The sequence below is a fragment of the Geodermatophilus sp. SYSU D00779 genome, from assembly GCF_054050595.1.
On sequence record NZ_JBJGZQ010000027.1, the window covers coordinates 1 to 54037 of the forward strand.

Below are 54037 nucleotides of genomic sequence, written 5' to 3' on the forward strand. Positions count from 1 at the left end.
GCCGTCCTGGCCCACGGTTGCGGCTCCTGGCTCACCGCTGCTCGTGAGCCAGGAGCCGCGGTGATCAGCTCAGCTGATCGCCGAGGGCGTCAGCTCAGTGGCTGTGCCCGTGGCCGTGCGAGTGGCCGTGGGTGTGGTGCCCGGCCCCAGCCGGCTCCTCCTCCTCCGGCGCCTCGACGACGGCGGAGTCGGTGGTCAGCACCATCGCCGCGATCGAGACGGCGTTGCTCAGCGCGGCCTTGGTGACCTTGACCGGGTCGATGACGCCCTGGGCGGCCAGGTCGCCGTACTCACCGGTCGCGGCGTTGAAGCCCTGACCGGCACCGGCCTCGCGGACCTTGGCCACCACGACCTGACCCTCGAACCCGGCGTTGCCGGCGATCCGGACCAGCGGGGCGTCCAGCGCCCGCCGGACCACGCGGGCACCGGTCAGCTCGTCACCGGAGAGGTCCAGGGAGTCGACCGCCGCGGCCGCGTGGACCAGCGCCGAACCACCACCGGGGACGACGCCCTCCTCCACCGCGGCGCGGGTGGCGGCGATGGCGTCCTCGATCCGGTGCTTCTTCTCCTTCATCTCGACCTCGGTGGCCGCGCCGACGCGGATGACGCCGATGCCGCCGGCGAGCTTGGCCAGCCGCTCCTGCAGCTTCTCGCGGTCCCAGTCGGAGTCGGTCGCCTCGATCTCGCGGCGGATCTGCGCGACCCGGTCGCCGATGGCCTCACCGGTGCCGCCGCCGTCGACGATCGTCGTCTCGTCCTTGGTGACGGTGACCCGGCGCGCGGTGCCGAGGACCTCGAGGCCGACCTGGTCGAGCTTGAGGCCGACGTCCTCGCTGACGACCTGGCCGCCGGTGACGACGGCGAGGTCGGTCATGAACGCCTTGCGGCGGTCGCCGAAGTACGGCGACTTCACCGCGACGACCTTGATGGTCTTGCGGATCGAGTTGACGACGAGGGTGGACAGCGCCTCGCCCTCGACGTCCTCGGCGACGATCAGCAGCGGCCGGCCGCCGGTGGAGAGGACCTTCTCCAGCAGCGGGAGCAGGTCGGCCAGCGCGCTGATCTTGCCGCTGACCAGCAGCACGAGGGCGTCCTCGAGAACGGCCTCCATCGCCTCCTGGTCGGTGACGAAGTAGGGCGAGAGGTAGCCCTTGTCGAACTGCACGCCCTCGGTGACGTCGAGCTCGGTGGAGAGGGTGGTGCTCTCCTCGACGGTGATGACGCCGTCCTTGCCGACCTTCTCCATGGCCTGGCCGATGAGCTCGCCGACCTCGGCGTCCTGCGCGGAGACGGTCGCGACGCCGGCGATGGCCTGCTGGTCGGAGACCGGGATGGCGACCTCGTCGAGGGCCTTGGAGACCGCGTCCGCGGCGGCGCGCATGCCGGCGCCGAGCGCCGTCGGGCTGGCGCCCGCGGCGACGTTGCGCATGCCCTCGTGCACCAGGGCCTGGGCCAGCACGGTGGCGGTGGTGGTGCCGTCGCCGGCGACGTCGTTGGTCTTGGTGGCGACGTTCTTGGCCAGCTGGGCGCCGAGGTTCTCGTACGGGTCCTCGAGCTCGACCTCACGGGCGATCGTCACGCCGTCGTTGGTGATGGTCGGGGCGCCGAACTTCTTGTCGAGGACGACGTTGCGCCCGCGCGGACCGAGGGTCACCTTGACCGCGTCGGCGAGCTTGTCCACCCCGCGCTCGAGCGCGCGGCGGGCGTCCTCGTTGAACTTGATGATCTTGGCCATGGGCCCTTCCGATCAGGGTGCGGGTGGAACGGGCGGGTGTGAGCCCGGACGACGACCGCCCCGGGACCCGGTCAGTTCGGGTCGCCGGGGCGGTCGGTGCAGAGGCGGGTCGTCCTCGGGACGGAACCAGACGCTGGCCCCGTCCCGAGGCTCGTCCCGAGCTCGCGAGGGATGAGGAGGACGGGGTCCTCCTACTTCTCCACGACGGCGAGCAGGTCGCGGGCGGAGAGCACCAGGTACTCCTCGCCGGCGTACTTCACCTCGGTGCCGCCGTACTTCGAGTAGATGACCACGTCGCCGACGTTGACGTCGAGCGGGACGCGGTTGCCGTTGTCGTCGACGCGACCGGGGCCCACGGCCACGACCGTGCCCTCCTGCGGCTTCTCCTTGGCGGTGTCCGGGATGACCAGACCGGAGGCGGTGGTGGTCTCGGCCTCGTTGGCCTGGACCACGACGCGGTCCTCCAGCGGCTTGATGTTGACCTTGGTAGCGGTCGTCACGTCAGCGACGCCCCCTTCGGGATCGGACGGCTGGTGGGTTGTGCACTGATGCTGTGGCACGGTGCCGGTGCCTGCCGTCGCGGGGGTCAGGCGCCCGTGCCCGTGTCGATTGGCACTCTACCCAGGAGAGTGCCAGCCTCTCAACCGGGCCCCCGAGGAGGGCGAGGCACCCGTGCGCCACGCTGTGCCGCGTGCCCGACGACGCGCTCGAGCAGCTCCGCTGGCTGCGCACGCCCGAGGGGGCGGCGGCCACCGCGCTCGCCGCCGAGCTGGTGGACCAGGGCCTCGACGTGCTGCCCGCCCTGGCCCGGCTGCGGGCTCAGGTCGGTGCGGGACACGCCGGCCCGGCCTGGGAGCTGGCGCGGCTGCGCGCGCGGGCGCGGCCGGTGTTCGGCGCCGACGCCGACGTCCTCTTCCTCACCGCCGACACCCTCGAGCAGGCCGGCCGGCCCGCGCTGGCCGCGCGGCGGGCGCGGCGCCTGCTCGCCGACGACGCCGACTCGGCCGCCGACCTCGGCTGCGCCTCCGGCACCGACACGGTGGCGCTCGCGCGGGCCGGGGCCAGCGTGCTCGCCGTCGACCTCGACCCGCTGGCCCGCGAGCTGACCGCCGCCAACGCCGAGGCCCTCGGGGTGGCCGACCGGGTGTGGGTGGTCGCCGGCGACGCCGTCGAGCTCGTCGACGCGGCCCGCGGCCGCGAGGTGGCCGGCTGCGGCACCGCCGTCCTGGACCCCGCGCGGCGGGCCGGCGGACGACGGCAGCTGGACCCGGACCGCTGGTCGCCGCCCTGGGCGACGGTGGCGGCGCTGCTGGACCGGGTGCCGCGCACGGTGGTCAAGGTGGCGCCGGGCCTGGACCACGAGCGGGTGCCGGACGGCGTCGAGGCGGAGTGGGTGTCGGCCGGCGGGTCGATCGTCGAGGCGCTGCTGTGGGGGCGCGCGGTGTCGACGGTCTGGCGGCGCGCGTCGCTGGTCCGCGGGGACGACGTCCTGGAGCTGGCCGCCGCCGCCGACCCCGGGCCCGCGCCGTCCGGACCGGTGCGGGGCTGGCTGCACGAGCCGGACCCGGCGGTGATCCGCTCGGGCCTGGTGTCGCTGGTCGCCACCGACCTCGGCGCGACGCTGGTCGACCCGACGATCGCCTACCTGACCTCCGACGGGCCGACCGGCTCCCCCTGGGTGTCCTCGTACCGGGTCGACGAGGTGCTGCCGTTCAACCTCAGGAGGCTCAAGGCCCTGCTGCGGACGCGCGGTGTCGGCCGGGTGGTGGTCAAGAAGCGCGGCTCGGCGATCGAGCCGGAGACCGTCGCCCGCCAGCTGCGCGGGGAGGGCGCGGGGACGGCGACCGTCGTCGTCACCCGGGTCGCCGGAGCCCCCACCGCCCTGGTGTGCGACCTCTCCGACCGATGAGTCCGCACGGCCGCCCGGGTCCACACCCCCGAGGACCCGGGATCCGAGGAGGACGCATGGACCGACCGGACACGCACGTCGACCTGCGGAGGGTCGGCCTCGCAGCCGGCGGATCCGTGCTGGCCAGCGTCGCCTGGTACACGGCCTGGGGCGACCGGCTCGCGGAGCTGGACGAGGCCTACGCCGACGGCGGAGCACCCGCGGCCTGGGTGCTGCCGGTGGAGCTCGCCCGCAGCGGGGCGGTGGCCACCGCCGTGGCCCTCCTCTCCGGGTCCACCGGAGCGCGGGACCGGGGCAGCGCGGCACGCCTGGGGCTGGGCCTGTGGGGAGCGTTCCCCGTCGTCCTGCTCACCGGCTCGGTGGTGCACGAGAAGGTGCCCTGGCAGCTGGCCGCCATCCACGCCGGCGACTGGTTGGTCAAGCTCCTGCTGATCTCCGTCACGGTCGGCCGCGGGCCGGGGCGGCGATGACCCACCACGCGCGGACCCACCACGCGCGGACCCACCACGCGCGCGGAGGCGCCGCTCAGCGGGTGACGACGTCGATCGGCAGCGAGCTGTCCGCGCCGACGTCCGGGGACGAGGGCGCGACCCCGGCCTCGACCAGCCGCGAGCCCAGGGCCGCGACCATCGCGCCGTTGTCGGTGCACAGCCGCGGGCTGGGCACCCGCAGCACGATGCCGGCCGCGGCGCACCGCTCCTCGGCCAGCGCGCGCAGCCGTGAGTTCGCCGCCACCCCGCCGCCGAGCACCAGGTGGTCGACGCCGTGGTCGCGGCACGCGCGCACCGCCTTGGCGGTCAGCACGTCGGCGACCGCCTCCTGGAACGACGCCGCGACGTCGGCCACCGGCACCGGCTCCCCCGCCCGCTGCCGGGCCTCGACCCACCGGGCGACGGCGGTCTTCAGGCCGGAGAACGAGAAGTCGTAGGGGGCGTCGCGGGGTCCGGTGAGCCCGCGCGGGAAGCCGATCGCCGCCGGGTCCCCCTCGCGCGCGGCCCTGTCGATCGGCGGGCCGCCGGGGAACGGCAGGCCGAGCACGCGGGCCACCTTGTCGAAGGCCTCCCCCGCCGCGTCGTCGATGGTGCGGCCCAGCGACTGCACCTCGCGGGCGAGATCGGGCACCAGCAGCAGCGAGCTGTGCCCGCCGGAGACCAGCAGCGCCAGGGACGGCTCGGCCAGCCTGCCGTGCTGCAGCTCGTCGACGGCGACGTGCGCGGCCAGGTGGTTGACGCCGTACAGCGGCTTGTCCAGCGCGAGCGCGTAGGCCTTGGCCGCGGCCAGCCCGACCAGCAGCGCGCCGGTCAGCCCGGGGCCGGCGGTCACCGCGACCGCGTCCACGTCGGAGGCGTTCACCCCGGCCTCGGCCAGCGCCCGGTGCACGGTCGGCACCATCGCCTCCAGGTGGGCCCGCGAGGCGATCTCCGGCACGACCCCGCCGAAGCGCTCGTGCTCGGCCACGGAGGTGGCCAGGGCGTCCGACAGCAGCGTCCGCCCGCGGACCAGGCCGACGCCGGTCTCGTCGCACGAGGTCTCGAACCCGAGTACCAGCGGCTCGTCAGCCACGCAGCACCTCCCGCTTCATCACGACGGCGTCCGTGCCGCTCGGCTGGTAGTAGCGCGGGCGCCGGCCGATCTCGGTGAACCCGCGCCGCCGGTACAGCCCCTGCGCCACCTCGTTGTCGGCCCGCACCTCCAGCAGCACCACGGGGCTGCGCCGGTCGGCCTCGGCCAGCAGCGCGTCCAGCAGCGCGGCGCCGATCCCCTCGCCCTGCCGGTCCGGGGCGACGCCGATGGTCGCCACGTGCGCCTCGTCGTCGTAGGCGATCAGCCCGGCGTAGCCGACGACCCGGTCGCCGTCCTCGGCCACCAGGTAGGAGCGGGTGTCGGTGCGGGAGAGCTCGTCGCAGTACATCGCCCGGGTCCAGGTGTCCGGGGCGAACAGCTGCTCCTCGAGCTCCAGGACGGCGTCCAGGTCGGCCAGCCGCATCGGGCGCAGCCGCGCGCTCATGCGGTGGTCACCGGCTTGAACGACGTCGGGGGGACGGCGTCCGGGCGGCGGAGGTACAGCGGGACGAGCGGGCCGGCGGACGACGGGTCGGCCAGCTGGGGCGCGGCCGCCCGGACCAGCCCCGCCGTCGTGACCTCGGCCGGGGTGACCTCGACGCCCAGCCGCTCGGCGAACCGGGCGTCGCCGACGACGGGGCCGGCGACCGTCAGCTCCTCCGGGCGCGACACACCCGGACCGCCGGTGCGTGAGCCGTCGGCTGCGTAGGCGGCCCAGTAGACCTCCTTGCGGCGGGCGTCGGTCACCACGGTGCGGGCGCCGGAGCCGACCGCGTCCAGCGAGCAGACCCCCACCACGGGCAGGCCGCGGGCGTCGCCGATCGCCGCGGCGGTGACCACCCCGACCCGCAGCCCGGTGAACGGTCCGGGACCCAGCCCGGTCACGACCGCCTCGACGCCGCCGAACGCGAGACCGACGTCGCGCAGCACCTCGGTGACCGCGACGGTGAGCAGCTCGGCGTGCCGGTTGCCCGAGGGGATCGCCCGTTCGGCGAGGACCTCGGCGGCGCCGTCCGGGGACCACCGGGCGAGGCCGGCGACCAGCGTCGGCGTGGCGGTGTCGAGGGCGAGGACGAGCACGACCGGTCAGGTTAGTCCCGCGGCCCGACGGGCTCCCGCGACCGCCCGCCGGACCACGTCGACGTAGGCCGGGTGCGCCAGGCGCAGCCCCCGCAGGTCCGCGGCCGTCACCCAGCGCAGCTCGTCGTGCTCGTGCGGCTGCAGGTTGCGCGGCTCGCCGTCCCACGCGCGGACCGCCCAGAGGGACAGGCGCAGCTCACCGTCCTCGAGCCGGGTCAGCGGCACCGGGTCCCGGGGGACGACGCCGACCTCCTCGCGCAGCTCCCGGGTCAGCGCGGCGGGCTCGTCCTCCCCCGGCTCGACGTGGCCGCCCGGGAGGTCCCACACGTCGGGGTACCAGCGCCGGTCCGGCGACCGGTGGCCCATCAGCACCGTGGTCCCGCGGACGAGGACCGCGGCGACGACGTGGTGCCGACCGCGCGTCACGCGGCGCCGTCGAGCCGCTGCGCCCAGTCGGGGCCGTGCGGCACGAGCAGCGCCGTCCGGACGTCGTCGTCGCGGCGGTCCAGCCGCACCTCCAGGTGCTCGTCGGCCAGCTGCTCGACCAGCCCCTGCCCCCACTCGACGACGGTCACCGACTCCTCGGTGGACGCGTCGAGGTCGAGGTCGTCGACGTCGGCGACCCCGCCGAGGCGGTAGGCGTCGACGTGCACCAGCGGCAGCCGGCCGCCGCGGTGCACGCGGGAGATGACGAACGTCGGGGAGGTGACCGGCTCGCGCACGCCGAGCGCCTCGCCCATGCCCTGGGTCAGCGCCGTCTTGCCCGCACCCAGCGGACCGACCAGCACCACCAGGTCGCCGGCGCGCACCAGCTCGGCCAGCGCAGCGCCGAGCGCGCGGGTGTCGTCCGGGGTCGGCAGCACGTGCTCGCGCCTCACGCCAGGCTCCCCGCGACCGCGGTGAGGTCGGCGAGCAGCCCGGCCCGCGGCGCCCCGTTCGGGCCGAACCGGATCGCCGCCGACGGGTGGTAGGTGGCCCAGACCGCCCGGCCGTCGACGTCGTGCGCCCGGCCGCGGGCCTGCGCCAGCACGGTGCGCGGACCGAGGAACCACTTGGCCGACGAGAGCCCCAGCGCGACGACGACCGGCGGGTCCAGCAGCTCCAGCTGGCGCCGCAGCCAGCCGCTGCAGCGGGCCACCTCCGGGGCCTTCGGCGTCCGGTTGCCCGGCGGGCGGCACTTCACGATGTTGAGCACGGCGGCCTCGGCGCGGTCCAGCCCGGCCTCGGCCAGCAGCTGGTCGAGCAGCTGACCGGACTTCCCCACGAACGGCCGACCGGTCTCGTCCTCGTTCGCCCCCGGTGCCTCGCCGACCAGCGCGAAGCGCGGGCGCCCGCCGGCCGGGGGGTCGCCCACGACCACGTGCTGCCGGGTGGCGGCCAGCTCGGGACAGGCCACGCACGGGCGGGCCGCGGCGGCCAGCGCCCCCCAGTCGGGAGCCGCGGCCGCGGTGCGGGCGACCTCCTCGGCGGCGGCGTCGAAGCGGGGCGGCCGGGTCACCGTCCCGCTCCCGTCGGGAGGTCGGCGGCCACCCGGCGCAGCAGCGCCGACAGCGCGGTGGTCACCTCGTCGGGCTTCTCCAGCGGCACCATGTGGCCCGCCTCGTGGACGACGACGTACTCGAGGTCCGGCGCACCGGGCCCGCCGAGCAGCTCCACGAGCGTGTCGCTGTGCTCCGGCGGGATCAGCGTGTCCCTGTCGCCGGTCAGCACCAGCACCGGGACGGCGCGCAGCGGCTCGAGGGCCGCCGTCTCGTCCAGGCCGGCCAGCGCCGGGTAGAACTCCGCGATCACCTCGACCGGGGTGCCCGCGATCATCGAGTCGACGTAGCGGCCGAGCGCCGGGTCGACGTCCTTGGACGCGAACGACAGCGACCAGGTGACGTGCGAGATGAGGTCGGCGGCCAGCCGGCGGGTGCGCTCGGCGAAGCCGGGACGGCGGCGCATGGTGAACGCCGCGATCGGCAGCACCGCCGCCCGCAGCCGGGTGAGCAGCTCCGGCATGCCGAAGTCGAGGTCGGCGAGGTTGCCGCTGGAGGTGCTCATCAGCGCCACCCCGACCACCCGCTCACCGAACAGCTCCGGGCGCACCTCGGCCAGCGCCATCACGGTCATCCCGCCCATGGAGTGCCCGACGAGCACCACCGGCCCGGAGGGCACCCGCGCGCGCAGCACCGCGTCCAGGTCGCGGCCCAGCTGCTCCATGGTCGAGTGCTCGGCCGGCCCGCGGCCGGAGGCGCCGTGCCCGCGCTGGTCGTAGAAGACCAGCCGCGCCGTCGGGCGCGAGCCGTTGGCGGTGGCCAGCGCCGCCCCCAGCGCCCGCCGCTGGAAGGTCCACGACGCCATCGACAGCGAGTAGCCGTGGCAGAAGACCACGGTCAGCGGGGCGTCGGTCGGACCGACCTCCTCCACCGCCAGCAGCACGCCGTCATCAGCGGCGACGAGCGCGGTGCGGTCGGCGCGCCGGGACGCCGGGCCGAGCGGGTCGTCCTCGCGCAGCTCGGCGTCCGTCGCCCCCGGCGGCAGGCCGGCCGCCGAGCCCAGCCGCTCGGCGCCCACCCGCCGGGCGGCGGCCCGGCTGACCGCGACGCCGACGGCGGTGCCGGCCGCGGCCAGGCCGAGGACGGCACCGAGCACCCCGGCGCGGGAGTGCGACCGCGGTGGAGCCTGCCGGCGCGGCCTCGGGTGCCGCTTCGCCGCCATCAGACCGCCCCCGCCGAGCCGACGTAGCGGCGGGTGAAGCGGCCGCCGATCCGGGTGACCAGCTCGTAGTGGATGGTGTCGACCGCGTCGGCCCAGTCCTGCGCCGTCGGCTCACCGCCGTCCCCCGGCCCCCACAGCACGACCTCGTCACCCGCGTGCACCTCGGCGTCGCCGACGTCGAGCACGAACTGGTCCATGCAGACGCGCCCGGCGATCGTCCGGTGCGCCCCGGCGGCCAGGACCGGTGCCCGGTTGCCCGCCGCGCGCGGCACGCCGTCGGCGTAGCCGACCGGAACCAGCAGCAGCGTCGTCTCGCTCTCGGGGAAGTAGGTGTGGCCGTAGGAGACGCCGACGCCGGCGGGCACCCGCTTGGTCAGCGCGGCGCGGGCCCGCACCGTCATCGCCGGCCGCAGCCCGTGCGCGGCCGGGTCCCCGCCGAGCGGGTCCAGCCCGTAGACGGCGATGCCGGGGCGGACCATGTCGTACCAGGTGTCGGGCAGCGCGACCGTCGCCGCGGAGTTGGCCAGGTGCAACCGGGCCTCCCTCAGCCCCGCAGCCCGGGCGAGCGCCACCGCCTCCTCGAACACCCGCACCTGCGCGCCGATCGTCGGGTGGGTCGGCGCGTCGGCGTAGGCCATGTGGCTCCACAGGCCCACCACGGCCACGTCGCCGTCGGCCTGCGCCCGCGCCGCGGCGGCGACCAGGCCGGGCCACTCGGCCTCGGTGGCGCCCTCGCGGGAGAGCCCGGTGTCGGCGAACAGGTGCACCGCGGCGGTGCGCCCCGTGGCGCGGGCGGCGGCGACCACCTCGGCCAGGGCCCACCCGGCGTTGACCGACACCTCGACGTCCGCGGTGAGCGCCGCGGCGTAGTCGGTGCCGGGGGTGTGCAACCAGGCCAGCAGCGGAGCGGCGACGCCGGCCGCGCGCAGCGCCAGCGCCTCCTCCAGCACCGCGACGCCCAGCGCGTCGGCGCCCCCGGCCAGCGCCGCGCGCGCGGCCGGGACCAGGCCGTGGCCGTAGCCGTCGGCCTTCACCACCGCCATCAACGGGCGGCCGACGCGCGCGCGCAGCGCCGCGGTGTTCGCGGCGATGGCGTCGAGGTCGACGACCACCTCGGCCCGGGCTCGATCGTTCACACGCCCGAGTCTCCCAGCCGGTCCGCGGGCGCCCGCCGCAGGCGGGCCAGCGTGGCCGGCAGGAAGCGGACCAGGTCGCTCGCGATCAGCGGCCCCTCCTCCGCCGCCAGCTGCCCGGCCCGCCCGTGCACGTGCGCGCCGACCGCCGCGGCCTCGACGGCCGGCAGGCCGGTGGCCAGCAGCGCGCCGGTGAGCCCGGAGAGGACGTCGCCGGTGCCGGCCGTGGCCAGCCACGGCGTGCCGGTGCCGTTGACGTAGGCGGCGCCGTCCGGCGCGGCCACGACGGTCGCGTCGCCCTTGAGCAGGACGACGGCGCCCAGGTCGGCGGCCAGCCGGCGGGCCGCGCCGACCCGGTCCTCGCCCACTGTGCCCCCACCCGCGCCGCCGCCCCGGGCCGATCCGAACCGCGCGTACTCGCGGTCGTGCGGGGTCAGCACGGTCGGCGCCGATCGCCGTCGCACCAGGTCCGGCTGCTGCGCGGCCATCGTCAGCGCGTCCGCGTCCACGAGCACCGGCAGGTCGGTGGCCAACACCTCGGCCAGCACGCTGCGCGCGTCGTCGTCGGTGCCCATCCCGGGGCCGACCACCCACGCCTGCACCCGTCCCGCATCGGCGGGCCGCCCCTCGGTGACGATCGTCTCCGGCCAGGCGGCCCGCACGCCGGCGGCCGCCGTCCCGGCGTAGCGGACCAGCCCCGGGCGGGCGCGCAGCGCCGCGCCCGTGCACAGCACGGCGGCACCCGGGTAGGTCGAGGAGCCGGCGACGATCCCGACCACGCCCTGCGTGTACTTGTCGTCGCCGGCGTGCGGCGGGCGGACGCGGGCCGCGACGTCGGCGTCGGTCAGCTGGTGCACCCCCGCCGGTGGCAGGTCCAGCCCGATGTCGACCAGGTGGACCCGGCCGGCGTACCCGCGGCCCTCCCCCACCACCAGCCCGGTCTTGAGCGCGCCGAAGGTGACCGTGTGCTGCGCCGGGAACGCCGCCCCGGGCACCGCGCCGGTGTCGGCGTCCACCCCGCTGGGGAGGTCGACGGCGACCATCAACCCCGGCCCCGTGGCAGCCCGCTCGACCAGCGCGGCAGCCGGCGGACGGAGGCCCCCGCGACCGCCGATGCCGACGATCCCGTCGAGGACGAGGTCGGCGCGCTCCAGCCCGGTGGGCCCGTCGGGGCCGGTGACCCACCCGCCCGCGGTGCGCAGTGCGACCAGGCCGGCGGCGTGCGCCCGCTCCGGGTCGAGCAGGACGGCGGTCACCCGGGCGCCGCGGCGGGCCAGGTGGGCGCCGGCGAAGAGGGCGTCCCCGCCGTTGTTGCCGGCGCCGGCGAGGACGGTGACGCGGGTGCCGTGCACGCGGCCGAGCAGCCCCAGGCAGACGGTGGCCAGGCCGGTCGCGGCCCGCTGCATCAGCGTGCCCTCCGGGGTGGCGGCCAGGAGGGGTTCCTCGGCCGCGCGCACCTCGGCGGCCGTGTACAGCCCGATCACGCCTCCTCCCCCCGCAGCACGCCCTCGGCGACCACCACCGCCGAGGCGATGCCGCCGTCGTGGCTGAGCGAGACGTGCCAGGAGGTGACGCCGAGCTGCGCCGCGCGGCCGGCCACCGTCCCGCGGACCGTCAGGTACGGCCGGCCGTGGTCGCCGACGGTGACCTCGGCGTCGTGCCAGTGCAGGTCGCCGGGCGCGCCGAGGGCCTTGGCGACGGCCTCCTTGGCGGCGAACCGGGCGGCCAGCGACTCACCGCTGCGCGGCGCGCCTCGCGGTGTCTGCTGCTCCGCGGCGGTGAACAGCCGGTCCCGCAGGCCCGGGGTGCGGGTCAGGGACTCGGCGAAGCGGTCGACCGGCACCACGTCGATCCCGACCCCGATGATCACCGGGTCAGTCTGCCGTGCCGCCGTCCGCCGCGCCGTCCGGCGGGAGGCCCTGGGCAGGCGGCCCGGGCGTGGTGACGTCCTGGGACGGCCCCGCGTCAGGGCCCCGCCCGAGCGTGCGAGGGATGGGGGGGACGCGGGGTCCTCCTACTCGACGGTGACGCTCTTGGCCAGGTTGCGCGGCTGGTCGACGTCGTAGCCGCGGCAGTCGGCGATCTCGCAGGCGAGCACCTGCAGCGGCACCGTCGTCACGATCGGTGCCAGCAGCGTCGGCGTGCGGGGCACCCGGATGACGTGGTCGGCGTAGGGCAGGACGTCGTCGTCCCCCTCCTCGGCGATCACGATGGTGCGTGCCCCACGGGCCCGCACCTCCTGGATGTTGGACACGACCTTGCCGTGCACCGACTCCCGCGAGCGCGGCGAGGGGACGACGACCACGACCGGCGTGCCCTGGTCGATCAGCGCGATCGGCCCGTGCTTGAGCTCACCGGCGGCGAAGCCCTCGGCGTGGATGTAGGCGAGCTCCTTGAGCTTGAGCGCGCCCTCCAGCGCCACGGGGAAGCCCACGTGCCGGCCGAGGAACAGGATCGTGTCGGCGTCGGCCAGCGTCCGGCCCAGCGCGCGCACCGGCTCCATCTGCGCGAGCACCTGCTCGACGGCCTGCGGCAGGCCGCGGATGTCCTCGACGATCGCGGCGACCTCGTCGGCGTACTTGATGCCGCGGATCTGGGCGAGGAAGAGGCCGACCAGGTAGCAGGCGACGATCTGCGCCAGGAAGCTCTTGGTCGACGCGACGGCGATCTCGGGGCCGGCGTGGGTGTAGAGGACGGCGTCGGACTCGCGCGGGATGGTCGAGCCGTTGACGTTGCAGATGGCCAGCGTGCGGGCCTTCTGGTCGCGGGCGTGGCGCAGGGCCATGAGGGTGTCCATCGTCTCGCCGGACTGGCTGATGACGACGACCAGCGTGGAGCGGTCGAGCACCGGGTCCCGGTAGCGGAACTCGCTGGCCACCTCGACCTCGACCGGGATGCGGGTCCAGTGCTCGATGGCGTACTTGGCGATCAGGCCGGCGTGGTACGAGGTCCCGCAGGAGACGACGAAGACCTTGTCGATGTCGCGCAGGTCCTGGTCGGGCAGGCGTACCTCGTCGAGCACCAGCCGCCCGTCCTCGCCGAGCCGGCCCAGCAGGGTGTCGGCGACCGCCTGCGGCTGCTCGGCGATCTCCTTGAGCATGAACCAGTCGTGACCGCCCTTCTCGGCGGCCGCGGCGTCCCAGTCGACGGTGTAGGCCGTGGGCTCGACGACCGTGCCGTCGAAGTCGGTGACGGTGACCCCGCGCTCCCGGTGGATCTCCACGACCTGGTCCTGGCCCAGCTCGCGGGCCTCGCGGGTGTGCGCGATGAAGGCGGCGACGTCGGAGCCGAGGAAGTACTCCCTGTCGCCGACGCCCACGACCAGCGGGCTGTTGCGACGGGAGGCGACCAGGGTGTCGGGCTCGTCGGCGTGCGAGGCGACCAGGGTGAAGGCGCCCTCGAGACGGCGGCTGACGGCGCGCATCGCCGCGGCCAGGCGGCCGGGGCCCTCCGGCGTCCCGGCGTAGGTCGTCGCCAGCAGGTGCGCGGCGACCTCGGTGTCGGTCTCGGAGGAGAACTCGACGCCGGCCGACTCGCACTCGGCGCGCAGCGCGGCGAAGTTCTCGATGATCCCGTTGTGGATGACCGCGACCCTGCCGTCCGCGGACAGGTGCGGGTGGGCGTTGCGGTCGGTCGGCCCACCGTGCGTCGCCCAGCGGGTGTGCCCGATGCCGATCGTCGACTCGGGCAGGGGCTGGTCCGCGAGGACCTTCTCCAGGTTGGCCAGCTTGCCGGCCTTCTTCGCCGTCGCCTGCCGACCGTCAGCGAGGACGGCGACGCCCGCCGAGTCGTACCCCCGGTACTCCAGCCGGCGCAGACCCTCCAGGACGACGTCCAGGGCGTTCTGCGGGCCGACGTATCCCACGATGCCGCACATTCCAAGGAGGTTACCGGCGGGACCGGACCCGTCCGTCCCTCACACGAGTGGGAACGACAGATGTGACAGGTGTGTCAGTCCACGGCGGCGACGATGTCGGCGAGGCGCCTCGCGATGGCGTCGGCGCGCTCCTGGGTGGGCGCCTCGACCATCACGCGCACGAGCTGCTCGGTGCCCGAGGGGCGCAGCAGCACCCGGCCGTCGTCCCCCAGCTCGGCCTCGCACAGGTTGACCGCGGCGGCCACCTCGTCGCTCTCCACGACCGCCAGCCGGTCGCGCACCGGCACGTTGACCAGGGTCTGCGGCAGCCGGTGGACCACCGAGGCCAGCTCGGCCAGCGACGAGCCGGTCTCGGCCATCCGGGACAGCAGCGACAGGCCGGTGAGCAGCCCGTCGCCGGTCGTCGCGTGGTCGAGGAACACCAGGTGGCCGCTCTGCTCGCCACCCAGGCTCAGCCCCTGCGCCCGCAGCGCCTCGAGCACGTACCGGTCGCCGACGGCGGTGGTGTGCACGGCGATGCCGGCGTCGCGCATGGTGTGGTGGAAGCCGAGGTTGCTCATGACCGTGGCGACGACGGTGTCGCCGGTGAGCCGGCCGTGCTCGTGCAGCCCGAGCGCGCAGATGGCGAGGATCGCGTCGCCGTCGACGACGTCGCCCTCGGCGGTGACGGCCAGGCAGCGGTCGGCGTCGCCGTCGTGCGCGATGCCGAGGTCGGCGCCGTGCGCCCGCACGGCCTCGGTCAGCGGGCCGAGGTGCGTGGAGCCGATGCCGTCGTTGATGTTCCAGCCGTCGGGCTCGCCACCGATGACGTGCACGGTGGCCCCGGCGCGCCGGTAGACCTCGGGCGCGCACACCGCGGCGGCGCCGTGGGCGCAGTCGACGACGAGGGTGAGGCCCGACAGGGGCCGCTCGACGGTCGAGAGCAGGTGCTCGACGTAGACCGCGCCGGCGTCGGTGAGGTCGGAGACCCGGCCGATCTCGGCGCCGGTGGGGCGCGGCCCGTCGGTCTCACCGGCGGTCACGGCCTGCTCGATGGCGGCCTCCACCGCGTCGGGCAGCTTGTGGCCGCCCCGGCTGAAGAGCTTGATGCCGTTGTCGGGCATCGGGTTGTGACTGGCGGAGATCATCACGCCGAGGTCCGCGCCGGTGTGCGCGGTGAGGTGCGCGATCGCCGGGGTGGGCAGCACCCCGGCCCGCAGCACCTGCGCACCGGCGCTGGCGAGGCCCGCCACCACGGCGGCCTCGAGCATCTCCCCGCTGGCGCGGGGGTCACGGCCGACGACCGCGACGGGACGCTGGGTCCCGTCGCGGTCGGCGAGCACGCCGGCGGCAGCACGTGCCACCGAGAGGGCCAACTCCGGCGTGAGGTCGGCGTTGGCCCGACCCCGGACGCCGTCGGTCCCGAAGAGGCGACCCACGGGCGTACCGGTCAGCGCTTGGAGTACTGAGGCGCCTTGCGGGCCTTCTTGAGCCCGTACTTCTTGCGCTCCGTGACGCGGGCGTCGCGGGTGAGGAAGCCGGCCTTCTTGAGGGCCGGACGGTCCTCGGCGTCGACCTCGACCAGGGCGCGGGCGATCGCCAGGCGCAGGGCGCCGGCCTGACCGCTGACGCCGCCACCCCGGAGGATGCCGACGACGTCGTACTGCTCGGCCCGCTCGACGGTGACCAGCGGCTCACGGATGAGCTGCTGGTGCACCTTGTTCGGGAAGTACTGCTCGATGGTGCGGCCGTTGAGGCGGAACTGGCCGGTGCCCGGCAGCAGTCGCACGCGGACGACGGCCTCCTTGCGGCGGCCGACGGTCTGCACCGGACGCCCCTCGGCGTCGGTCACGGAGAGGGCGGTCGTCACTGGGCCACCTGCTTGATCTCGAAGGGCTGGGGCTGCTGAGCGGCGTGCGGGTGCTCGGGCCCGGCGTACACCTTCAGCTTCTTGAGCATCTGACGGCCCAGGCTGTTGTGCGGCAGCATGCCCTTGATGGCGCGCTCGATGACGCGGTCGGGGTGCGTGCGCAGCTGGTCGCCGACGGGGATCCGCTTGAGGCCACCCGGGTAGCCGGAGTGGCGGTAGGCGATCTTCTCGTCCCGCTTGGAGCCGGTCAGGGCCACCTTGCCGGCGTTGACGATGACGACGAAGTCGCCGACGTCCACGTGCGGGGCGTACTGGGGCTTGTGCTTGCCGCGGAGCAGGATCGCGGTCTGGCTGGCCAGTCGACCGAGCACCACGTCGGTGGCGTCGATGACGTGCCAGGCCCGGCTGACGTCGCCGGGCTTCGGGGTGTACGTGCGCACGGCGCTCGTGTCCTCCGTCGTCGTCGGATCGGCTGGTGGGATCGCCTCACCGAGCACGGGAGACGGTGCGGCACGCGGACACCAGCCGGCCGCGCGCACCAGCCGACCACGATACCAGCGCCGCAGGGTCCTATCGGTCCTGGCCCCGCTGCAGGGGCCCACCGCGAGCCTGCGAGTGGTGGGGGGCAGCGGGGTCCTGTATCTCGCGGAGCACCCCGGTGTCGACGTCGTAGACGGTGCCCCGGACCTCGCGGGAGAGCAGGTAGGGGCTCTCGTGGATCAACCGCATCGACTCGCGCACGTCCTCGTCGGCGTCGCGGAAGGCGCGCACCGCCCACGGTGGGCGGCGCCCGGTGGCCTGCTCCACCAGGTCGGCGAACGAGTTGTCGTCGGTGGCCTGCAGACCGCACTGGGTGTGGTGCACCAGCAGGATCTCGCGGGTGCCCAGCACGTGCTGCGAGACCGTGAGCGAGCGGACGACGTCCTCGGTGATCACGCCGCCGGCGTTGCGGATGACGTGCGCGTCGCCGACCTCGAGGCCGAGCATCTGGAACAGGGGCATCCGGGAGTCCATGCACGCCACCACGGCGACGCGGCGGGCCGGACGTACGTCCTTCGAGCCGGGGAACCGCTGCGCCCACTCGGCGTTGGCCGCCAGCATCCGGTCGATCTCGCTCATGCCCACCCCTCGGTCCACCCCGTCCGTCGGTACCGCTGGGACCCTAACCGGGAGCTCAGCGCCTCCGTACCCGGCGCACGACGTCCCCCAGTGCGCCGGGGTCCAGCTGCGGGCGGCCGCCGGCGTGCGCCACGGTCAGGGCGGCGGCGGCCGACGCGGCCCAGGCGGCGTCCTCCGGGGGAGCACCACCGAGCAGCGTCGCGACGAGCGTGGCGACGTAGGCGTCCCCACCCCCGGTCGGGTCCACGGGCTCCTCGCCGAGCGACGGGACCAGGACGTCGCCGTCGGCCCAGCCGGGGTCGACCTCCAGCTCCTCCGCGGCGACGCCGAACCGCGGCCCGGCCCGCCACGCGACCAGATCGCACTCCTCCCCCACGCCCAGCGACCACCCGCGCCCCGGCGGTGAGCAGCTCGGCCGCCACGTCCCGGGCGTCGTCCACCCCGGACAGGTCCCGACCGGCGAGCTGCCGCGCCTCGGTGGCGTCGGCGCGCACCACGTCGGCCCGGGCCAGCACCGCGTCGCGGGTCGCGTCGTCCTCCGGCGCACCGTCGACAGCGACCACCGCGCCCTCGGGCACCCGCTGCAGCGCGGCGACCACGGCGGCCCCCGGCTGCTGCAGCTGCAGGCTCACCACCTGCGCGGCGGCGAGCTGGTCGGTGGCCGCGGCGACGTCGTCCGGGGTGAGCAGGACGGCGTCGGGCACGTCCTCGAGCAGCCGACTCACCCCGCCGTCCTCCACCAGGTCGACCAGCAGCGCGGTGGCGGCGCCGCGGCGGCGCACCACGGCGGAGACGTCGATGCCGTCGGCCGCGGCCTGCGCGACCGCCTGGGTGCCCGCGGGGTCGTCGCCCACGACTCCGACCAGCGCCACCGGCACGCCGAGCTGCGCCAGCGCCACCGCCTGGTCGGCGCCCTTCCCGCCGAGCAGCTCGCGGCGCTCGCCGACCGTCGCCGAGCCGCCGGGCCCGGGCAGGGCGGGGGTGCGGAGCACGAGGTCGCGGCCCACCTCGCCCAGGACCACGACGTCGGCCATCCCTGCTCCCCCTCCCGGTGTCCCTGCCGCCGGTGCGCCTGACGTGGATCGGTCAGGATGTGCCCCGTGCGCACGGTCGAGGAACACCAGGCGGTCGTCACGGCGCTGCTCGCCCCGCTGGGCGAGGAGGAGGTGCCGCTGGCGGCCGCGCACAACCGGGTGCTCGCCCGTGACGTGACCGCGCGGGTGTCGCTGCCCGGTTTCGACAACTCCGCGATGGACGGCTACGCCACGCGCGCGGCCGACGTCGCCGACCTGCCCGTCCGGCTGCCGGTCGCCGACGACGTCCCCGCCGGGCGCACCGACGTCCGCCCGCTCGAGCCCGGCACGGTGCAGCGGATCATGACCGGCGCGCCGCTCCCCGAGGGCGCGGAGGTCGTCGTCCCGGTCGAGCTGACCGACGGCGCCACCGACGTCGTGGAGATCCGCGACGCGCCCACCCCCGGCACCCACGTGCGGCGGGCCGGCGAGGACATCACCGCCGGCACGGTCGCCCTCACCGCCGGCACCCCGCTCGGCGCCGCGCAGCTGGGCCTGGCCGCCGCCGTCGGCGTGCGGACGCTGTGGGTGCGCCGCAGGCCGCGGGTGCTGGTGCTCTCCACCGGCAGCGAGCTGGTCGAGCCCGGCGAGCCGCTGCTGCCCGGGCAGATCTACGAGTCCAACTCCGCACTGCTGGTCGCCGCCGTCGAGGACGCCGGGGGGACGGCGCGGCGGCTGCACTTCGTCCCCGACGACGTCGACCAGTTCCTCGCCACGGTCCGCGCCGAGCTGGCGAGCGCCGACCTGCTGATCACCAGCGGCGGGGTCAGCGCCGGCGCCTACGAGGTGGTGAAGGACGCCTTCCGCACCCTGGGCACCGTCGATTTCGTCAAGGTCGCGATGCAGCCCGGCGGCCCGCAGGGGGCCGGCACGGTGGACGGCGTCCCGGTGGTCACCCTGCCCGGCAACCCGGTGAGCTCGTTCGTCTCCTTCGAGGTCTTCGTCCGCCCGGCGCTGCGCCGGGCCCTCGGCCACGCCGACCCCGGCCGGCTGCGCGCCCCGGCGACGCTCACCGCCGCGCTGCGCTCCCCCGCCGGGCGCCGCCAGTTCCTGCGCGGCCGCTACGACGCGGGCACGGTCTCGCAGGTCGGCGGGCCCGGCTCGCACCTGGTCGCCCACCTGGCCCGCGCCAACTGCCTGGTCGTCGTCCCCGAGGACGTCACCGAACTGCCCGCCGGCGCCCCGGTCGACGTCGTGCTGATCGAAGGAGCACTCCAGTGAACGAGCTCGCGAGTCCACCGACGAGCAGAGCGCGTCTGGCCACGAGGCCGACGAGCGCCGGCGAGGAGGACTCGTGACCTCCGAACCGCGTCTGACGCACGTCGACGAGGCCGGCGCCGCCCGCATGGTCGACGTCTCCGCCAAGCCGGTCACCGCCCGGGAGGCCACCGCGGCCGGCCGGGTGCTGGTCAGCCCCGAGGTGGTCGCGCTGCTGCGCGGCGAGGGGGTGCCCAAGGGGGACGCCGTCGCCGTCGCCCGGATCGCCGGCATCGCCGGGGCCAAGCGGACGCCGGACCTCGTGCCGCTGTGCCACCCGATCGCCCTGCACGGCGTCACCGTCGACGTGACCGTGGCCGACGACGCCGTCGAGATCGTCGCCACCGCCCGCACCGCCGACCGCACCGGCGTGGAGATGGAGGCGCTCACCTCGGTCGCCGTCGCCGGGCTGACCGTGATCGACATGGTCAAGGCCGTCGACCCGCGCGCGGCCATCACCGACGTCCGGCTGCTGGCCAAGTCCGGCGGCAAGAGCGGGGAGTGGCGGAGATGAGGGAGCTCGCGAGCTCATCCGGCGACACAGCGGCCACGCGAACGCGTCCGACGAGCGCAGCGAGGAGGACCGCGTGAGCAGCCTGCCGGCCGACGCCCGCGCCGTCGTCGTCACCGCCTCCAACCGCGCCTCCGCCGGCGTCTACGAGGACCGCAGCGGGCAGGCCCTCGCCGAGGGGCTGCGCGCGCTCGGGTTCACCGTCGAGGGGCCGCACGTGCGCCCCGACGACGCCGCCGAGCTGGAGATGGTGCTGCTGGAGGCCATCGGGTCCGGTGCGGACGTCGTCCTCACCACCGGCGGCACCGGGCTCTCCCCCACCGACGTCACCCCCGAGGCCACCCGGCGGGTGCTCGAGCGCGAGGCGCCCGGCATCGCGGAGGCGGTGCGGCGGTACGGGGAGTCGAAGGTGCCGACCTCGGTGCTCTCCCGCGGGATCGCCGGGACCGCCGGGCGCACGCTCGTCGTGAACCTGCCCGGCTCCACCGGCGGCGTGAAGGACGGCCTCGCCGTCCTCGGCCCCCTCCTCCCCCACGTGGTCTCGCAGCTCCGGGGAGGAGACCACTGAAAGAGGACCCCGTCCCCCTCACGCCTCGCAAGCTCGGCGCGAGCCTCCGGACGGGGCCAGGCGACCGGGTGGTGTGGCGCCTCACGTGGGTCGACGACCCGCTGGGACCTGGCAGCACGGAGGTGAGCTGGCGCACTCGCCCTCCCGGAGTCGGGGTGACCGACGGTGTCCTCCTCGAGCGCGGTCCCCTGGTGGCCTGGTGGGACGGCATCGACCCGGGCCACGTCCCGTCGCGGGGCCGCCTGGTCGCCCAGCTGCACGGCGGCCTCGTGCCGGACGTGCCCAGGGTGACCGGAACGGTCGCGGGCGTGTACGTGATCACCCAGGCGTACCGGCGCACCGGATTCCGCGGCTACGAGCCCGTCCCTGGCGACTTCGCCCTGCGGGCCGTCGCCCGGGCACCGAGGTGGTTCCACCGCCGCTCGGGCCGGGACGATCACCCGGACGTCGACCGGCGGGACGACGGGGTCCTGGTCCGGCTGGCCCTCAACGGGTCGCGCGGTTGATCATGTGGTTTCTGCCGCTGACACGCGCCGACACGCCGCCGAGCGCGGCAACGAGCCCGTGATCAACGGGGATCCGGCTGGTCCGGCAGGACGATCCGCTCGGGGCGGGTGTAGACGTTGCAGCCGTCGCCGCGGAGGAAGCCGACCAGGGTGATGCCGACGTCGGCGGCCAGCTCCACCGCCAGGGACGACGGCGCCGACACCGCGGCCAGCACCGGGATGCCGGCCATCGCCGCCTTCTGGGTCAGCTCGAAGCTCGCCCGCCCGCTGACCATGAGCACGTGCCCGGCCAGCGGCAGCCGCCCCTCGCGCACCGCGTCGCCGATCACCTTGTCGACGGCGTTGTGCCGGCCGACGTCCTCCCGCAGGGCCACCAGCTCGCCGTCCGCCGTGAACAGCCCGGCGGCGTGCAGCCCGCCGGTCTTGTCGAACACCTGCTGGGCCGCGCGCAGCCGGTCGGGCAGGGCGAGCAGCGTCGCCAGGGGCAGCCGGACGTCGTCCCCGGCGACGTCGTGCCGCGTCCTCGTCCGGATCGCGTCGATGCTCGCCTTGCCGCACACGCCGCAGGAGCTGGAGGTGTAGAAGTTCCGGTCCAGCGCGGTGTCCGGGGGCTCCACACCGGGCGCGAGGTCGACGTCGACGACGTTGTAGGTGTTGCGGCCGTCCTCGTCGACGGAGTTGCAGTAACGCAGCCCGGCGACGTCGTCCGCCGACCGGATCACCGCCTCGGTCGCGAGGAACCCGTGCACCAGGTCGAAGTCGTCCCCCGGCGTGCGCATCGTGACCGCCAGCGGCGTCCCCGCCAGGCGGATCTCCAGCGGCTCCTCGGCCGCCACGGTGTCCGGGCGGGTGCTGTGCGCCGCACCGCGGATCCGCAGCACCGGTGTCCGGCTCGTGACTCGTCCCACGGAGCGCGACGGTACCCACGTCCGGGCCCTACGGTCGCTGCGTGCCCGCGCTGCCGCCCTACGCCGCCGTCGTCCTCGCCGGGGGCCGCGCGGCGCGGATGGGCGGGCAGGCCAAGCCGCAGCTGGACGTCGGCGGCCGCACCATCCTCGAGGCGGTCCTGGCCGCCGTCCCCGACGCGTCCCCGCGGATCGTCGTCGGCCCGCCGCAGCCGGTGCCGCCGGACGTCCTCGTCGTCCGCGAGGACCCGCCCCGCGGTGGGCCGGTCGCGGCGATGCGGGCCGGGCTGGCGCACGTCCCCGGGGACGTGGTGGCGCTGCTCGCCGGCGACCTGCCGTTCCTGACCCGCGGGCTCATCGACGCGCTGCGCGAGCGGCTGACCGGCGACGGCGTGCTGGTGGTCGACGACACCGACCGGGACCAGCTGCTGCTCGGCGTGTGGCGGACGGCGGCGCTGCGCGCGGCGCTCGCCGACGTCGACGGGCCGACCTCGGTGCGCCGGGTTCTCGCCCCCCTCGCGGTGCGCCGGCTGCACCCGGAGGTCGGGCCCGGGCAGCCGCCGCCGTGGACCGACTGCGACACCCCGGCCGACCTCGCCCGCGCCCGGGCGGCCGCCGCCCGCCGGGTTCCGCGCCGGCCCCGGGGGTAGGGGCGGCCCATGCGCATCGTCATCGCCGGGGCCCACGGGCAGGTCGCCCGCCGCCTCGGCCGCCTGCTGTCCGGTCGCGGCGACACGGTCGTCGGCATCGTGCGCAACCCCGCGCACTCCGACGACCTGCGCGCGGACGGCGTGGAGCCGGTGGTCCTCGACCTCGAGCAGGCCGGCGTCGACCAGGTCGCCGAGGTGGTCTCGGGGGCGGACGCCGTCGTCTTCGCGGCGGGCGCCGGCGCGGGCAGCGGCGAGGCCCGCAAGCACACCGTGGACAAGGGCGCGGCGCTGCTGCTCGCCGACGCGGCCGAGCGGGCCGGTGTCCGGCCCTACCTGCTGGTGTCGTCGATGGGCGTCGAGCAGGCCCGCCAGGGGACGCCGCGGGGCATGGACCCGGTCTTCGCCGTCTACCTGCAGGCCAAGCTGGCGGCCGAGGACGCCATCCTGCCCCGGCCCGGTCTCGACACGGTGGTCCTGCGACCCGGCCGGCTCACCGACGACCCGGGCACCGGCCGGGTCACCCTGACCCACGGCGTGGAGTACGGCGAGGTGCCGAGGGACGACGTCGCCGCGGTGCTGCTCGCGCTGCTGGACGCCCGCAAGACCGACGAGGTCGTGGAGCTGGTCAGCGGAGACACCCCGATCGAGGAGGCGGTCGCCGCTCTGCCCTGAACGGCGTCAGGAGCGCAGGGCGCGGGTGACCTCCGCCCGGGCGGCCAGCTCGTCGTCCGGCGGGTAGTCGACGGCCACCAGCGTCAGCCCCCCGGCCGGGACGACCGGCACCTCGCTGGAGCGCTCGGTCCGGCCCAGCAGTCCGGCCGGCCACTCCGGCGGACGCCGGCCCTCCCCCACCGCGGTGAGCGCACCGACGAGGCTGCGCACCATCGAGTGGCAGAAGGCGTCCGCGGACGCCCGCACGGTCACCAGGTCGCCCTCCCGGGTCACCGCCAGGGTGACCAGCGTGCGGATCGTCGTCGCGCCCTCGCGGTGCCGGCAGAAGGCCGCGAAGTCGTGCAGGCCGAGCAGCGGTGCCGCGGCGGCGGCCATCGCGTCGGCGTCCAGCCTGCGGGGCCAGCCGACCGTGTCGGCCCGGCGCAGCGGCGACGGCCCGCTGTCGGCGTCGGTGAGCCGGTAGACGTAGTGCCGGCGGAGCGCCCCGAAGCGGGCGTCGAACTCCGGCGGCGCCTCCTCGACCGCGTGGACGGCGATGTCGGGCGGCAGCACGCCGCGCAGCCGGCGCACCAGCCGCGGTCGCTGCTCCTCCCACACCGCGCGGGGGACGTCGGCGTGCGCGACCTGGCCGGTGGCGTGCACCCCGGCGTCGGTGCGGCCCGCGACGGTCAGCGCGACCGGTCGGCGCAGCACCCTGGCCAGGGCCTCCTCGAGGTCGCCCTGCACGGTGCGCTGGTCGGGCTGCCGCGCCCAGCCGTGCAGCGCGGTGCCGTCGTAGGCGATCCCCAGGCGGAGACGGACGAGCCCGCCACCGGGTGCGGTGGCGGGCTCGTGAGGAGTGCGGTGGGTGGTCAGCGACCGCTCACCGGGGGTCGGGAGCGGACTCGCCCCCGGGTGCCTGCAGGCCGGCGGTCGCAGCGTCACCGAGCTCCGCGGCCTCGACCTCGGCGGCGGCCGCGCGGGCCACGTCCGGCGAGAGCACCGGGTCGTCGACGACGGCGACGTTCTCGCGCTGCGGCTCCGGGGCCACGTCGTTGTCGTCCTGACGCTCGCCGTCCGGGTTGAAGACGTCCGCGACGACCTCCTGGGCCTCGGGGTCGACGTCGCCGGAGGTCACGGCCGGCGAGGTGTCGCCGCCGGGGCCGGTGGTCTCGCCGGCGAAGGTCGCCCCCTGGTCACCACCACCGGCAGAGACCCCGGCGGCACCGGCAGGGGCGCCCTCGCCCGGGTTCTCCCGCTCGGTCACCGCGTGCCGCCCGTGCCCTCGGCGTCGTTCGGGGACTCGGCGTCGACGGCCACGGTCTCGGCGGTCGCGTCCGCGTCGCCCGCGGCGGTCGCGCCCGCGGCGTCGTCCGTGTCGACGGCCTCGGCGTCGGTGGCCACGGCCTCGCTGTCGGCGGCGTCCGTGTCGGTGGTGTCGGTGTCGGCGGCCTCGAGGGCGTCGGCGGTGACCTCACCGGCGGCGGAAGCGGCACCGGCACCCGAGGCGGCACCGGCGAACCGCGTGCCCCGGGCACGCTCGGCCTCGCCGACGGCCTGCTGGGCCACGGTCAGAGCCTCCACCAGCTCGATGACCGCCATCGGGGCGTTGTCGCCCTTGCGCGGGCCCACCTTGGTGATGCGGGTGTAGCCACCCGGACGGTCCGCGAAGCGCGGGCCGATCTCGGCGAACAGCGTGTGGACGACGTCCTTGTCGCGGATCGTCGTCATCACCTGACGACGGGCGTGCAGGTCACCGCGCTTGGCGAAGGTCACCAGCTTCTCGGCCAGGGGACGCAGCCGCTTGGCCTTCGCCTCGGTGGTGGTGATCCGCCCGTGCTCGAACAGCGACGTGGCCAGGTTGGCCAGCATCAGCCGCTCGTGCGAAGGGGAACCGCCGAGACGGGGGCCCTTGGTGGGGGTGGGCATGTCGGTCCTTCCTCAGGCTGCCGGGCCGCGGTGCCGGCTGCGTTCCATGGTGGTGCTGACGTCTCGTGCGCTGCGCGCGGGTGGTGCCTCCGGGCCAGTGTGGCGGGCCCGGCAGCGGTGCCGGACGGCGGGTCGCCCCGCCGTCCGGCCCGGCCCGCTGCAGGGTCCCGCCGCGAGCCTGCGAGCGGTGGGGGCAGCGGGGTCCTCGTTCAGAGCTGCTCGGTCTCCTGGTAGGAGCCGTCGTCGTACTGCGCCTGGTCGTAGCCGGCGGCGAACTCACCGTGGCCCTGGTAGGCGTCGGTCTCGTAGCCCTCGTCGTAGCTCTCGACCGAGGTGGGGATGAACCCGGGCGGGCTGTCCTTGAGCGCCAGGCCCATGGCCGCCAGCTTCATCTTGACCTCGTCGATGGACTTGGCCCCGAAGTTCCGGATGTCCAGCAGGTCCGCCTCGGAGCGGGTCACGAGCTCACCGACGGTGTGCACGCCCTCGCGCTTGAGGCAGTTGTAGGACCGGACGGTGAGGTCCATGTCCTCGATCGGCATCGAGAAGTTGGCGATGTCGGCGGCCTCGGCCGGGCTCGGCCCGACCTCGATGCCCTCGGCGTCGATGTTCAGCTCGCGCAGCAGGCCGAAGAGCTCCACCAGGGTGGAGCCGGCGCTGGCGATGGCGTCGCGGGGGGCGATCGACGGCTTGGTCTCGACGTCGACGACCAGGCGGTCGAAGTCGGTCCGCTGCTCGACGCGGGTGGCCTCGACGGCGTAGGTCACCTTGAGGACCGGGGAGTAGATCGAGTCGACCGGGATGCGGCCGATCTCCTGGCCGGGCTGCTTGTTCTGCGGCGCCGGCACGTAGCCGCGGCCCCGCTCGACGACCAGCTCGATCTCCAGCCGGCCCTTGCCGTTCAGCGTGGCGATGTGCAGGTCGGGGTTGTGCACCTCGACACCGGCCGGGGGCGCGATGTCGGCGGCGGTCACCTCACCGGGGCCCTGCTTGCGCAGGTACATGGTCACCGGCTCGTCGGAGTCGGAGCTGACGACCAGGCCCTTGAGGTTGAGGATGATCTCGGTGACGTCCTCCTTGACGCCCGGCACGGTCGTGAACTCGTGCAGGGTGCCCTCGATCCGGATGCTGGTGACAGCAGCGCCGGGGATCGACGACAGGAGGGTGCGGCGCAGCGAGTTGCCGAGGGTGTAGCCGAAGCCGGGCTCCAGCGGCTCGATGACGAACCGCGAGCGCTGCTCGGAGATGGTCTCCTCGGTCAGCGTCGGACGCTGTGCGATGAGCATGGTGATGTTCTCCTCGATGTCCTCCGGCGCCCGCCATATGACGCCGTGAGGGGGTGGTGCGGGCCCCGGCGGACATCTGTCCGACCGCCGGAGCCGGCCTGGTGCAGGAGCTGTGCGCTCCTGCACCAGGCGGCGAGCAGCTACTTGGAGTAGAGCTCGACGATCAGCTGCTCCTGGACCGGGGTGTCGATCACCTGGCGGGCCGGGACGCTGTGGACCAGCACGCGCAGCTGGCTGCTGATGACCTCCAGCCACGGCGGCACGGGGCGCTCGCCGGCGCGGGCCTGGGCGACCTCGAAGGGCAGCATCCGCCGCGACTTCTCGGCGACCTCGATGATGTCGTTGGCGCTCACCCGGTACGACGGGATGTCGACCTTGCGGCCGTTGACCCGGATGTGGCCGTGGCGCACCAGCTGGCGGGCCATGTCGCGGGACTCGGCGAAGCCGGCCCGGTACACGACGTTGTCCAGGCGCGACTCGAGGATCTGCAGCAGGACCTCACCGGTCTTGCCCGACTTCTTGTTGGCCTCTTCGTAGTAGCCGCGGAACTGCTTCTCCAGGACGCCGTAGATGCGGCGCGCCTTCTGCTTCTCGCGCAGCTGCAGCAGGTACTCGCTGTCCTTGCTGCGGCCCCGGCCGTGCTCGCCCGGCGGGTAGGGCCGGATCTCGATCGGGCACTTCGGGGACTCGCACTTGCTGCCCTTGAGGAACAGCTTCATCTTCTCGCGCCGGCACATGCGGCAGTCGGCTCCGGTGTAACGGGCCACGTCAGGTACTCCTCGTCAGTCTCGTCTGTGGCCGGTCAGACCCGGCGGCGCTTCTTCGGGCGGCAGCCGTTGTGCGGCTGCGGGGTCACGTCCTGGATCTGACCGACCTCGAGGCCGGTGGCCTGGAGGGACCGGATGGCGGTCTCACGGCCGGAGCCGGGGCCCTTGACGAAGACGTCGACCTTGCGCATGCCGTGCTCCTGCGCCTTGCGCGCGGCGTTCTCGGCGGCCATCTGCGCGGCGAACGGCGTGGACTTGCGCGAGCCCTTGAAGCCGACGTGGCCGGCGGAGGCCCAGCTGATCACGTTCCCGGTGGGGTCGGTGATCGACACGATCGTGTTGTTGAAGGTGCTCTTGATGTGCGCGGCGCCGTGGGCGACGTTCTTCTTCTCCTTGCGGCGGACCTTCTTGGCACCAGCCGCGGCGCGAGCCCTGGGAGGCATGTCTCTCCGGTTTCCTTCTGATCAGTGGCCAGATGAGCACGAGCGGCGCGCCGTCGCTCCCGCCCTCACGGGTCGTGCGACGACGCGCCTCACGGCTTACTTCTTGCCGGCCTTCTTCTTGCCGGCGATGGTCTTGCGCGGGCCCTTGCTCGAGCGCGCGTTCGTGCGGGTGCGCTGCCCGTGCACGGGCAGGCCGCGGCGGTGACGCAGGCCCTGGTAGCAGCCGATCTCCACCTTGCGGCGGATGTCGGCGGCCACCTCGCGGCGCAGGTCACCCTCGACGCGGAAGTGCTCGTCGATGTAGTCGCGCAGCTTGAGCAGGTCCTCGTCGCCGAGGTCCCGGACGCGCAGGTCGGGGCTGACGCCCGTCGCGGCCAGGGTCTCCTTGGCGTGGGTCTTGCCGATGCCGTAGATGTAGGTGAGCGCGATCTCCATCCGCTTGTCGCGGGGGAGGTCGACGCCGGCCAGTCGTGCCATGTCCAGGTACTCCCTCAGCCCTGCCGCTGCTTGTGGCGGGCGTTGTCGCAGATGACCATGACCCGGCCGTGCCGGCGGATCACCTTGCACTTGTCGCAGATCTTCTTCACCGACGGCTGGACCTTCACCGGTGCCGCCCCTCATTCCTGTCGATCGTGCGCCGAGCGCGCCGGCCCCTCGGGCGGCGCGCGGCGGCGGTTACTTGTACCGGTAGACGATGCGACCGCGGGTCAGGTCGTAGGGCGAGAGCTCCACGACCACGCGGTCCTCGGGCAGGATGCGGATGTAGTGCTGGCGCATCTTGCCGCTGATGTGGGCGAGCACCCGGTGCCCGTTCTGCAGCTCGACCCGGAACATCGCGTTGGGCAGCGGCTCGACGACGCGACCCTCGACCTCGATGGCCCCGTCCTTCTTCGCCATGCCCGACACGGCCTCCCTGACTCGGTGGTACTGGTGTCCCTCGCGCGCTCACGCCGGAGCCCGGCGGACGCACTCGGAGGTGTACAGAACGGGTGGTGCAGGCGCTCCCGCGAGGGCGCCCCGCCTCGTACGGCCACAGCACGACGACAGGGCGGCGCAAACGCCGTCGTTCACTGTACCCCGCTACGACGAGGCGCTCCAACCCGGCCCTCGTCACAGCGAGGACCCCCTGCCCCCACCACCCGCGAGCTCGTGGCGGGACCCTGCAGGGGGCCACCCGGGACAGGGGGCCGTCGTTCCGTCTCGTTACGTACGGGGGGTGATCCCGTAGGGAGCCAGCCCCGCGACGCCGCCGTCCTCCGCCGTGAGGACCCACGGGCCCTCGGGGGTGATGGCGACGGTGTGCTCGAAGTGGGCCGCGCGCGACCCGTCCTTGGTGACCACGGTCCAGCCGTCCTCGAGCTCGACCGTGGCCGGGTCACCCACGGTGACCATCGGCTCGATGGCCAGTGCCAGCCCCGGCACCAGCCGTGGGCCGCGCCCGGCGCGGCCGTAGTTGAGCACGTGCGGGTCCTGGTGCATCTCGGTGCCGATGCCGTGCCCGCCGTAGTGGTCGACGATCCCGTACGGGTGCCGCTCGGCGGTGATCGTCTCCTCGACGGCGTGGCTGATGTCGGTCAGCCGCCCGCCGGCCAGCGCCTTGGCCAGGCCCGCCCACATCGACCGCTCAGTGACGTCGATCAGCGCCGCGTCCTCCGCGGACGGCGGTCCGACGGTCACGGTCACCGCCGAGTCGCCGTGCCAGCCGTGCAGGATGGCGCCGCAGTCGATGGAGATGTTGTCTCCCTCGGCGAGGGTGCGGCTCCGGTCCGGGATGCCGTGCACGATCTCGTCGTTGATCGAGGCGCAGATGCTGCCGGTGAAGCCGTGGTAGCCCAGGAAGGACGGCACGGCGCCGGCGCTGCGGATGTGGTCCTCGGCGATCGCGTCCAGCTCACCGGTGGTGACGCCGGGCCGGACCGCGGCGCGGACGGCCGCGATGGCCCCGGCCACGACGAGGCCCGCACCCCGCATGAGCTCGATCTCGTGCGGCGTCTTGATCTGGATCATCCGTCCACTCCACTTCGCCAGCAGCGGGATCCGGCCGAGGATCCCCGCCGCCGTCATCTGCGCCGCCTGCCCTCAGCCCGCGCCCGACCCGTCGGGACGCCCGCAGGCCTCGAGCGCGCTCATCGCCCGCTCGGTGACCTCCTCGACCGCGCCGATGGCGTCGATGCGGGTCAGCAGTCCCTCGGTGTCGTACCAACCCGACAGCGGGGCGGTCTGTTCCCGGTAGACCTGCAGCCGGTGCCGCACGGTCTCCGGCTTGTCGTCGTCCCGCTGGACCCACTCACCGTCGACGAGGACCCGGCGCCCGGAGAGCCGGCGCACCAGCTCGTCCTCCTCCACGACCATCTCGAGCACGCAGTCGAGGTTGTTCCCGAGCTCGCGCAGGGAGTCCCGCAGCTGCTCGGCCTGGGCGATCGTCCGGGGGAAGCCGTCGAGCAGGAACCCGCCCTTGGCGTCGGGCTCGGCCAGCCGGTCCCTGACCATGGCCACGGTGATCTCGTCGGGGACGAGGTCGCCGGCGTCCATGTAGCTCTTGGCCTGCAGCCCGAGCTCGGTGCTGCCGCTCACGTTGGCGCGGAAGATGTCACCGGTCGAGATGGCCGGGACGCCGAGCCGGCCGGCGATGATCTGCGCCTGGGTCCCCTTGCCCGCTCCGGGAGGGCCCAGCAGCACGACGCGCACTACTTCAGGAACCCTTCGTAGTTGCGCTGGTTGAGTTGCGTCTCGATCTGCTTCACCGTCTCCAACCCCACTCCGACCATGATCAGCACCGCGGTGCCACCGAACGGGAAGTTCTGGTTCTGCCCCTCCTGCGTGATGGAGAGGAACAGGTTGGGCAACACTGCCACCAGCCCCAGGTAGATCGAACCCGGCAGGGTGATCCTGGACAGCACGTACTGCAGGTACTCGGCGGTGGGCCGGCCGGGGCGGATGCCCGGGATGAAGCCGCCGTAGCGCTTCATGTCCTCGGCTCGCTCCTCCGGGTTGAACGTGATCGACACGTAGAAGTACGTGAAGAAGACGATCAGGCCGAAGTAGATCGCGATGTGCACCGGGCTGCTCTGGTCGATGACGTAGTTCTCGAAGAACTGACGCACCGGGCCGGTCTCGTCACCCTGCAGCTGGGTGATCAGCTGGGGCAGGTAGAGCAGCGACGAGGCGAAGATGACCGGGATAACGCCGGCCTGGTTGACCTTCAGCGGCAGGTAGGTCGACGTCCCGCCGTACATGCGGCGGCCGACCATGCGCTTGGCGTACTGGACCGGGATGCGCCGCTGTGCCTGCTCGACGTAGACGACCGAGCCGATGACGACCAGGGCCAGGAGGCAGACGAGCGTGAAGACGACGCCGCCGCGGGTCTGCAGGATCGCGCCGCCCTCGGCCGGGATCCGGGCGGCGATCGAGGTGAAGATCAGCACGGACATGCCGTTGCCGATCCCCTTCTCGGTCAGGAGCTCGCCCAGCCACATGATCACGGCGGTACCGGCGGTCAGCGCGACCACCAGGACGACCGTCGTCCAGATGGAGTCCGACGGGATGATGTCCTGCGAGCAGCCGGGGAAGAGCTGACCGCTGCGGGCCAGGGCGATGATGCCGGTGCTCTGCAGGATCGCGAGGGCGATCGTGAGGTAGCGGGTGTACTGGGTCAGCTTCTGCTGGCCCGACTGCCCTTCCTTCTTCAGCTGCTCGAAGCGCGGGATGACCACGACCAGCAGCTGCACGATGATGCTCGCCGTGATGTACGGCATGATGCCGAGCGCGAAGACCGACAACCGCAGCAGCGCGCCGCCGGAGAAGAGGTTCACCAGCGAGTAGAGGTCCCGCTGGTCGGAGGCCTCGGCCTGCTCGAGACAGCTGTTGATGGCCTCCACCGAGACGCCCGGCCCGGGGATGGCGGCACCCAGGCGGTACACGGCGATGATCGCCAGGGAGAACAGCAGCTTGCGCCGGAGGTCTGGCGTCCGGAACGCCGCGGCGAACGCCTGCAGCACGTGCCCTCCCCTGCTCGGTCGGATGAGATTAGCAACGAGCCCGGCCGCTCGATGGGAGGGCCGGGCAGCAGATGACCCCGGGGCGCAGCGGGTGCCCCGGGGTCATCGGCGATCAGATGCGGGTGGTGCTGCCCCCGGCCGCGCCGATCTTCTCGGCAGCGGACGCGGAGAAGGCGTGCGCGTGCACGTGCACCTGGACACCGCCCAGGTCGCCGGTGCCGAGGACCTTCACCGGCTGGCCACGGCGCACGGCGCCGGCCTCGGCGAGGGAGTCGGGGTTCACCGAGCCGCCCTGGGGGAACAGAGCCGCGATCCGGTCGAGGTTGACGACCTGGAAGACGACCTTGTTCGGGTTCTTGAAGCCCGAGAGCTTGGGCAGCCGCATGTGCAGCGGCGTCTGCCCGCCCTCGAAGCGCGCGGAGGTGTTCCCGCGCGCGCCGGTGCCCTTGGTGCCGCGACCGGCCGTCTTGCCCTTGGAGCCCTCACCGCGACCCACGCGGGTCTTGGGGGTGTGGGCGCCGGGGGCCGGACGGAGGTGGTGGACCTTGAGAGTCATGTCAGCGTCCCTTCTCGCCCGTGGCTCGGCTGATCTCTTCGACGGTGACCAGGTGCGGCACCGTCGCGACCATCCCGCGGATCTCGGGACGGTCCTCCTGGACGACCGAGTCGTTGACCCGCTTGAGCCCCAGCGAGCGCAGCGTCTGGCGCTGGTTGGGCTTGGTGCCGATCGCCGACCGGATCTGGGTGACCTTCAGCTGCGCCATCTCAGACCCCCTGGCCCGCACGCGCCCGCAGCATGGCAGCGGGAGCGACGTCCTCGAGCGGCAGACCGCGGCGGGCCGCGATCTCCTCGGGACGGACGAGTTCCTTCAGCGCCTGCATGGTCGCGTGCACGATGTTGATCGGGTTCGACGACCCGAGGCTCTTGGAGAGCACGTCGTGGATGCCGGCGCACTCGAGCACGGCACGCACCGGGCCACCGGCGATGACACCGGTACCGGGGCTGGCCGGCTTGAGCAGCACGACGCCGGCCGCCGCCTCACCCTGCACGGGGTGCGGGATGGTGCTGGCGATGCGCGGCACCTTGTAGAAGTGCTTCTTGGCCTCCTCGACGCCCTTGGCGATGGCCGCGGGCACCTCCTTGGCCTTGCCGTACCCGACGCCCACGGTGCCGTCGCCGTCGCCCACGATCACCAGGGCGGTGAAGCTGAAGCGCCGACCACCCTTGACGACCTTGGACACGCGGTTGATGGCCACCACGCGCTCGATGAAGTTGCTCTTCTCGGCAGGCGCGCCGCCGGGCCCCCGCCCGCCGTCACGACGGTCGCGGCGGTCGTTGCCGCCGCCGGCGCCGCCGCCGCGTCGCTGTGGTCCTGGCATCAGACGTCCCTCTCGATCTGCTTGTAGCTCATCAGAAGTCCAGGCCGCCCTCGCGGGCGCCGTCGGCCAGCGCCGCGATGCGGCCCTGGTACCGGTTGCCGCCCCGGTCGAAGACGACCGCGGTGATGCCGGCGGCCTTGGCGCGCTCGGCCACCAGGGCGCCGACCCGGCGGGCCAGCGTGGACTTGTCGCCCTCGGCGCTGCGCAGGCTGGCGTCCAGCGTCGAGGCACTCACCAGGGTACGGCCGACGGTGTCGTCGACGACCTGGACGTGGATGTGCCGCGAGCTGCGGTTGACCACCAGGCGCGGGCGCTCCGGGGTGCCCGCCACGCGCTTGCGCAGCCGGGTGTGCCGGCGCAGGCGGGCGACCCGCCGCGCGGTGCTGACGTCGGTGCCCACGGGCTTGTGCACCCGAGCACCGCTCTTCTCGGTCTGTGCCATCACTTACCCGTCTTCCCGACCTTGCGCTTGACGACCTCGCCCTGGTACCGCACGCCCTTGCCCTTGTACGGGTCCGGACGGCGCAGTCCACGGATGTTGGCCGCGACCTGGCCCACCAGCTGCTTGTCGATCCCGGTCACCCGCAGACGGGTCGGGGACTCGACGGTGAAGGTGATGCCCTCGGGGGCCCTCACCGGCACCGGGTGGCTGTAGCCCAGGGCGAACTCGAGGTCCGACCCGCGGGCCTGCACGCGGTACCCGACGCCGACGATCTCGAGGGTCTTGGTGTAGCCCTCGGTGACGCCGGTGATCATGTTGGCGATGAGCGTGCGCGACAGCCCGTGCAGGGCCCGGCTCTCCCGCTCGTCGTCAGGGCGCTGCACCTGCAGCGTGCCGTCCTCGCCGCGCTCGACGGTGATCGGCGAGGCGACGGTGTGGTTCAGCGTGCCCTTGGGACCCTTGACGCTCAGCGTCTGGCCGTCGATGGTGACGTCCACACCACCGGGCACGGGAATCGGCAGTCGTCCGATCCGCGACATGTCACTCGCTCCTCACCAGACGTAGGCGAGGACTTCCCCACCCACGCCCTTCTTGTTCGCCTGGCGGTCGGTCAGCAGCCCGGTCGAGGTGGAGATGATGGCCACCCCGAGGCCGCCGAGCACCTTCGGCAGCGCGTTGGACTTGGCGTACACCCGCAGACCGGGCTTGGAGACGCGCCGGACGCCGGCGATGCTCCGCTCACGGTTGGGGCCGTACTTGAGGTCCACCACCAGCTCCTTGCGGGTGGTGCCGTCCTTCTCGACCTCGTTGACGGTCCAGCCGGCGATGTAGCCCTCCTGCTGGAGGATCTCGGCGATGTGCGTCTTCAGCTTGGACGACGGCATGGTCGTGGAGTCGTGGTACGCCTGGTTGGCGTTCCGGATCCGCGTCAGCATGTCCGCGATCGGGTCGGTCATCGTCATGTCGGGTGTTGCCTCTCTCGCCGCGGTTCCTCGTGCGCCGGGTCTCGGGGACTCGGCGCGCGGGCCTCTCGGCGATCGGTGGTGCGTTAGTGAGTGGATGGGACGACCCCGCTGCAGGCCACCTCGTGGCCCGTCCCGGGTCCCGCCCTGAGCTCGCGAAGGGTGGGGAGGACGGGGTCCTCTTACTTCACCAGCTGGACTTGCTGACGCCCGGCAGCTCGCCGGCGTGCGCCATCTCCCGCAGGCAGATCCGGCACAGGCCGAACTTGCGGAAGACCGAGTGCGGGCGACCGCACCGCTGGCACCGGGTGTAGCCGCGGACCGCGAACTTCGGCTTGCGGGCCGCCTTGTTGATCAGCGCCTTCTTGGCCATGTGGGTGTCTCCTCCCCCGGCTCAGCGGGTGGTGGTGACGACGGGCTGGCCGGCGAACGGGAAGCCCAGCAGGCGGAGGAGCTCGCGACCCTCCTCGTCGTTCGTGGCGGTGGTGACCAGCGTGATGTCCATGCCGCGCGGACGGTCGATCTTGTCGACGTCGATCTCGCGGAACATCGACTGCTCGGTCAGGCCGAACGTGTAGTTGCCGTGACCGTCGAACTGCTTGGCGTTGAGGCCGCGGAAGTCACGGATGCGGGGCAGGGCCAGCGACAGCAGCCGGTCCAGGAACTCCCACATGCGGTCGCCGCGCAGGGTGACCTTCGCGCCGATCGGCATGCCCTCGCGCAGCTTGAACTGCGCGATGGACTTGCGGGCCCGGACGACGGCCGGCTTCTGCCCGGTGATGGCGGTCAGGTCGCGGACCGCGCCGTCCATCAGCTTGGCGTCGCGGGTGGCCTCGCCGACGCCCATGTTGACGACGATCTTGGTCAGCCGCGGGATCTGCATGACGTTCTCGTAGCCGAACTCGCTCTGCAGCGCCGGGACGATCTGGTCGCGGTAGTGGGCGAGCATGCGGGGCAGCTCACGGGTGGGTGCACTCATGGCGTCAGAGGTCCTTACCGGTGCGCCGCGAGACCCGGATGCTGCGGCCTTCCTCGTCCTTGCGGTAGCCGACCCGGGTCGGCTTGTCCTCGGAGTCGATCACCATCACGTTGCTCACGTGGATGGGAGCCTCCTGCGTGACGATCCCGCCCGACTGGGCACCACGCTGGTTGGAGCTGATCCGGGTGTGCTTCTTGACCCGGCCCACGCCCTCGACGAGGACCTTCTGCAGCTTCGGGTAGGCGGCGATCACCCGGCCCTTGGCGCCCTTGTCCTTGCCGGACAGCACCACGACGGTGTCGCCCTTCTTGACCTTCATCGACGGCGCCTTGGCCGTCGTGTCCTTCTTCGCAGCCATGGTCACAGCACCTCCGGAGCGAGCGAGATGATCCGCATGAAGCGCTTGTCGCGCAGCTCACGGCCCACCGGGCCGAAGATGCGCGTACCGCGCGGGTCGCCGCTGTCGCGGATGATGACGGCGGCGTTCTCGTCGAAGCGGATGTAGGAGCCGTCCGGACGACGACGCTCCTTCACCGTGCGGACGACGACGGCCTTGACGACGTCGCCCCGCTTGACCCCCGCACCGGGCAGCGCGTCCTTGACGGTGGCGACGATGACGTCGCCGATGCCCGCGTAGCGTCGCCCCGACCCGCCGAGCACCCGGATGCAGAGGATCTCCTTCGCACCGGTGTTGTCGGCGACCCGCAGTCGCGACTCCTGCTGGATCACGTCCTACTCCCTGATCTCAGTTGTGACAGCCGGGCCGGAACGGTGAACCGGCTGTCCGGTACCCACGTGCGGACGCACCGGCAGCGTCAGCCGCCGGTGCGTCCGAGCACGGGTACCGGGATGGGCGCGCACCCGTAGGGCGCGCCAGTCGTCCAGGGTACTCGCTCCTGGACCCGCCCCGGAGGGCGCCTCCGGTGGGGACCGCGTGGGCCCCCGGCCGGCCTACTTGGCCTTCTCGAGGACCTCGACCAGCCGCCACCGCTTGGTGGCCGACGTCGGCCGGGTCTCCATGATCTGCACGCGGTCACCGATGCCGGCGACCTGCTGCTCGTCGTGGGCCTTCAGCTTGCTGGTGCGACGGATGACCTTGCCGTAGAGGCCGTGCTTCACGCGGTCCTCGACCTCGACGACGATGGTCTTGTCCATCTTGTCGCTGACCACGAGGCCCTCGCGGACCTTGCGGTAGCCACGGCCGGCCAGGCCGGGGCCCGACGCGGCAGCAGTGTTCGACGTAGCCGCCGACTGGGGCTCGCTCATGCCACACCCTCGCTCGGGGCGACCGAGAGGCCCAGCTCGCGCTCGCGCATGATCGTGTAGATCCGGGCGATGTCGCGGCGGACGGTCTGCAGCCGCCGGTTGTTGTCCAGCTGACCGGTGGCCACCTGGAACCGCAGGTTGAACAGTTCTTCCTTCGACTCGCGCAGCCGCGTGGCGAGCTCCTCGGCGGAGAGCTCACGCAGCTCGGGAGCGGTCAGACCGGCGGCCATCACACCTCTCCTTCACGAGTGATGAAGCGGCACTTCATCGGCAGCTTGTGGATCGCGCGGCGCATCGCCTCGCGGGCCACCGGCTCGGCCACGCCCGACAGCTCGAACATGATCCGGCCCGGCTTGACGTTGGCGACCCACCACTCCGGCGAGCCCTTACCGGAACCCATGCGGGTCTCGGCCGGCTTCTTGGTGAGCGGGCGGTCCGGGTAGATGGAGATCCAGACCTTCCCGCCACGGCGGATGTGGCGGGTCATGGCGATACGAGCGGACTCGATCTGCCGGTTGGTCACGTACGCCGGCTCGAGCGCCTGGATGGCGTACTCGCCGAAGTTGATCTGGGTACCGCCCTTGGCACGACCCGAGCGGCTCGGGTGGTGCTGCTTGCGGTGCTTGACGCGCCGTGGGATCAGCACGTGTCAGCCCTCCGTGGGGTTCTGCGCGGCCGTGGTCTCGGCCGCAGCGGTGGCCTCGGGGCCGGCGGCGTCGGCGACGGACTGCTGGGCAGCGACCTCGCCGGAGGTCGCGGCCACCGCGCTGTCGGTGGTGTCGACGGCCGGGCCGGTCGAGGTCTCGGCGGCGGCGCGGCCGGCCTCGGTCCCGCCGGCGGTGGTGCCCGAGGAACCCGAGCGACGCGGCCGCTGCGAGCGCTCACGGCGCTGCTGCCGGGCGGCGAGGGCCTCGAGGGCCTCCCGCTCGGCACGGGAGCCGCTGACGTCGCCCTTGTAGATCCAGACCTTCACGCCGATGCGGCCGAAGGTGGTCCGGGCCTCGTAGATGCCGTAGTCGATGTTCGCCCGGAGGGTGTGCAGCGGCACGCGACCCTCGCGGTAGAACTCCGACCGGCTCATCTCGGTGCCACCCAGGCGACCGGAGCACTGCACCCGGATGCCCTTGACCTGCGGGCTGCGCTGGGCCGACTGCATGGCCTTGCGCATGGCGCGGCGGAAGCTGACCCGGCTGGAGAGCTGCTCGGCGACGCCCTGGGCGACCAGCTGCGCGTCGGCCTCGGGGTTCTTCACCTCGAGGATGTTCAGCTGCACCTGCTTGCCGGTGAGCTTCTCCAGCTCGCCGCGGATGCGGTCGGCCTCCGCGCCGCGGCGGCCGATGACGATGCCCGGCCGGGCGGTGTGGATGTCGACCCGGACCCGGTCGCGGGTGCGCTCGATCTCGACCTTGGAGATGCCGGCCCGCTCCATGCCCTTGGACATGAGCTTGCGGATCGCGACGTCTTCCTTGACGTAGTCCTTGTACAGCTTGTCGGCGTACCACCGGGACTTGTAGTCGGTGGTGATGCCCAGACGGAACCCGTGCGGGTTGACCTTCTGACCCACTAGCGGGTCCCTCCTCTCGTGTTGCTCTTCTGCTGCGCAGCCGGGCCGGACTGGCCGGTGCGGCGGCGGGCCGTGCGCGACTTGCCGGCGAGCTCGGTGCTGGAGGAGACCTCCGCGACCTCGACGGTGATGTGGCAGGTCCGCTTGTTGATGCGGTAGGCGCGGCCCTGGGCGCGCGGACGGATCCGCTTCAGGGTCGGGCCCTCGTCGACGTACGCCGCGCTGACGACCAGCGCCGCGGGGTCGAGCCGCAGGTTGTGCTCGGCGTTGGCGACCGCGCTGGCGACCACCTTGAGGACCGGCTCGCTGGCGGCCTGCGGCGCGTAGCGCAGCAGTGCCAGGGCCTCGTCGGTCGGCAGGTAGCGGATGAGGTCCACCACCCGGCGTGCCTTCATGGGGGTGACGCGGACGAACCGGGCGGTGGCCCGGGCGACCGGCGTCTCCTGTCCCAGCTGGGATGTCATGGGAATCTCTCTCTACCTGGTCAGCCGCGCCGGGACCGGCGGTCGTCCTTCACGTGCCCACGGAAGGTGCGGGTGGGGGCGAACTCGCCGAGCTTGTGCCCGACCATCGCCTCGGTCACGAAGACCGGCACGTGCTTGCGGCCGTCGTGGACGGCGATCGTGTGGCCGAGCATGTCCGGGATGATCGTCGAACGGCGCGACCAGGTCCGGATGACGTTCTTGGTGCCCTTGTCGTTCTGCGCGTCCACCTTCTTGAGCAGGTGGTCGTCGACGAACGGGCCCTTCTTGAGGCTGCGTGGCATGTCTGTCGGACTCCTCTACCCGCTCAGCGCTTCTTGTTGGTGCGCCGGCGGCGCACGATCAGGGCATCACTGGCCTTGCGCTTGCGCGTGCGGCCCTCCGGCTTGCCCTTCGGGTTCACCGGGTGGCGACCACCGGAGGTCTTGCCCTCACCACCGCCGTGCGGGTGGTCCACCGGGTTCATGGCGACACCGCGGACGGTCGGGCGCTTGCCCTTCCACCGCATGCGGCCGGCCTTGCCCCAGTTGATGTTCGACTGCTCGGCGTTGCCCACCTCGCCGACGGTCGCGCGGCAGCGGACGTCGACGTTGCGGATCTCGCCCGACGGCATGCGCAGCTGCGCCAGGCGGCCCTCACGGGCGACCAGCTGGACGCTGGTGCCGGCCGAACGGGCGATCTTGGCGCCGCCACCGGGCCGCAGCTCGATGGCGTGGACCACCGTGCCGACGGGGATGTTGCGCAGCGGCAGGTTGTTGCCCGGCTTGATGTCGGCCGAGGGGCCGCACTCCACCGTGTCGCCCTGCTTCAGCCGGGCCGGCGCGATGATGTAGCGCTTCTCGCCGTCGGCGAAGTGCAGCAGCGCGATGCGCGAGGTGCGGTTCGGGTCGTACTCGATGTGCGCGACCTTGGCCGGCACGCCGTCCTTGTCGGCCCGGCGGAAGTCGATGACCCGGTAGGCGCGCTTGTGCCCGCCGCCCTGGTGCCGCGCGGTGACCTTCCCGTGGACGTTGCGCCCGCCGCGACCGTGCAGCGGCCGGACCAGCGACTTCTCGGGATGGTCGCGGGTGACCTCGGCGAAGTCGGCGACGCTGGAGCCACGGCGGCCCGGCGTCGTCGGCTTGTACTTGCGGATAGCCATTGCTGACTCAGTTCCTCTGTCTCTGGTCCGATCGGTCGCGGCGCTCAGGCGCCGGGACCACCGAAGATCTCGATGCGGTCGCCGGGCGCCAGCGAGACGATGGCGCGCTTGGTGTCCTTGCGCTTGCCGAGCTTGTTGCCCCGGCTGCGCTTGCGCTTGCCCTGGCGGTTGACCGTGTTCACGCCGAGGACCTTCACGTTGAAGACCTGCTCGACCGCGATCTTGATCTGCGTCTTGTTGGCCTCGGGCAGGACGACGAACGTGTACTGGTTCTCGTCGAGCAGCCCGTAGCTCTTCTCCGAGATGACCGGGGACAGCAGGACGTCCCGGGGGTCGCGGACGCTCATGCCTTCTCCTCGGGGGTCGCGTCGGTGGTGCCGTCCTCGGTGGGCGGCGTGGCGTCGGCACCGGCGTTGGCGGCCTCGGCCTGCGCGACCGGAGCCGCGGCGGCCTCGGCGGCGGTGGCCGGAGCGGCCTCCTGCGGCGTGGCGGCCGTCGGCGCGGCCGTCCTCGCGGCGGACGTCGTCTCCGGGGCCGGCTCGGCGGGGCTCTCGCCCAGGTCGAGGTCGGTGGTGCCCTCGGCCGGCTGGATCGACGGGATGGCACCTGGCACGTCCGGCGTCGTCAGGTCGGGCTTGGCGACCTCGCGACCCCTGGCCGGCCCCGAGACGAACTCGGCGAGCGCGGCCTCGGTGAAGACCACCTCGTCGGCGACCAGCACGTCGTAGGTGTTGAGCTGGCCGGCCTCGAGCAGGTGCACCTGCGGCAGGTTGCGCAGGCTCACCCAGTTCAGCGTGTCGTCGCGGTCGAGGACCACGAGCACCCGCTTGGCCTGGGTGACCGACTGCAGGGTCGCCAGGGCGGCCTTGGTCCTGGGGGCGTCGCCGTCGACGAAGGTGCTGACCACGTGCACGCGGTTCTCGCGGGCCCGGTCGGAGAGGGCACCGCGCAGGGCGGCGGCCTTCATCTTCTTGGGGGTCTTCTGCGAGTAGTCGCGCGGCTGGGGGCCGTGGACGGTGCCACCGCCGGTGAACTGCGGTGCCCGGATCGAGCCCTGCCGCGCGCGGCCGGTGCCCTTCTGGCGGTAGGGCTTGATACCACCGCCGCTGACCTGGCCACGGGTCTTCGTCGCGTGCGTGCCCTGGCGCGCGGCGGCCAGCTGGGCCACCACGACCTGGTGCATCAGCGAGACGTTGGCCGACGCGTCGAAGAGCTCACCGGGCAGCGTGACGCTGCCGGAGGTCTCCCCCGCCGGGGTCCGGACGTCGACCTGCCGGTCGGTCCGGGTGCCGGTGGCCCCACCGGTGATGGACGTGGTCACTGGTTCTCACTCCCCACGGGCCCGCCCTTGACGGCCGAGCGGACGAGCACGAGGCCGCCCTTCGGGCCGGGGATCGCGCCCTTGATCAGCAGCAGCCCGCGCTCGACGTCCACCTTGTGCACGTTGAGCGACAGGGTCGTCGTCTTCACCGCGCCCATGCGGCCGGCCATGCGCAGGCCCTTGAACACGCGGCCGGGCGTCGAGGCCCCGCCGATGGAACCGGGCGACCGGTGCTTGCGCTGGGTACCGTGCGCGGCACCCAGACCGCGGAAGCCGTGCCGCTTCATGACACCGGCCGTGCCCTTGCCCTTGCTGGTGCCGATGACGTCGACCTTGGCCACGCCGTCGAAGACCTCGGCGGTCAGCTCCTGGCCGACCGTGTAGTCCGACGCGTCCTTCGTGCGCAGCTCCACCAGGTGGCGCCGCGGCGTCACGCCCGCCTTGGCGAAGTGCCCGCCCTCGGGCTTGTTCACCTTGCGCGGGTCGATCTCACCGAAGCCGAGCTGGACGGCGCTGTAGCCGTCGACCTCGGGGGTGCGCACCTGGGTCACCACACACGGGCCCGCCTTGACGACGGTCACCGGCACGATGCGGTTGTTCTCGTCGAAGACCTGGGTCATGCCCAGCTTCTCGCCGAGGAGACCACGGAATGTGCTCGCCATGTCTGCTGACTGCCCTTACTGGATGTTGACGTCGACCGAGGCCGGCAGGTCGATGCGCATGAGCGCGTCGACCGTCTTCGGCGTCGGGTCGAGGATGTCGATGAGGCGCTTGTGCGTGCGCATCTCGAAGTGCTCGCGCGAGTCCTTGTACTTGTGCGGCGAGCGGATGACGCAGTACACGTTCTTCTCCGTCGGCAGCGGCACCGGGCCGACGACGCGCGCACCGGTCTTGGTCACCGTGTCGACGATGCGCCGCGCCGAGGCGTCGATCGCCTCGTGGTCGTAGGCCTTCAGCCGGATGCGGATCTTCTGTCCCGCCATCGCTGTCTTCTGCTCCTGCCGATCGGTGTCTGTTCGTAGCTGGGGAACGCCGGGTGGTCCGGACCTCATCCGGTCTGGCCCCAGCGGGATGGGTGGCCGTGCCCACATGGCGCGGCCACCCGAGGACGGGCGGCGGCACAGGGGTGTGCCGCCGCCCGTCGGGGGTGTTACTTGATGATCTTGGTGACGCGACCGGCGCCGACGGTGCGGCCACCCTCACGGATGGCGAACCGCAGGCCCTCCTCCATGGCGATCGGCTGGATGAGCTCGACCGTCATCTCGGTGTTGTCGCCCGGCATGACCATCTCGGTGCCGGCCGGCAGGGTCACGACGCCCGTGACGTCCGTGGTCCGGAAGTAGAACTGCGGACGGTAGTTGTTGAAGAAGGGCGTGTGACGACCACCCTCGTCCTTCGAGAGGATGTAGACCGAACCCTCGAAGTTGGTGTGCGGGGTGATCGAACCCGGCTTCACGACGACCTGACCGCGCTCGACGTCCTCGCGCTTGATGCCGCGGAGCAGCAGACCCACGTTGTCGCCGGCCTGGCCCTGGTCGAGCAGCTTGCGGAACATCTCGACGCCGGTGACGGTGGTCTTGGTCGACGAGGGACGGATGCCGACGATCTCGACCTCCTCGTTCACCTTGACGATGCCGCGCTCCACGCGACCGGTGACGACGGTGCCGCGACCGGTGATGGTGAAGACGTCCTCGACCGGCATGAGGAAGGGCTTGTCGACCTCACGCTGCGGCTCGGGGATGGCGGTGTCGACGGCGTTCATCAGCTCCATGAGCTTGTCGCCCCACTCGGCGTCGCCCTCGAGCGCCTTGAGCGCCGAGACGCGCACCACGGGGACGTCGTCGCCCGGGAACTCGTACTCGGACAGCAGCTCACGGACCTCCAGCTCGACGAGCTCGAGGATCTCCTCGTCGTCGACCATGTCGGCCTTGTTGAGCGCCACGACGATGTAGGGGACGCCGACCTGGCGGGCCAGGAGGACGTGCTCCTTGGTCTGCGGCATCGGGCCGTCGGTGGCGGCCACCACCAGGATGGCGCCGTCCATCTGCGCCGCACCGGTGATCATGTTCTTGATGTAGTCGGCGTGCCCGGGGCAGTCGACGTGCGCGTAGTGACGGTTCTCCGTCTGGTACTCGACGTGGGCGATCGAGATCGTGATGCCGCGGGCCTTCTCCTCGGGCGCCTTGTCGATCTGGTCGAAGGCCGACGCCTCGTTGAGGTCCGGGTACTTGTCGTGCAGCACCTTGGTGATCGCCGCGGTCAGCGTGGTCTTGCCGTGGTCGATGTGCCCGATGGTGCCGATGTTGACGTGCGGCTTGGTCCGCTCGAACTTGGCCTTGGCCACTGGGTTCCTCTCCTCGTGGTGTCGCAGTCGTGCGCGAACTCTGGGGTGGGCTTGCTGGGGGCCGGGCGGGGACGTACCCCGCCCGGCGGGTCACTCGCCGGTCGCCTTGGCGATGATTTCCTTGGCGACGTTGGCCGGGACCTCGGCGTACGAGTCGAACACCATGGTGTAGCTCGCCCGCCCCTGGGTGCGGCTGCGCAGGTCGCCCACGTAGCCGAACATCTCCGAGAGCGGGACCAGGGCCCGGACGACGCGGGCGCCGGAGCGCTCCTCCATCGCCTGGATCATCCCGCGCCGGGAGTTCAGGTCGCCGATGACGTCACCCATGTAGTCCTCGGGCGTGACGACCTCGACGGCCATCATCGGCTCGAGCAGGGCCGGGCTGGCCTTGCGGGCGGCCTCCTTGAAGACCATCGAGCCGGCGATCTTGAAGGCCATCTCCGAGGAGTCGACCTCGTGGTACTGGCCGTCCACCAGGGTGGCCTTGACGCCCACGACGGGGTAGCCGGCGAGGATGCCGTACTGCATGGCGTCCTGGATGCCCTGGTCGACCGAGGGGATGTACTCCCGCGGGACGCGACCACCGGTGACGGCGTTCTCGAACTCGTAGGTCGCCGAGTCGCCGCTGATCTCGAGCGGCTCCAGGGTGACCTGGACCTTCGCGAACTGACCCGACCCACCGGTCTGCTTCTTGTGGGTGTAGTCGTACTTCTCGACGGCCTTGCGGATCGTCTCGCGGTAGGCGACCTGCGGCTTGCCGACGTTCGCCTCGACCTTGAACTCGCGCCGCATGCGGTCGACGAGGATCTCCAGGTGGAGCTCGCCCATGCCGGAGATGACCGTCTGGCCGGTCTCCTCGTCGAGGCGGACCTGGAAGGTCGGGTCCTCCTCGGCCAGCTTCTGGATGGCCGTGCCCAGCTTCTCCTGGTCGCTCTTGGTCTTCGGCTCGATGGCGACCGAGATGACCGGCGCGGGGAAGGTCATCGACTCCAGGATGACCGGGTTCTGCGGGTCGCAGAGGGTGTCACCCGTGGTCGTCTGCTTCAGGCCGACGACCGCGACGATCTGGCCGGCGCCCACGCCCTCGCGCTCCTCGCGCTTGTTGGCGTGCATCTGGTAGATCTTGCCGATCCGCTCCTTGCGGTCCTTGGTGCTGTTGAGCACCGGGGACCCGGAGGAGAGCTTGCCGGAGTACACGCGGACGTAGGTCAGCTTGCCGAGGTGCTGGTCGGTCTGGATCTTGAAGGCCAGCGCCGAGAACGGCTCGCTCTCGTCGGCGTGCCGGATGACCTCGGTCTCGCCGTCCAGCGCGGTGCCGACGATCGCCTCGATGTCCAGCGGGCTGGGCAGGTAGTCGACGACCGCGTCGAGCAGCGGCTGGACGCCCTTGTTCTTGAAGGCGGTGCCGGTGAGGACCGGGTTGACCTGCGCGGCGATGGTCGCCTTGCGGATCGCGGCCTTCAGGCGCTCGACGGAGATCTCCTCGCCGCCGAGGTAGGCCTCCATCAGCTCGTCGTCGGTCTCGGCGATGGTCTCGAGCAGCTTCTCGCGGTACTCGGCGGCCTGGTCGGCGAGGTCGGCCGGGATCTCCTCGACCGAGTAGTCCTCACCCATGGCGGTCTCGCCGCGCCAGGTCAGCGCACGCATCTGCACCAGGTCCACGACGCCGATGAAGTCGGCCTCGGCACCGATCGGCAGCTGCAGCACCAGCGGGTTGGCGCCCAGCCGCTCGACCATCATGTCGACGCAGCGGAAGAAGTTCGCGCCCGTGCGGTCGAGCTTGTTGACGAAGCACATGCGCGGGACGCCGTACTTCTCGGCCTGCCGCCACACCTGCTCGGTCTGCGGCTCCACACCGGCGACACCGTCGTAGACCGCGACGGCACCGTCGAGCACCCGCAGCGACCGCTCCACCTCGACGGTGAAGTCGACGTGCCCGGGGGTGTCGATGATGTTGATGTCGTAGCCGTTCCAGGAGCACTTCGTCGCGGCGGACGTGATGGTGATGCCGCGCTCCTGCTCCTGCTCCATCCAGTCCATCGTGGCCGCGCCGTCGTGGACCTCACCGATCTTGTAGTTGATACCGGTGTAGAAGAGGATGCGCTCGGTCGTCGTGGTCTTGCCGGCGTCGATGTGCGCCATGATCCCGATGTTGCGGGTCTTGGCGAGCTGGGCCGCGTTGGTGGCCATCCGTCTCTCCTCTTTGGTTCGGGTCCGCGTGCGGGTGTCCGGGTGGTGGCCCGGGACACCCGCCGGCCGCGGGGGCTGGCGGAGCCAGCCGGTGTGGCACTTACCAGCGGTAGTGCGCGAAGGCCTTGTTGGACTCGGCCATCTTGTGGGTGTCCTCGCGACGCTTGACCGCGGCTCCCAGACCGTTGCTCGCGTCGAGCAGCTCGTTCATCAGGCGCTCGGTCATCGTCTTCTCGCGACGGGCCCGGCTGTACTGGATCAGCCAGCGCAGGCCGAGGGTGGTGCTGCGCGAGGCGCGGACCTCGACCGGGACCTGGTAGGTCGCACCACCGACGCGGCGGCTGCGGACCTCGAGGGCCGGCTTGACGTTGTCCAGCGCGCGCTTGAGCGTGACCACCGGGTCGGTGTCGGTCTTGGCGCGGCAGCCCTCGAGGGCGCCGTAGACGATCGCCTCGGCGACCGAGCGCTTACCGTCGACGAGCACCTTGTTGACCAGCTGGGTCACCAGCGGCGACTGGTACACCGGGTCGGCGACCAGCGGGCGGCGCGGTGCGGGGCCCTTGCGCGGCATGTCAGCTCTTCTCCTTCTTCGCGCCGTACCGGCTGCGAGCCTGCTTGCGGTTGCGGACACCCTGGGTGTCGAGCGAGCCGCGGATGATCTTGTAGCGCACGCCGGGGAGGTCCTTCACGCGACCGCCGCGCACGAGCACCATCGAGTGCTCCTGCAGGTTGTGGCCGACGCCCGGGATGTAGGCGGTCACCTCGATGCCACTGGTGAGGCGGACGCGAGCGACCTTGCGCAGCGCCGAGTTCGGCTTCTTCGGCGTCGTCGTGTACACGCGGGTGCACACCCCACGACGCTGAGGGGAGCCCTTCAGCGCCGGGGTCTTGGTCTTCTCGACCTTGTCCTCGCGGCCCTTGCGGACCAGCTGGTTGATCGTGGGCATGGGTGGCCTGGATCTCCTACCTGCGCTGGGTCGTGCTGTGGACGGTGCTTCGCTGTGCCGGGTGCCGGTCCTGCCGGGGTCGTACCCGTCTCCGGCCGTGGTGCACCACCGGTCCCCGCGGTCGGGCGTGTCGCCGTTCCCAGGACCGGCCGGCGGTTGGAACCGGATCGGTCGCCCCCCGCGACTCGGCGCCACCACCTGTCGGCAGGCGCACCGCGAACGGGAGCAGGCCCAGGGCACCCTGGGCACGGCTGACCACGATACCCGCGTGCCGGAGACCGGTCAAAGCCGGGTCCGTCACGGCTCGGCGGGCGGGGTCGAGCCCTCTCCACCGGGGTACGCGGGGGTCAACGCCGTCCGGTGACCCGGTGTTCCCGGGCCCGGTGGGCGGACCCGGTGCGGGCCGGGGTGGCGCGACTGTAGCGGTTCCGGCCGTTCGCGGGGCTCGTCGCCGGACCGACACCCCGGCCGTCCAGGACTGTCGTACCCCGGCCCTACGGTCGGTGCCAGGACGCCCACCCAGCGCAACCGGAGGATCCCCGTGCACGTCGACCTCGCCCGCGAGCTGAAGGCCCACCTGTCGGCCCGGCTGGCCCGCTCCGGCGGGACGGTGACGGCCAGGGACGCCGGCGGACAGCCGTGGGCGTGCCCGGCCCTGGGGCTGGCGCCCGTCGGCCCGGACCAGGCGCACCTGGCCATCCGGCTGGCGGCGAAGGAGGACGCCGACGTCCTCCTGTCCGGGCTGGACGACGCGGTGCTCGCCGAGGTCGACGTCCGCGTCATCGGCACGGTCCGGGCGCTGACCGCCCCGACGCCGGAGGAGCTCCAGCGGCACACCCGGCCGCTCGTCCCCGGCCTGTCGGTGGCCCACCCGACGGTCACGGCCGGGACGCTCGGGGGCTTCGTCCGGGTGGGCGGGCGGCTGGCGATCCTGTCCAACAACCACGTGCTGGCCGCCGGCGACGCCGCCGCGGTGGGCGACCCGGTCCTGCAGCCCGGCCCGGCCGACGGCGGGGACCCGACGACCGACCGGGTGGCCACCCTGACGGCGTTCGAGCGGTTCACCGCCGACCGGGCCAACCGGGTGGACGCGGCGGTGGCCGTCGTCGACGCCGAGGTGCCGCTGGAGCCGGGCAGGCTCCCCGGCGGACCGCTGGGGGCCGACCCCGTCGAGGTGGACGACGTCGAGCCCGACGAGCAGGTGGAGAAGGTCGGACGCACCACCGGGTACACGCTGGGGAGGGTCAGCGCCGTGGAGGTCGACGGCGTGGCCGTGCAGTACGACCGGGGTCTCTACACCTTCGACGACCAGATCGAGGTCGACGGCGTCGCGGGGGCCTTCAGCGCCGGCAGCGACAGCGGCGCGGTGATCTGGCGCAGCGCCGACCGCGCGCCTCTCGGCCTGCTCTTCGCGGGCAGCGAGACGGGCGGGCGCACCGGTGGCGGGGTCACCTTCGCCAACCCCCTGGCCACCGTGCTGTCGGTCCTGGACCTCCAGTGGGTCCCCTCCTGACCTGACGACCCTGCAGGGCGCCGCCGCGAGCCTGCGAGCGGCGGGGGCAAGGGTCCTTCTGGCAAGGGTCCTCTTACTGTTCTCCGACCACTCGACAGGGCACCATGGGTGCATGACCGACCGCGCGTCCGCTCGAGCCGCCAAGAGCGCCCTCAGCCACCGCCTGGCGGCCGACCCGGGCGTCGTCGGTGTCGGGCTGGCCCGGCGGGACAGCGGCTACGTCGTGAAGGTGGACCTGGCCGACGCGCACGCCGCCGAGCGCGTGCCCGGGGACGTCGACGGCGTCCGTGTGGTGACCGAGGTCGTCGGGGTCGTCCGGCCGCTCTGAGAGGCCCCCTCCTCCCCATCCCTCACGAGCTCGGGGCGGTGCCCCGGAGAGGGCCGATAGCGTGCACCGAGGCGCCGACGAGGGCGCCGCGGGACGACGGGAGTGGACGTGCGCATCGGCATCCAGGCCAGCTACAGCGGGGGGTTCCGCGAGACCGCCGCGGAGATCCGCGAGCTCGAGTCGGCGGGGCTCGACCTCGCGACCGTCGCGGAGGTCTACACCTTCGACGCCGTCAGCCAGCTGGGCTACCTGGCCGCGGTGACCGAGCGCGTCGAGCTGATGAGCGGGATCTTCCCGATCTACAGCCGCACCCCCGCCCTGACCGCCATGACGGCCGCGGGGCTGGACTTCGTGTCCGGCGGCCGCTTCACCCTCGGGCTGGGCGCCTCCGGGCCCCAGGTGATCGAGGGCTGGCACGGCGTCCCCTACGACGCCCCCCTGCAGCGCACCCGTGAGGTCGTGGAGATCTGCCGGCAGGTGTGGCGGCGGGAGCGGCTGGTCCACGAGGGCCCCAAGTACACGATCCCGCTGCCGGCCGAGCAGGGCACCGGGCTGGGCAAGCCGCTCAAGCTCATCAACACCCCGGTGCGCGACCGGATCCCGGTCATGCTGGCGGCCCTCGGCCCCAAGAACGTCGAGCTGGCCGCCGAGATCGCCGAGGCGTGGGAGCCGATCTTCTTCATGCCGGAGAGGGCGGGCGCCGTCTGGGGGGACTCACTGGCCGCCGGGAGGGCCAAGCGGGACCCGGCGCTGGGCGACCTGCAGGTCGTCGTGGGCGTCCCGGTCGCCATCGGGGACGACGTCGACCCGATGCTGGAGCAGGTGCGCCCCCAGCTGGCCCTCTACATCGGCGGCATGGGCGCCCGCGGCAAGAACTTCTACAACGACCTCGCCCGGCGCTACGGCTACGAGGACGAGGCCCGCACCATCCAGGACCTCTACCTCGACGGCAGGAAGGACGAGGCGGCCGCCGCCGTCCCCGAGGAGCTGGTGCGAGCGGTCTCCCTCGTCGGCCCGGAGTCCTACGTCGCCGAGCGGGTGGCAGCCTTCCGCGAGGCGGGGGTGACCACGCTCGTGCTGCAGCCCCTCGACGGCAGCCCCGAGGGTCGGCTCCGCACCGTCGAGACCATGCGCAAGATTGCCGACCGCTGAGGACAGCTGGTTCCGTCACGTGACGGATGAGCGCCGATGGCGAGGCGCCGCCGTCCTGGCTCACTCCCCCGGCTCCGGGCTCACGACCGGTGCTGAGCGCGGAGCCGGGAGGATCAGCTGAGCTGATCACCGAGAGCACCGGACAGCGCAGAGGGCCCCGCAGGTCTCGTCGACCTGCGGGGCCCTCTCGTCACTGCCTACCGGGAGCTCAGCCCCGCCAGTCGTACTCCTCCAGGCGCACGGCCTCGCCGCTGCCCTGACCGAAGACGTCGGGGCTGTAGTACTGCCCGTCGTCGTACCCGGCCATCGTGTAGACGGCGGCGCGGGCCTCCTCGGTCGGCTCGACCGTGATGTTCCGGTAGCGGCTGATGCCGGTACCGGCCGGGATCAGCTTCCCGATGATCACGTTCTCCTTCAGGCCGAGCAGGCTGTCGCTCTTGCCCTGGATCGCGGCGTCGGTGAGCACCTTGGTCGTCTCCTGGAAGGAGGCGGCCGACAGCCACGACTCGGTCGCGAGCGAGGCCTTGGTGATGCCCATGAGCACCGGGCGGGCCGAGGCCGGCTCGCCGCCCTCGGCGACGACCCGTCGGTTCTCGGTCTCGAACAGCGTCCGCTCGACCAGCGCACCGGGCAGGAACTCCGTCGCGCCCGAGTCGATGATGGTCACCCGCTTGAGCATCTGCCGGATGATCACCTCGATGTGCTTGTCGTGGATCGACACGCCCTGGCTGCGGTAGACCTCCTGGACCTCGCGGACCAGGTGCAGCTGCACCTCGCGCGGGCCCATGATCCGCAGCACCTCGTGCGGGTCGACCGCACCCTCGGTGAGCTGCTCGCCGACCTCGACGTGGCCGCCGTCCTCGACCCGCAGCCGCGAGCGACGCGACAGCTTGTCGTAGACGACCTCGTCGGAGCCGTCGTCCGGGGTGATGGTGAGCTTGCGGAACTGCTCGCCGTCCTCGATGCGGACGGTGCCGGCCAGCTCGGCGATCGGGGCCTTGCCCTTGGGGACGCGGGCCTCGAAGAGCTCCACCACACGCGGCAGACCGTGGGTGATGTCCTCACCCGCGACACCACCGGTGTGGAAGGTGCGCATCGTCAGCTGGGTGCCGGGCTCACCGATCGACTGGGCGGCGATGATGCCGACCGCCTCGCCGACGTCCACCAGCTTGCCGGTCGCGAGCGACCGGCCGTAGCAGGTGGCGCAGGTGCCAAGCAGCGACTCGCAGGTCAGGACGCAGCGGACCTTGACCTCCGAGACACCCGCCTCGACCAGCTGGCTGATCAGGACGTCGCCGAGGTCGGACCCGGCCTGGGCGATCAGCGTGCCGTCCTCGGCCGTCACGTCGGCGGCCAGAGCGCGGGCGTAGACGCTGGTCTCCGCGTGCGGGTCACGGGTGAGCACGCCGTCGACCGAGGTGGCGATCGGCATGATCACGCCGCGGTCGGTGCCGCAGTCCTCCTCGCGGATGATGACGTCCTGCGAGACGTCGACCAGCCGGCGGGTGAGGTACCCGGAGTCCGCGGTCCGCAGCGCGGTGTCGGCCAGACCCTTGCGGGCACCGTGCGTGGAGATGAAGTACTCCAGCACGGACAGACCCTCCCGGAAGTTGGCCTTGATCGGCCGCGGGATGATCTCGCCCTTCGGGTTGGCGACCAGACCACGCATACCGGCGATCTGGCTGATCTGCATCATGTTGCCTCGGGCGCCCGAGTTGACCATGACCCAGACCGGGTTGGTGGTCGGGAAGTTGTCCACCATCGCCTGGCTGACCTCGGCCCGCGCGCGGGTCCAGATCTCGATCAGCTCGCCACGACGCTCGGCGTCGGTGATGACACCACGCTCGTACTGGCGCTCGATCTGCCGGGCCTCGTTCTCGTGCCGGTCGAGGATCTCCTGCTTGGCCGGCGGGGTCACCACGTCGTCGATGGCGATCGTGACGCCCGAGCGGGTGGCCCAGCGGAAGCCGGCCGACTTGAGGGCGTCCAGCGTCGCCGCGACCTGCACCTTGGGGTAGCGCTCGGCGAGGTCGTTGACGATCGCGCCGAGCTCCTTCTTCGGCACCTGGTAGTTGACGAAGCGGTAGTCCTCGGGCAGGGCCTCGTTGAACAGCACCCGGCCCAGGCTGGTCTCGACCAGCGCCGGCGCACCCGGGGTCCAGTCCTCGGGCTGCTCCCACGCGGGGTTCACCTTGCCGTTGTCGACGCCGAACACCTCGTCGAGGCGGATCAGCGCCCGCTCCTGCAGACCCAGCGCACCCTTGTCGAAGGCCATGATCGCCTCGGCGGTGGAGCCGTAGGCCGCCGGCGTGCCGCCGTCGGCCTCGTGCCGGCTCGGCACCAGGGTGGTCAGGTGGTACAGGCCCAGCACCATGTCCTGGGTCGGAGCGGTGATCGGGCGACCGTCGGCCGGCGACAGGATGTTGTTGGACGACAGCATCAGGATCCGGGCCTCGGCCTGCGCCTCGGCCGACAGCGGCAGGTGCACCGCCATCTGGTCGCCGTCGAAGTCGGCGTTGAACGCGGTGCAGACCAGCGGGTGGATCTGGATGGCCTTGCCCTCGACCAGCTGCGGCTCGAAGGCCTGGATGCCCAGGCGGTGCAGCGTCGGTGCCCGGTTCAGCAGCACCGGGTGCTCGGTGATGACCTCCTCGAGCACGTCCCACACGACCGGCCGCGCGCGCTCCACCATCCGCTTGGCGGACTTGATGTTCTGCGCGTGGTTGAGGTCGACCAGCCGCTTCATGACGAAGGGCTTGAACAGCTCCAGCGCCATCTGCTTGGGCAGGCCGCACTGGTGCAGCTTCAGCTGCGGGCCGACGACGATGACCGAACGGCCGGAGTAGTCGACGCGCTTGCCGAGCAGGTTCTGGCGGAACCGGCCCTGCTTGCCCTTCAGCAGGTCGGACAGCGACTTCAGCGGGCGGTTGCCCGGGCCGGTGACCGGCCGGCCGCGGCGGCCGTTGTCGAACAGCGCGTCCACGGACTCCTGCAGCATCCGCTTCTCGTTGTTCACGATGATCTCGGGCGCGCCGAGGTCGAGCAGCCGCTTGAGCCGGTTGTTCCGGTTGATGACCCGGCGGTACAGGTCGTTCATGTCGCTGGTGGCGAAGCGGCCACCGTCGAGCTGCACCATCGGGCGCAGGTCCGGCGGGATGACCGGCACGCAGTCGAGCACCATGCCCATGGGCGAGTTGCGCGTCTGCTGGAACGCCGCGACGACCTTGAGCCGCTTGAGGGCCCGCAGCTTGCGCTGGCCCTTGCCGCTGCGGATGGTCTCGCGCAGCGAGGCGGCCTCGGCGTCGAGGTCGAAGTCGGCGAGCAGCTTCTGCAGCGCCGCGGCACCCATGCCGCCCTCGAAGTACTCACCGAAGCGGTCGCGCAGCTCGCGGTAGAGGCCCTCGTCGGCGATGAGCTGCTTGACCTCGAGCTTGCGGAAGGTGTCGAGCACCTCCTCGAGGCGGTCGATCTCCCGCTGGGCGCGGTCGCGCAGCTGGCGCATCTCGCGCTCGCCGCCCTCGCGCACCTTGCGGCGGACGTCGGACTTGGCGCCCTCGGCCTCGAGCTCGGCGAGGTCGGCCTCCAGCTTCTGCTGGCGGGCCTCCACGTCGGCGTCGCGGCGGCTCTCGAGGTTGTGCTTCTCCGCGCTGATCTCGGCCTCGATGGTCGGGAGGTCGCGGTGGCGCGTCTCGTCGTCGACCGAGGTGATCAGGTAGGCGGCGAAGTAGATGATCTTCTCGAGGTCCTTGGGCGCCAGGTCGAGCAGGTAGCCCAGGCGCGAGGGGACGCCCTTGAAGAACCAGATGTGGGTGACCGGCGCGGCCAGCTCGATGTGGCCCATCCGCTCACGCCGCACCTTGGCGCGGGTCACCTCGACGCCGCAGCGCTCGCAGATGATGCCCTTGAAGCGGACGCGCTTGTACTTGCCGCAGTAGCACTCCCAGTCCCGGGTGGGACCGAAGATCTTCTCGCAGAAGAGACCGTCCTTCTCCGGACGCAGCGTCCGGTAGTTGATGGTCTCGGGCTTCTTCACCTCACCGTGCGACCACTGACGGATGTCGTCGCCGCTGGCCAGGCCGATGCGGAGCTCGTCGAAGAAGTTGACGTCGAGCACTGAGTGGACCCCTTTCCCGGGGCTCGGTTACTGCACTTCTTGCTGATGGTCGGGGGGACGCCGGCCGGCCCCGGGGCTCGGGGCCGGCCGGCGGCCGATCAGACGTCCTCGACGCTGGAGGGCTCGCGGCGGGACAGGTCGATGCCCAGCTCCTCCGCGGCCCGGAAAACCTCGTCGTCGGTGTCGCGCAGCTCGATCGCCTGGCCGTCGCCGGAGAGGACCTCCACGTTCAGGCAGAGCGACTGCAGCTCCTTGAGCAACACCTTGAACGACTCAGGGATGCCCGGCTCGGGGATGTTCTCGCCCTTGACGATCGCCTCGTACACCTTGACGCGGCCGAGGATGTCGTCGGACTTGATGGTGAGCAGCTCCTGCAGCGCGTAGGCCGCGCCGTAGGCCTGCA

General features: G+C 72.9%; 69 protein-coding genes and 1 pseudogene (1 of these 70 cut by a window edge). 11 read left to right on the plus strand and 59 right to left on the minus strand.

What is annotated here, in order from left to right; genetic code table 11:
* Nucleotides 1-94: 94 nt before the first annotated feature.
* Together groL and groES are read right to left on the minus strand one after the other, a co-directional pair.
* Nucleotides 95-1735 carry a chaperonin GroEL gene (gene groL, locus ACI79G_RS19480; protein ID WP_456882750.1) on the minus strand — a complete coding sequence of 547 codons (1641 nt, stop codon included), beginning with the start codon at nt 1733-1735 and terminating at the stop codon, nt 95-97.
* A 191-nt stretch (nt 1736-1926) separates the two neighbouring features.
* Nucleotides 1927-2235, minus strand: a complete 309-nt coding sequence (gene groES, locus ACI79G_RS19485; RefSeq protein ID WP_012950428.1) for a co-chaperone GroES — start codon at nt 2233-2235, stop codon at nt 1927-1929.
* 191 nt (nt 2236-2426) lie between these two features.
* Between groES and ACI79G_RS19490 the strand changes: the two genes are divergently transcribed.
* A complete protein-coding gene (locus ACI79G_RS19490; RefSeq protein ID WP_456882751.1) occupies nt 2427-3644 on the plus strand; it encodes a class I SAM-dependent methyltransferase in 1218 nt (405 codons plus the stop codon).
* Between the two features lie 56 nt (nt 3645-3700).
* A complete protein-coding gene (locus ACI79G_RS19495) occupies nt 3701-4114 on the plus strand; it encodes a DUF1761 domain-containing protein (protein ID WP_456882752.1) in 414 nt (137 codons plus the stop codon).
* Nucleotides 4115-4169: 55 nt separating this feature from the next.
* Here the strand turns inward: ACI79G_RS19495 and tsaD are convergent, their stop codons facing one another.
* From tsaD to ACI79G_RS19580, 17 genes and pseudogenes are all read right to left on the minus strand, one after another.
* Nucleotides 4170-5207, minus strand: a complete 1038-nt coding sequence (gene tsaD / locus ACI79G_RS19500) for a tRNA (adenosine(37)-N6)-threonylcarbamoyltransferase complex transferase subunit TsaD (RefSeq protein WP_456882753.1) — start codon at nt 5205-5207, stop codon at nt 4170-4172.
* Nucleotides 5200-5652, minus strand: a complete 453-nt coding sequence (gene rimI, locus ACI79G_RS19505) for a ribosomal protein S18-alanine N-acetyltransferase (protein WP_456882754.1) — start codon at nt 5650-5652, stop codon at nt 5200-5202. The genes tsaD and rimI overlap by 8 nt, the downstream gene beginning before the upstream one ends.
* A complete protein-coding gene (tsaB, locus tag ACI79G_RS19510; RefSeq protein ID WP_456882755.1) occupies nt 5649-6287 on the minus strand; it encodes a tRNA (adenosine(37)-N6)-threonylcarbamoyltransferase complex dimerization subunit type 1 TsaB in 639 nt (212 codons plus the stop codon). The genes rimI and tsaB overlap by 4 nt, the downstream gene beginning before the upstream one ends.
* Nucleotides 6288-6293: 6 nt before the next feature.
* Complete coding sequence (locus ACI79G_RS19515) at nt 6294-6713, minus strand: NUDIX domain-containing protein (protein ID WP_456882756.1); 420 nt, start codon at nt 6711-6713, stop codon at nt 6294-6296.
* Complete coding sequence (gene tsaE / locus ACI79G_RS19520) at nt 6710-7165, minus strand: tRNA (adenosine(37)-N6)-threonylcarbamoyltransferase complex ATPase subunit type 1 TsaE (protein WP_456882757.1); 456 nt, start codon at nt 7163-7165, stop codon at nt 6710-6712. Before tsaE ends, ACI79G_RS19515 begins: the two co-directional genes overlap by 4 nt.
* The gene (locus ACI79G_RS19525) at nt 7162-7785 is read right to left on the minus strand and encodes a uracil-DNA glycosylase (protein WP_456882758.1); all 624 of its coding nucleotides are present in this window, start codon (nt 7783-7785) and stop codon (nt 7162-7164) included. Before ACI79G_RS19525 ends, tsaE begins: the two co-directional genes overlap by 4 nt.
* A complete protein-coding gene (locus tag ACI79G_RS19530) occupies nt 7782-8921 on the minus strand; it encodes an alpha/beta fold hydrolase (RefSeq protein ID WP_456882759.1) in 1140 nt (379 codons plus the stop codon). The genes ACI79G_RS19525 and ACI79G_RS19530 overlap by 4 nt, the downstream gene beginning before the upstream one ends.
* 65 nt (nt 8922-8986) lie before the next feature.
* Nucleotides 8987-10123, minus strand: coding sequence for an alanine racemase (alr, locus tag ACI79G_RS19535; RefSeq protein WP_456882760.1), 1137 nt, complete (start codon nt 10121-10123; stop codon nt 8987-8989).
* Nucleotides 10120-11604: an NAD(P)H-hydrate dehydratase gene (locus ACI79G_RS19540; RefSeq protein ID WP_456882761.1), complete on the minus strand. Its 1485-nt coding sequence runs from the start codon at nt 11602-11604 to the stop codon at nt 10120-10122. Before ACI79G_RS19540 ends, alr begins: the two co-directional genes overlap by 4 nt.
* The gene (locus tag ACI79G_RS19545; protein WP_456882762.1) at nt 11601-11990 is read right to left on the minus strand and encodes a holo-ACP synthase; all 390 of its coding nucleotides are present in this window, start codon (nt 11988-11990) and stop codon (nt 11601-11603) included. Before ACI79G_RS19545 ends, ACI79G_RS19540 begins: the two co-directional genes overlap by 4 nt.
* Nucleotides 11991-12134: 144 nt before the next feature.
* Entirely contained in the window at nt 12135-13997 is a 1863-nt protein-coding gene (gene glmS / locus ACI79G_RS19550; protein ID WP_456882763.1) for a glutamine--fructose-6-phosphate transaminase (isomerizing), read from the minus strand.
* Nucleotides 13998-14071: 74 nt separating this feature from the next.
* Complete coding sequence (glmM, locus tag ACI79G_RS19555; RefSeq protein WP_456882764.1) at nt 14072-15415, minus strand: phosphoglucosamine mutase; 1344 nt, start codon at nt 15413-15415, stop codon at nt 14072-14074.
* 11 nt (nt 15416-15426) lie between these two features.
* Nucleotides 15427-15846, minus strand: a complete 420-nt coding sequence (gene rpsI, locus ACI79G_RS19560; protein ID WP_091213367.1) for a 30S ribosomal protein S9 — start codon at nt 15844-15846, stop codon at nt 15427-15429.
* On the minus strand, nt 15843-16286 hold the full coding sequence (rplM, locus tag ACI79G_RS19565) for a 50S ribosomal protein L13 (RefSeq protein ID WP_456882765.1): 444 nt from the start codon (nt 16284-16286) through the stop codon (nt 15843-15845). The genes rpsI and rplM overlap by 4 nt, the downstream gene beginning before the upstream one ends.
* Before the next feature lie 130 nt (nt 16287-16416).
* Nucleotides 16417-16965 carry a beta-class carbonic anhydrase gene (locus ACI79G_RS19570; protein WP_456882766.1) on the minus strand — a complete coding sequence of 183 codons (549 nt, stop codon included), beginning with the start codon at nt 16963-16965 and terminating at the stop codon, nt 16417-16419.
* A 55-nt stretch (nt 16966-17020) separates the two neighbouring features.
* Nucleotides 17021-17512 carry a PfkB family carbohydrate kinase gene (locus tag ACI79G_RS19575; RefSeq protein ID WP_456882814.1) on the minus strand — a complete coding sequence of 164 codons (492 nt, stop codon included), beginning with the start codon at nt 17510-17512 and terminating at the stop codon, nt 17021-17023.
* Nucleotides 17406-17999: pseudogene (locus ACI79G_RS19580) on the minus strand (PfkB family carbohydrate kinase); the annotation flags it as partial. The pseudogene ACI79G_RS19580 and the gene ACI79G_RS19575, both read right to left, overlap by 107 nt.
* Nucleotides 18000-18056: 57 nt before the next feature.
* On the opposite strand from ACI79G_RS19580, the gene moeA reads away from it, so the two are divergent.
* The 4 genes from moeA (at nt 18057) to ACI79G_RS19600 (ending at nt 20880) form a co-directional block, all read left to right on the plus strand.
* Nucleotides 18057-19259: a molybdopterin molybdotransferase MoeA gene (gene moeA, locus ACI79G_RS19585; protein WP_456882767.1), complete on the plus strand. Its 1203-nt coding sequence runs from the start codon at nt 18057-18059 to the stop codon at nt 19257-19259.
* Nucleotides 19260-19332: 73 nt separating this feature from the next.
* Nucleotides 19333-19809, plus strand: a complete 477-nt coding sequence (moaC, locus tag ACI79G_RS19590; RefSeq protein ID WP_456882768.1) for a cyclic pyranopterin monophosphate synthase MoaC — start codon at nt 19333-19335, stop codon at nt 19807-19809.
* A gap of 73 nt (nt 19810-19882) precedes the next feature.
* Entirely contained in the window at nt 19883-20374 is a 492-nt protein-coding gene (locus ACI79G_RS19595) for a MogA/MoaB family molybdenum cofactor biosynthesis protein (protein ID WP_456882769.1), read from the plus strand.
* A gap of 68 nt (nt 20375-20442) precedes the next feature.
* Entirely contained in the window at nt 20443-20880 is a 438-nt protein-coding gene (locus tag ACI79G_RS19600; protein ID WP_456882770.1) for a DUF6578 domain-containing protein, read from the plus strand.
* Between the two features lie 62 nt (nt 20881-20942).
* On the opposite strand, the gene fdhD is transcribed toward ACI79G_RS19600, so the two are convergent.
* Entirely contained in the window at nt 20943-21788 is an 846-nt protein-coding gene (gene fdhD / locus ACI79G_RS19605; protein ID WP_456882771.1) for a formate dehydrogenase accessory sulfurtransferase FdhD, read from the minus strand.
* Nucleotides 21789-21829: 41 nt separating this feature from the next.
* On the opposite strand from fdhD, the gene mobA reads away from it, so the two are divergent.
* Nucleotides 21830-22435: a molybdenum cofactor guanylyltransferase gene (gene mobA / locus ACI79G_RS19610; protein WP_456882772.1), complete on the plus strand. Its 606-nt coding sequence runs from the start codon at nt 21830-21832 to the stop codon at nt 22433-22435.
* Nucleotides 22436-22444: 9 nt separating this feature from the next.
* Nucleotides 22445-23107: an NAD(P)-binding oxidoreductase gene (locus ACI79G_RS19615; RefSeq protein WP_456882773.1), complete on the plus strand. Its 663-nt coding sequence runs from the start codon at nt 22445-22447 to the stop codon at nt 23105-23107.
* Between the two features lie 6 nt (nt 23108-23113).
* On the opposite strand, the gene truA is transcribed toward ACI79G_RS19615, so the two are convergent.
* From truA to rpsL, 37 genes are all read right to left on the minus strand, one after another.
* Complete coding sequence (gene truA / locus ACI79G_RS19620; protein ID WP_456882774.1) at nt 23114-24031, minus strand: tRNA pseudouridine(38-40) synthase TruA; 918 nt, start codon at nt 24029-24031, stop codon at nt 23114-23116.
* Nucleotides 23970-24353 carry a hypothetical protein gene (locus tag ACI79G_RS19625; RefSeq protein ID WP_456882775.1) on the minus strand — a complete coding sequence of 128 codons (384 nt, stop codon included), beginning with the start codon at nt 24351-24353 and terminating at the stop codon, nt 23970-23972. The genes truA and ACI79G_RS19625 overlap by 62 nt, the downstream gene beginning before the upstream one ends.
* Nucleotides 24350-25015: a 50S ribosomal protein L17 gene (gene rplQ / locus ACI79G_RS19630; RefSeq protein ID WP_456882776.1), complete on the minus strand. Its 666-nt coding sequence runs from the start codon at nt 25013-25015 to the stop codon at nt 24350-24352. Before rplQ ends, ACI79G_RS19625 begins: the two co-directional genes overlap by 4 nt.
* A gap of 209 nt (nt 25016-25224) precedes the next feature.
* A complete protein-coding gene (locus tag ACI79G_RS19635; protein WP_446768793.1) occupies nt 25225-26301 on the minus strand; it encodes a DNA-directed RNA polymerase subunit alpha in 1077 nt (358 codons plus the stop codon).
* A 140-nt stretch (nt 26302-26441) separates the two neighbouring features.
* Complete coding sequence (gene rpsD, locus ACI79G_RS19640) at nt 26442-27068, minus strand: 30S ribosomal protein S4 (protein WP_091213385.1); 627 nt, start codon at nt 27066-27068, stop codon at nt 26442-26444.
* 35 nt (nt 27069-27103) lie between these two features.
* On the minus strand, nt 27104-27511 hold the full coding sequence (rpsK, locus tag ACI79G_RS19645; RefSeq protein ID WP_012950456.1) for a 30S ribosomal protein S11: 408 nt from the start codon (nt 27509-27511) through the stop codon (nt 27104-27106).
* Nucleotides 27512-27607: 96 nt separating this feature from the next.
* A complete protein-coding gene (gene rpsM / locus ACI79G_RS19650) occupies nt 27608-27988 on the minus strand; it encodes a 30S ribosomal protein S13 (protein WP_072919093.1) in 381 nt (126 codons plus the stop codon).
* A 14-nt stretch (nt 27989-28002) separates the two neighbouring features.
* Nucleotides 28003-28116: a 50S ribosomal protein L36 gene (gene rpmJ / locus ACI79G_RS19655; RefSeq protein ID WP_012950458.1), complete on the minus strand. Its 114-nt coding sequence runs from the start codon at nt 28114-28116 to the stop codon at nt 28003-28005.
* Between the two features lie 70 nt (nt 28117-28186).
* The gene (gene infA / locus ACI79G_RS19660; RefSeq protein WP_012950459.1) at nt 28187-28408 is read right to left on the minus strand and encodes a translation initiation factor IF-1; all 222 of its coding nucleotides are present in this window, start codon (nt 28406-28408) and stop codon (nt 28187-28189) included.
* A gap of 306 nt (nt 28409-28714) precedes the next feature.
* Entirely contained in the window at nt 28715-29575 is an 861-nt protein-coding gene (map, locus tag ACI79G_RS19665) for a type I methionyl aminopeptidase (RefSeq protein ID WP_456882777.1), read from the minus strand.
* A gap of 15 nt (nt 29576-29590) precedes the next feature.
* A complete protein-coding gene (locus tag ACI79G_RS19670; RefSeq protein ID WP_456882778.1) occupies nt 29591-30199 on the minus strand; it encodes an adenylate kinase in 609 nt (202 codons plus the stop codon).
* Nucleotides 30199-31509 (minus strand): preprotein translocase subunit SecY, encoded by a 1311-nt coding sequence (gene secY / locus ACI79G_RS19675; protein ID WP_456882779.1) that lies wholly within the window; start codon nt 31507-31509, stop codon nt 30199-30201. Before secY ends, ACI79G_RS19670 begins: the two co-directional genes overlap by 1 nt.
* A 112-nt stretch (nt 31510-31621) precedes the next feature.
* Nucleotides 31622-32065 carry a 50S ribosomal protein L15 gene (rplO, locus tag ACI79G_RS19680; protein WP_091213391.1) on the minus strand — a complete coding sequence of 148 codons (444 nt, stop codon included), beginning with the start codon at nt 32063-32065 and terminating at the stop codon, nt 31622-31624.
* Between the two features lies 1 nt (nt 32066).
* Entirely contained in the window at nt 32067-32273 is a 207-nt protein-coding gene (rpmD, locus tag ACI79G_RS19685; RefSeq protein WP_456882780.1) for a 50S ribosomal protein L30, read from the minus strand.
* Nucleotide 32274: 1 nt separating this feature from the next.
* Nucleotides 32275-32889 carry a 30S ribosomal protein S5 gene (gene rpsE / locus ACI79G_RS19690; RefSeq protein ID WP_012950465.1) on the minus strand — a complete coding sequence of 205 codons (615 nt, stop codon included), beginning with the start codon at nt 32887-32889 and terminating at the stop codon, nt 32275-32277.
* Between the two features lie 31 nt (nt 32890-32920).
* Complete coding sequence (gene rplR, locus ACI79G_RS19695; protein ID WP_456882781.1) at nt 32921-33331, minus strand: 50S ribosomal protein L18; 411 nt, start codon at nt 33329-33331, stop codon at nt 32921-32923.
* A complete protein-coding gene (gene rplF / locus ACI79G_RS19700) occupies nt 33331-33870 on the minus strand; it encodes a 50S ribosomal protein L6 (protein ID WP_091213397.1) in 540 nt (179 codons plus the stop codon). The genes rplR and rplF overlap by 1 nt, the downstream gene beginning before the upstream one ends.
* A gap of 12 nt (nt 33871-33882) precedes the next feature.
* Nucleotides 33883-34287, minus strand: coding sequence for a 30S ribosomal protein S8 (gene rpsH / locus ACI79G_RS19705; protein ID WP_448617472.1), 405 nt, complete (start codon nt 34285-34287; stop codon nt 33883-33885).
* A gap of 193 nt (nt 34288-34480) precedes the next feature.
* Entirely contained in the window at nt 34481-34666 is a 186-nt protein-coding gene (locus ACI79G_RS19710) for a type Z 30S ribosomal protein S14 (protein WP_012950469.1), read from the minus strand.
* 21 nt (nt 34667-34687) lie between these two features.
* The gene (rplE, locus tag ACI79G_RS19715) at nt 34688-35272 is read right to left on the minus strand and encodes a 50S ribosomal protein L5 (protein ID WP_456882782.1); all 585 of its coding nucleotides are present in this window, start codon (nt 35270-35272) and stop codon (nt 34688-34690) included.
* 4 nt (nt 35273-35276) lie between these two features.
* Complete coding sequence (gene rplX / locus ACI79G_RS19720) at nt 35277-35630, minus strand: 50S ribosomal protein L24 (RefSeq protein WP_425284244.1); 354 nt, start codon at nt 35628-35630, stop codon at nt 35277-35279.
* 2 nt (nt 35631-35632) lie between these two features.
* Nucleotides 35633-36001, minus strand: a complete 369-nt coding sequence (rplN, locus tag ACI79G_RS19725; RefSeq protein WP_012950472.1) for a 50S ribosomal protein L14 — start codon at nt 35999-36001, stop codon at nt 35633-35635.
* A 222-nt stretch (nt 36002-36223) separates the two neighbouring features.
* Nucleotides 36224-36538, minus strand: coding sequence for a 30S ribosomal protein S17 (gene rpsQ, locus ACI79G_RS19730; RefSeq protein WP_342705390.1), 315 nt, complete (start codon nt 36536-36538; stop codon nt 36224-36226).
* Entirely contained in the window at nt 36535-36768 is a 234-nt protein-coding gene (rpmC, locus tag ACI79G_RS19735; protein ID WP_091213403.1) for a 50S ribosomal protein L29, read from the minus strand. Before rpmC ends, rpsQ begins: the two co-directional genes overlap by 4 nt.
* A complete protein-coding gene (rplP, locus tag ACI79G_RS19740; protein WP_091213405.1) occupies nt 36768-37184 on the minus strand; it encodes a 50S ribosomal protein L16 in 417 nt (138 codons plus the stop codon). The genes rpmC and rplP overlap by 1 nt, the downstream gene beginning before the upstream one ends.
* Before the next feature lie 3 nt (nt 37185-37187).
* Nucleotides 37188-38102, minus strand: a complete 915-nt coding sequence (gene rpsC / locus ACI79G_RS19745; RefSeq protein ID WP_456882783.1) for a 30S ribosomal protein S3 — start codon at nt 38100-38102, stop codon at nt 37188-37190.
* Entirely contained in the window at nt 38102-38566 is a 465-nt protein-coding gene (rplV, locus tag ACI79G_RS19750; protein WP_091213408.1) for a 50S ribosomal protein L22, read from the minus strand. Before rplV ends, rpsC begins: the two co-directional genes overlap by 1 nt.
* Before the next feature lie 20 nt (nt 38567-38586).
* The gene (gene rpsS, locus ACI79G_RS19755) at nt 38587-38868 is read right to left on the minus strand and encodes a 30S ribosomal protein S19 (protein WP_012950478.1); all 282 of its coding nucleotides are present in this window, start codon (nt 38866-38868) and stop codon (nt 38587-38589) included.
* A 23-nt stretch (nt 38869-38891) separates the two neighbouring features.
* Nucleotides 38892-39725 carry a 50S ribosomal protein L2 gene (gene rplB, locus ACI79G_RS19760; protein WP_091213410.1) on the minus strand — a complete coding sequence of 278 codons (834 nt, stop codon included), beginning with the start codon at nt 39723-39725 and terminating at the stop codon, nt 38892-38894.
* Between the two features lie 44 nt (nt 39726-39769).
* Nucleotides 39770-40072 carry a 50S ribosomal protein L23 gene (rplW, locus tag ACI79G_RS19765; RefSeq protein ID WP_091213413.1) on the minus strand — a complete coding sequence of 101 codons (303 nt, stop codon included), beginning with the start codon at nt 40070-40072 and terminating at the stop codon, nt 39770-39772.
* Entirely contained in the window at nt 40069-41046 is a 978-nt protein-coding gene (gene rplD, locus ACI79G_RS19770) for a 50S ribosomal protein L4 (RefSeq protein WP_456882784.1), read from the minus strand. Before rplD ends, rplW begins: the two co-directional genes overlap by 4 nt.
* Complete coding sequence (gene rplC / locus ACI79G_RS19775; RefSeq protein WP_091213417.1) at nt 41043-41708, minus strand: 50S ribosomal protein L3; 666 nt, start codon at nt 41706-41708, stop codon at nt 41043-41045. The genes rplD and rplC overlap by 4 nt, the downstream gene beginning before the upstream one ends.
* Before the next feature lie 15 nt (nt 41709-41723).
* Nucleotides 41724-42029 carry a 30S ribosomal protein S10 gene (gene rpsJ / locus ACI79G_RS19780; RefSeq protein ID WP_014742859.1) on the minus strand — a complete coding sequence of 102 codons (306 nt, stop codon included), beginning with the start codon at nt 42027-42029 and terminating at the stop codon, nt 41724-41726.
* A 167-nt stretch (nt 42030-42196) separates the two neighbouring features.
* Entirely contained in the window at nt 42197-43390 is a 1194-nt protein-coding gene (tuf, locus tag ACI79G_RS19785; RefSeq protein ID WP_448617468.1) for an elongation factor Tu, read from the minus strand.
* Nucleotides 43391-43480: 90 nt separating this feature from the next.
* Nucleotides 43481-45580 carry an elongation factor G gene (gene fusA / locus ACI79G_RS19790; protein ID WP_456882785.1) on the minus strand — a complete coding sequence of 700 codons (2100 nt, stop codon included), beginning with the start codon at nt 45578-45580 and terminating at the stop codon, nt 43481-43483.
* A 100-nt stretch (nt 45581-45680) separates the two neighbouring features.
* Nucleotides 45681-46151 (minus strand): 30S ribosomal protein S7, encoded by a 471-nt coding sequence (gene rpsG, locus ACI79G_RS19795; protein ID WP_091213426.1) that lies wholly within the window; start codon nt 46149-46151, stop codon nt 45681-45683.
* Between the two features lies 1 nt (nt 46152).
* Nucleotides 46153-46527, minus strand: a complete 375-nt coding sequence (gene rpsL, locus ACI79G_RS19800) for a 30S ribosomal protein S12 (RefSeq protein ID WP_012950487.1) — start codon at nt 46525-46527, stop codon at nt 46153-46155.
* Between the two features lie 541 nt (nt 46528-47068).
* Here rpsL and ACI79G_RS19805 point away from each other — a divergent pair.
* The 3 genes from ACI79G_RS19805 to ACI79G_RS19815 all read left to right on the plus strand — a co-directional run bounded on the left by ACI79G_RS19805 (nt 47069) and on the right by ACI79G_RS19815 (nt 49520).
* On the plus strand, nt 47069-48040 hold the full coding sequence (locus ACI79G_RS19805) for a hypothetical protein (RefSeq protein WP_456882786.1): 972 nt from the start codon (nt 47069-47071) through the stop codon (nt 48038-48040).
* A gap of 112 nt (nt 48041-48152) precedes the next feature.
* Complete coding sequence (locus ACI79G_RS19810; protein WP_072919054.1) at nt 48153-48368, plus strand: hypothetical protein; 216 nt, start codon at nt 48153-48155, stop codon at nt 48366-48368.
* Between the two features lie 108 nt (nt 48369-48476).
* A complete protein-coding gene (locus ACI79G_RS19815) occupies nt 48477-49520 on the plus strand; it encodes an LLM class F420-dependent oxidoreductase (protein WP_456882787.1) in 1044 nt (347 codons plus the stop codon).
* Nucleotides 49521-49728: 208 nt separating this feature from the next.
* Here ACI79G_RS19815 and ACI79G_RS19820 read toward each other — a convergent pair whose 3' ends face one another.
* Both ACI79G_RS19820 and rpoB read right to left on the minus strand, forming a co-directional pair.
* Complete coding sequence (locus ACI79G_RS19820) at nt 49729-53634, minus strand: DNA-directed RNA polymerase subunit beta' (protein WP_456882788.1); 3906 nt, start codon at nt 53632-53634, stop codon at nt 49729-49731.
* Nucleotides 53635-53732: 98 nt separating this feature from the next.
* A protein-coding gene (gene rpoB, locus ACI79G_RS19825; RefSeq protein WP_456882789.1) for a DNA-directed RNA polymerase subunit beta crosses the window boundary here: on the minus strand, nt 53733-54037 show its 3' portion. It continues 3205 nt past the right edge of the window; only the last 305 of its 3510 coding nucleotides appear in the window; its start codon lies off the right edge, out of view; its stop codon occupies nt 53733-53735.

Bases quoted from the DNA above. Each gene is read 5' to 3' on its own strand.
- rplQ (WP_456882776.1), bottom strand. From the start codon at position 25,015: ATGCCCACCCCCACCAAGGGCCCCCGTCTCGGCGGTTCCCCTTCGCAC.
- rpsL (WP_012950487.1), bottom strand. From the start codon at position 46,527: ATGCCCACGATCAACCAGCTGGTCCGCAAGGGCCGCGAGGACAAGGTC.
- rplE (WP_456882782.1), bottom strand. From the start codon at position 35,272: ATGAGTGCACCCACCCGTGAGCTGCCCCGCATGCTCGCCCACTACCGC.
- rplC (WP_091213417.1), bottom strand. From the start codon at position 41,708: ATGGCGAGCACATTCCGTGGTCTCCTCGGCGAGAAGCTGGGCATGACC.
- rplX (WP_425284244.1), bottom strand. From the start codon at position 35,630: ATGGCTGCGAAGAAGGACACGACGGCCAAGGCGCCGTCGATGAAGGTC.
- rimI (WP_456882754.1), bottom strand. From the start codon at position 5,652: ATGAGCGCGCGGCTGCGCCCGATGCGGCTGGCCGACCTGGACGCCGTC.
- fusA (WP_456882785.1), bottom strand. From the start codon at position 45,580: ATGGCCACCAACGCGGCCCAGCTCGCCAAGACCCGCAACATCGGGATC.
- infA (WP_012950459.1), bottom strand. From the start codon at position 28,408: ATGGCGAAGAAGGACGGGGCCATCGAGGTCGAGGGTCGCGTCGTCGAG.
- rplB (WP_091213410.1), bottom strand. From the start codon at position 39,725: ATGGCTATCCGCAAGTACAAGCCGACGACGCCGGGCCGCCGTGGCTCC.
- rplW (WP_091213413.1), bottom strand. From the start codon at position 40,072: ATGAGCGTCCGCGACCCCCGGGACGTCCTGCTGTCCCCGGTCATCTCG.
- map (WP_456882777.1), bottom strand. From the start codon at position 29,575: ATGACGGCGGCGGGGATCCTCGGCCGGATCCCGCTGCTGGCGAAGTGG.
- rpsM (WP_072919093.1), bottom strand. From the start codon at position 27,988: ATGGCACGACTGGCCGGCGTCGACCTCCCCCGCGACAAGCGGATGGAG.
- rplF (WP_091213397.1), bottom strand. From the start codon at position 33,870: ATGTCGCGGATCGGACGACTGCCGATTCCCGTGCCCGGTGGTGTGGAC.
- ACI79G_RS19710 (WP_012950469.1), bottom strand. From the start codon at position 34,666: ATGGCCAAGAAGGCGCTGATCAACAAGGCGGCCCGCAAGCCGAAGTTC.
- rplV (WP_091213408.1), bottom strand. From the start codon at position 38,566: ATGACATCCCAGCTGGGACAGGAGACGCCGGTCGCCCGGGCCACCGCC.
- rpsE (WP_012950465.1), bottom strand. From the start codon at position 32,889: ATGCCAGGACCACAGCGACGCGGCGGCGGCGCCGGCGGCGGCAACGAC.
- rplR (WP_456882781.1), bottom strand. From the start codon at position 33,331: ATGGCACAGACCGAGAAGAGCGGTGCTCGGGTGCACAAGCCCGTGGGC.
- rpsK (WP_012950456.1), bottom strand. From the start codon at position 27,511: ATGCCTCCCAGGGCTCGCGCCGCGGCTGGTGCCAAGAAGGTCCGCCGC.
- ACI79G_RS19570 (WP_456882766.1), bottom strand. From the start codon at position 16,965: ATGAGCGAGATCGACCGGATGCTGGCGGCCAACGCCGAGTGGGCGCAG.
- ACI79G_RS19810 (WP_072919054.1), top strand. From the start codon at position 48,153: ATGACCGACCGCGCGTCCGCTCGAGCCGCCAAGAGCGCCCTCAGCCAC.
- ACI79G_RS19495 (WP_456882752.1), top strand. From the start codon at position 3,701: ATGGACCGACCGGACACGCACGTCGACCTGCGGAGGGTCGGCCTCGCA.
- rpsJ (WP_014742859.1), bottom strand. From the start codon at position 42,029: ATGGCGGGACAGAAGATCCGCATCCGGCTGAAGGCCTACGACCACGAG.
- moeA (WP_456882767.1), top strand. From the start codon at position 18,057: ATGTGCCCCGTGCGCACGGTCGAGGAACACCAGGCGGTCGTCACGGCG.
- ACI79G_RS19635 (WP_446768793.1), bottom strand. From the start codon at position 26,301: ATGCTCATCGCACAGCGTCCGACGCTGACCGAGGAGACCATCTCCGAG.
- glmS (WP_456882763.1), bottom strand. From the start codon at position 13,997: ATGTGCGGCATCGTGGGATACGTCGGCCCGCAGAACGCCCTGGACGTC.
- groL (WP_456882750.1), bottom strand. From the start codon at position 1,735: ATGGCCAAGATCATCAAGTTCAACGAGGACGCCCGCCGCGCGCTCGAG.
- rpsQ (WP_342705390.1), bottom strand. From the start codon at position 36,538: ATGAGCGAGCCCCAGTCGGCGGCTACGTCGAACACTGCTGCCGCGTCG.
- rpmD (WP_456882780.1), bottom strand. From the start codon at position 32,273: ATGGCGCAGCTGAAGGTCACCCAGATCCGGTCGGCGATCGGCACCAAG.
- rplO (WP_091213391.1), bottom strand. From the start codon at position 32,065: ATGACTCTCAAGGTCCACCACCTCCGTCCGGCCCCCGGCGCCCACACC.
- ACI79G_RS19615 (WP_456882773.1), top strand. From the start codon at position 22,445: ATGCGCATCGTCATCGCCGGGGCCCACGGGCAGGTCGCCCGCCGCCTC.
- rpsG (WP_091213426.1), bottom strand. From the start codon at position 46,151: ATGCCGCGCAAGGGCCCCGCACCGCGCCGCCCGCTGGTCGCCGACCCG.
- rpsH (WP_448617472.1), bottom strand. From the start codon at position 34,287: ATGACCGACCCGATCGCGGACATGCTGACGCGGATCCGGAACGCCAAC.
- rpsS (WP_012950478.1), bottom strand. From the start codon at position 38,868: ATGCCACGCAGCCTCAAGAAGGGCCCGTTCGTCGACGACCACCTGCTC.
- rpmC (WP_091213403.1), bottom strand. From the start codon at position 36,768: ATGGCCGCCGGTCTGACCGCTCCCGAGCTGCGTGAGCTCTCCGCCGAG.